This is a genomic window from Massilibacillus massiliensis (assembly GCF_900086705.1).
Lineage (GTDB): Bacteria > Bacillota > Negativicutes > FLKF01 > FLKF01 > Massilibacillus > Massilibacillus massiliensis.
In genome coordinates this window covers 2,299,922-2,357,324 of the sequence record NZ_LT575483.1, presented here as the reverse complement: position 1 = coordinate 2,357,324, position 57,403 = coordinate 2,299,922, and the positions used below count along the sequence as shown (strand labels likewise).

Sequence of the window (57,403 nt, the reverse complement as noted above, 5' to 3'; positions counted from 1 at the left end):
TTCTCCTTTTGCAAAACTTCTTGCTACAGCTCCGGCATAAGCAATTGCAACTGGCTCCGTACACCCTGTAGCTACAACCAAACCCTTTTTCATTGCCTCAACAATTTGTTTATTTTTCATTTGTGCCCTCCAAGCATGCGAAAATAAAAACCCTGTTATTCATCATTTTAGATTATTTCCCGTAAATAATTTGCCTATTTTAACTTAATTAACATTGAAAAACTTATGTCATAAATTTCGATATCGCCGTCATCATCAGTTCCCGAAATATTTTTTAATACATAACCAACTCGAATATTATCATTTTCATCCATAATTATCAACTCTTTCCTTTTCAGCGTTGAACCATCCTGATGGTTTTGGTGAATTCGCATTGCTACTTCTTTCACATTACCCTCATAAATAACTTGCTGGTCTCTTAAAATCTGAATATCACCACTACTTTTTGTATAAGTAATTGACACGCTACTATCCTCGTTTGGCAACTCCACCTTAGGCAATATAAATTCAATATAATACTCAAAATCTTTTATGTCCAGTGCGTAATTTACTCTATCAATCTTATGAACAAAATATATGTCATGTCGTCTCGTAGGCACAAAACCAAATACCGCTTGCATCTGCTTTATTGTAAAACCATCTGGGAGTACCTCAACTTCCTGCAATTTTTTATAGCGATCAAAATAGTCAATGATATTGACAATCTCTTTTTTATCTTCCTTAGAAAAATCTGTTGATATTCTATGAATTTTACCATCCAGCACAACATCATATTTCTCCAAAATACGTTCCAGCCTTGCATTTTGACTGGATGATGCTACAGAGAAGCAACTCCATGGGCCTAGGACAGACAATACAGATAGTACCGCGATTGAAATTGTCAAAACAATCATTCTCGGCTTTTTTACCACGCTAAAATACAGCATACAGGCTGTAATCCAACATCCTGTCACGAAAGGAAAATAGCGATTTTCCGTCATCCCGTAGGCTTGAATACGCATTCCTAATGCGGCAAACATCATCCCGATCAAAGGAATCACAAAAATCGGAAACCATCGTATAAAAACTTTTGCCAAACGATTGTCTTCGCGAAGCGGATATATAAGAAACGTAACCACAATCCCCAGCAAAGCATACCACATGACCAAATTCGCAACAATGCCTTCCGGCCATTGCATTGTGACTAAGATTTTTGCAAAATATACATATAATGTGATCGAATACGCAATCATCAGCGGCGTCACAACATATAATAATAAAACTTTAAGCACCTTAGGATAACAAGACGATGTGAGTTCTTCATCACGTTTCGGCAAATCACCTAAGAAAAAAATCGGTGCAAAAATCCCTGCGACGATAAAACCGATATCTATATAGACCTTATCCGAAATATCCAGAGAAAATAACGCATGAATCATTCCCAGCATCGCCGCCAAGCCTGTAAACAAAATCAATGAATATAAGTAAACACTGAAAAACTTTGTTACAATATCAACAATATACAACGAGTAATTTTCTCGCTTATAAAAATAAGGGATAAAAAGAAACGTACAATAAAACGTAATATTCAAAGCCAGATATCTAATCATCGGTATGATTTCCATATCTTTCAATAAAAATTTATGATATAGAACCAGTCCGACAATCGCCAAAAGATATAACAACACTTTTTGCAGCTTTCCTAACATTGGCTTTCTTTCAAGAAAAACTTTTATACTAAGTGTGATTGGAATACCTAAACCGAAAATCAGAGAAGTCCGATATATGAGTTCCCTTTGTTCCTCAGTTAATGAACCGGCCATATGGTTTTCAATACATAAAAGAAGAACGATACCGGCTGACAATAAAATTGTTTCCGGAAACCGTTTGCTGCTAGAAATAAATTTATTTGCTAAAACCTTGCAAATTTCAATCAATCGCTTTCCCATATCCTACCTCCATAACAATGCAACGCTTACAAAAATGAACAAAAATTCTTGTATCTACAAGTCATTCGCCATACAATAAAAAATACCTTTGCAGGAAAGACTTCTATATGGATTTAGCCATAAAAATAAAACGATCGGCCCAAGGCCTATCTCTTCATAGTTTATCCACAGTCTGAAATAAGTCGCACAATGTGCGACTTATTTCAGACTGTAGACAAATCATATATTTATGTTGATAACTTAGAAAAAACCGAAATTCGTTCCACTTATAAACTAGTACGAAGATAGGTTGCCGGTTGGTGAGAAGTACTCAGATGCTAGGCGCAGCAAGGGGTTGTGAAGGAGTCGTACTTCTGTCGACGAGCAGCACCTTGCTGTAACAACGCAGATGAGTGCTTATCGCCGACCCGCAACCTATCTGTCCATAGTTTGTCTACACACTAAAATAAGTCGCACAATGTGCGACTTATTTTTTCCCTAGAGGACGAATTTTATTTTGTGTCTTTTGATATTTTTCCTTTATTCTTTCTGCCGGCGTTTTTCCCGCATATTTACTTGGCATATATTTATAATCGCTTGCTTTAGCATACACTTTTTCCCGGATTACTAAAGGGGTTTCTCCAACCGGTTCCACTGCCTGAGAATCTATATCCTGTACCGAAACAACCGGTTCTTTTATTGGCTCTGGTTCTTTTGGTGATGCTTTTTTTTCTGCTGGTTTTTCTGGTTCAGGTGCGATTTCTTTTTCTTCCTTTAAAACGTCTTTGACATTCTCCTCCGCAGATGCCTCAACGGATTCACGAATTCTTGTATTTTCTTCGCTTTCCATCGGCATAATCGCGACAAGCGGCTCTTCTTCCCAATGCTCTGCTATATTTTCTTGTTCCGGTATCAGTCCTATTTCACCCAATTCCACTGCTTTGGGTGTATCTGTATACTGTTCTGCCATATCTTTTTTTATCCGTTCTTCTCCTGCAAAGCTAAGTTCTTCTGCATGATCGTCTGTTTCCTCCGCGTCATCTTCAAAATCCTTTATGATAACTTCTTCATCCAAACGTTCCTGGGTATTGAGATTCATGCCCTCTGCATCATCTTGAAAAACTTCTGGGCAATGTTTGACCATTCCTTTTTCAATCATCGTTAATACCATTAAGAAATGCTCTGATTCTCGTTTCATATGATCAACTAAATCTACACTCATAATACTAAGCAAACGACAATCCGAGATCAATTCTGCTGCCATTTGCTTAAAATCACGAACACGCTGTACATCCAAGCGAACATCTAGCAAAAATCTCCGAAATGCAGCGATTTCACCTTTATAGCAATATAACATACTTGCCACATCTCTTGCCTCTAAAACCAAGTTATCAAATAATTCCGCGTACTCCATTGACATTTTTAGCAGCCGACGTTCCGATGGGTCTAAGTAGTGACATATAAGTTTGACATGATCGGACATTAATCTCAACCATACTACGATTTCCTTCGTCTGTGAGACATTTTTATAGACGACATCTGAAGTCTCAATCTGCTGAATCACAACTAAAAAATATTCTGTTTCCCGAATGATATGATCGAAAAAAAATGGATAATGTGCACCACCTAATTTCGCATTCATTTTATCACTCAGCAATTTCCGTTGAAAATGACAAAACTCCACTAACACACTAGAAATTTCCGTAAGTAAAGGATGCAATTTCTTATTATTTTTAAATCGCTCTGTTTTTTGTAATAGACTAGAAAAAGCTTTATGGAACTCCTTTACCGCCTCGATATAATCATTCGCTTCACTTGGTAAACCAACTTTAATAAAAGTTGTATGCTCTTGCATAATTTTCAGCCAAAACTTTATTTCTTCCATATTCAAAGCCTCATTCGGCAAAACAGCCCTTGCATGACGCATAGTCTCACACTCCATTTCAGTGTTTTTTCAACTATTACATCATATGCAAGGGCTGCATAAATATCTACAAGTTTTTATACAATGATACCACTAAAATCCCACACCATGAAATACAGTTTGACTTCACTCACGCATCGCCAAATACAACTTCACAGCGGTTGATTTTTTCACCTAAACCACTAAATTTCGCTTCATACTCCGTCATGATATTGTCTTCCATTCCACTTTGATGAAGGTCAAAGGTAACATTTCTCACAGGCAACTTTGCCGCTTTAAACTGTTCTAAAGAAAAATCAAAAAGCGGACGATTATCCGTCTTAAAAAATAATTCTCCCGATTCGGCGAGTAAATTTCTGTATTTCTCTAAAAAATTTACATGTGTCAAACGTCGCTTCGCATGCCGTACCTTCGGCCACGGATCACAAAAATTAATAAAGAAACGATTTACTTCACCTGCAGTAAATAACGAGGCAATATGATTTACATCAAACACCAGCAATCGTACGTTGGTAAGTCCCAATTCCTTGACCTTGAGCGCAGCATAGTAAAGCACATCCTGCTGTGCTTCTATGCCAATAAAGTTAATTTCAGGATGACGTAAAGCCATTTGGGTAATAAAACGTCCTTTTCCGGTTCCAAGTTCAACATAAAGCGGTGCTTTACGCCCAAACATCTTTTCCCACCCGTTTTGGGCAATCGTTTCAATACATTCCGGTTCTTTATAGACAAACGCATTAAATTCTACTATAGCCTCATCAATCCAAGGCTTTTTTCTTAATCGCAAGACTTGCTCCCCCTGTTAATCTATCTTAAGATTTTTCCAAACCATATTTTTTCAAATAACGATATAACGTTACACGGCTAACATTTAAAAGATTTGCCAGCCTACTTACATTGCCTCCAGCAGCCTGCCACGCTTTTACAAAGACATCACGATCTTCTTTCCAGCTATTATCCGGTTTGATATCCCCCATCAGATTTATATTCTCCGGACGAATTTCTTTCTCAGCTGTATTAAAAAATGCATATTCGATCACGCCCTGTAATTGTTTGATATTACCTGGCCAATCGTAATTTTTTAATACTTCTGCTGTCTCTGGTAAAATTTCTTTTGCTTCAATTTGATGCTGCGCAGCCAATTCATCCACAATATGCCTTGCTAATGCAGGAATATCTTCGCGACGGCTTCTAAGTGAAGGAACGCGAATTACACTTTTAGAGACAATTTCATATAACGCATGATTGAAAGCACCACGTTCAGTCAACCGTTTTAAATCACTGTCGCAAGCAGATATAATTCGAACATCAATATGGCGTTCAACATCTTCACCAAGTCGTTTGGTTGTCTGCGTTTTTAATGCTTTTGCCAACATACTGGCAATACCAATCGGCAATTTTTCAATTTCATCCATAAACAAAGTCCCGCCATTTGCAAGTTCCAATTTGCCAGGGTGACTCATTTCCGGACTTGTCGCAACACCAAATAATTCTTGCTCCAAAAGATCCGGTGTAATATCACCACATTTCACAGAAATCAATGGGCCGGCAGCTCGTCCACTGGATTGATGAATACCATGCGCCATACGCTGTTTACCTGTACCCGATTCCCCTTGCAATAAGATATGATTTTGATTGCGCGCAATACGCGCCGCTTTATCCTTTGTCGCAACAAATGTCATACCTTCACCAACCATTGAGTTTAAGCTGTAACGCGCTGTATATCCCGCTGCATGCGCAACAAGTGTACGCAAATCTTCAATTGGCATAGAAACTGTAACAACACTGCTGACTGCTTGATCAGTATCTCGTTCAAGAGGAACAACCGTTGTAATATCCTCATAGGTTTTCGCCTTGGTAATCCAAGTTACTTCTTTATTATAGGAAGGTACTCCGCTGAATCCTTTATAAATTGGCGTATGCCGATAATTCAAAACAACATCGCTCAAATTAGAAATTTCTGCATTCTCTTTCTTCACACCAATACCGGCCAAACGATCCAATCCAAGTTTATTCGCATATGCAACTTCACCACCTGGCATAACATGATATACGGCAAATGGTGTAGCATCTAAGATGGCCTCTTGTGCTTTTAATCGCAGCGATACAATTAAATGCTTTTCCAATGCATACTTGATTGTAAGCATGATAGAAATAATAGAATTATGCGGCAAAGTCTCTTGTTCTACCGATACAAACGTAATAATATAAGCAAGCTCTCCATTGATCATAATCGGCGCCGAGCATGCATCACCCTGCTGACATTCCTCAACCCACATTTCCGGACCAAACAATAAAAATGGCGTCTTATGTTCATGCACAATACTGATACTAGAAGTACCAACATCGTTGACACTGACTCTCACGCCTTCAATTTCGCCTGGTGTTTTTTGATAGAATGGCAAGGAATAACTTTTTAAAACATAATGATCCGCATCAATTAACAATAAACTTAAGTTATAGTCTTGTAAAAACTCTCTAATCTGCTCACTGAATTCTTCCAGATATTCAATTGCATTGCTATGTTTTTGTTGGTATAATGCCAACTGCGACGCAGAAAGTCGGTTCTCCGTCGACATAAATTTAGCCGAAACATGACTATTTCGACTTTTCTGCCAAGATTCTGCTACCCAAGGATGTACATTGGGATCGATAATCCCTTCTTCCATATATTTAGAATAATACGATGCGAGCTTTATCCTGCTGCGTTTTTCTCTAATCATAGCTAAACCTCCTAATAATGCTATTTTTCATAGAAGCGTCTCTTTTTATCATGTATATATTGTACCAATCGTTGTCAACTATAGCAATTCATAATACTTTACTATTTACCATTCTTTAAAAATGTTTTATACTTTAATTTAAGTAAGATCTCTTTTTCGTATATACTAAAAATAAATTTTTCAAATGATAAGGTAGGTAATATTATGCAAACGATTGCTTTAATTGCTCATGATCGTATGAAAGAACAAATGCTGGAATTTGTAGAACATCATAAAGATGTATTATCGAATTACCATCTTGTAGCTACAGCTACAACAGGCCGTTTAATCAAAGAAAAAATCGGCCTTGATATTGAAACTTTCATGTCCGGTCCACTTGGTGGAGATCAACAAATCGGTGCTTTAATCGCCACTGAAAAAGTAAATCTTGTGATCTTTCTGCGTGATCCACTAACAGCACAGCCTCATGAACCTGATATTACAGCATTGCTGAGAATTTGCGATGTTCATAATGTACCGCTTGCAACCAATAGAAAAAGTGCACATATACTTGTAAAATCATTACAAGTATAATCCGTTTACATTTTACAGCAAATATTACATATTTTCCATACTCAATAGACAAATTATACACAATTTCATCATTTTAAAGTTAACCCGTAGGCTTTTGTTTGAGAAACGTTCTCCTTGAGAGAACAACATCATGCAACAAAAAAGCAAGTGCAATTTTTTACTGCACTTGCTTTTATTTATGTTTCCCTTTTCCTTACACTTTATAACGATTAATATCATCGCTAAAATGATGCGCCATCTTTTTAAATTCACCGATTTTTTCAAGCATATCCTGCAATTTTGCATTATAGTCTGCGACGGCAGCACTCATCTCTTCACTTGTTGCTGAATTTTCTTCTGAAGTAGCGGCAATCGTTTCAATTTTCTCATATACAGCATTGACATCTTTTATTTCATGCTGCAATTTACTGATCATATTGATAATATTCTCAGAAACACCACGGATATTTCCAACATGCTGCGTATTGTCACGCACTACAGAATTCAATTGGCAGCTTTCATTGGCAAGCACTTCATATTGTTCATCCACTGACCCCACTACCGTACCAATGGTATTGGTAATCCCTTTAATATCCGTACTGATGAGTTCCGAATACTCCTGAGATTGTTCGGCAAGTTTTCGAACCTCTTCTGCAACAACCGCAAAGCCTCGTCCTTGCTCCCCTGCACGCGCCGCTTCAATCGCCGCATTGAGCGCAAGTAAATTCGTTTGTCCGGCAATGGCTGCAACCATGCCTGTAATTTCAGTGATTTTTTGCGTTTGCACTTGTAATGTTTCCACTGCTTCTTTTACTTTTGTGAATCTCTCCATACTAGAATTCAACTTATCACTAGATTTCTGGACGTTATCGAAACCTTGATCGATTTCAACCACGGCACCTTCAAGTTTTTTATTATTTTCCACTTGCTCTTCGATGACTGTTTTAAGCGCACTTAAATTTCCATTTAAAATAGCCACTGCTGAAGACGTATTTTCTGCCTGCACGGTCGCTGCAACAGCAAAATCACTGATAACATTCGTAATTTCATCCGAAGTTGAACTCATCTTCCCCGCTAAAACATTGAACGATTCTCCAAAGCGATTTAATTCATCACTATTTCCTTTAAATCCAGTAAATTCAGCGCGTACACGTCTTTTATAATCCTCTATGCGCTGATTCATCACTTCAAATTCGTCACCGGATTGAAGCTGCAAACTCTCAAAATAATGATAATCGGTTATACTCTGAATTTCATCCTCAATCGCTTTCATCGGTTTGAGCAATTGACCAACACTTACAGCAGCAATAATTCCCGCTAAAACAGATGACCATAATGGCAAGGAAACGCCAGTAAAATTTAAAAGAAGGGCAACGACTAGACTTACCAAAGTTGTCAATATTCCAGCCTTCGCCGCTAAACTGTGCGTGAAACCAAGGATTTTATTAACTCGATAAATCTTCGTACGCGTAATTGGCTGCGAAAATTTAATTTTTATTTTAATTGTATCTTGCGTTTTTTCTATAATATCAGTTGCGATCGTTTCTTTATAATGTTGCGCCGCACCAAGCAACAGTCCCTGAAAGTAATCAAACATTGCACGCTTAGATCGGTAGGACAATATCGCTTCATCTTCTGAAATCGTCTTTAAAATAAGTTCAGGCGGGTTTGCCCCCGGCAAACGTTTCACCACCTCGACATGAACATCGTACATAGAGGCTAAAAAAGAAAATAAATTTTTATTCTGAAAGAACGCTGGATATACACTGAAAAAGGTCGTAATATTATCTTGTCCAATTGCCCGCCAAGCTTCACCTGGTTGTTTCCCTATTTTCCGAGCAACCAACTCTACAAGTTTTTTAGGTTTACTGTCTTCCACATCTTCTGTTGGTAAAAAGATCTTATCTCCCTTCCAACCAACTTCTTTCATTACTTCTATCACTAGGTTTTCGCCCCACATTTTTTTTGCAGTACTCAACCAGGTTCCAACGATTGTTCCTTTCATGATTACACCTCTTTAAAAAAAAATCCAAATTAACAAAAGTTACCTTGGATTCTATTATAATACTTTTCTTTATCTATTAAAAGGAATATTTTAATAACAAACGTTTGTTGAATATCTACATCATTTACAAAGCACTTTATTTCTAAAGCCTTGATTTTGCGAAATTTTCCTGCCAATACCGGCAATTTTTCCACCAATACAGCCCCAGCATTTCGAAGGTGTATCATAAATACAAATTTTCCCTGGGTATAGCGCATACTTACGACGATAATCCCCCTCAGTTACATTTGGCATAACAACATTTGCACCAGCCTGCAAAGCAATCACCCGTGCATTTCGATCTAAAGTTTCCATTGCTGTCGTTGCAGGAATATTAATATCTGGTAAAAGTAAGCGCAAGATCGCAACAAATCGCAAACTCATCGGAAAAGTTCCGCCCGCACTGTCTTTTAGCGGCGTATCTCCATTGGGGATAAATGGACCGATTCCGACCATATCGGCATCAATCGATTTAAAAAAGAGAATATCATCGGCCAATGATTCCACGGTTTGATTTGGTAATCCAATCAGACAACCCGTGCCCACTTCATAACCAAGTTCTTTCAAATCTCGCAGACAGCGCATACGATTCTCAAAACTCATTCCTGGATTTAATTCTTCATAAAGCGCTTTGTCCGTCGTTTCGATGCGAAGCAGATAACGGTCTGCTCCCGCTTCTTTATAAGCATTGTATTCCTCGCGTGTTTTTTCACCAATACTCAACGTAATTGCTAAACCAAGTGCTTTCACTTCACGTAAAATATCCGTCAAATGCTTCGTTGTAAAGTGCATATCTTCGCCAGACTGCATCACTACAGTTTTATATCCATAAGCCTTCGCTTTTTGCGCAAAACTTACAATCTCATCTTTTGATAATCGATATCGCTCCACCTTTTTATTATCACGTCTTAACCCACAATACATACAATTTTGTTTGCATATATTAGAAAATTCAATCAACCCACGTAAATGTATATCATCACCAACGAAAGCTGCACGCACACGATCTGCTGCAGCAGCTAAATCTGCTTGGCACTCTTCATTCTTTAGTAAGGCTACAATTTCGCTTTTATCCAACTGATGCGTTTTTTCTGCCTTTTCAATCCATTCATGATAATCCAAGGTTATCCCCCCTTCCTTATATTATAACCTATATTTTATCTCATTCGCTACGATTTTCTTTTAAAGCACCTTGTTTCATCAAATATTATAAATATAGTCATTTAAATTATTTAATTCATTTAAATCAAATGGTGTTTCCTGATATACATAATAATTCAGCCAATTCGCAAATAGTAAATTTGCCACACTACGCCATTTTACAATCGGTGCTTTCGTAGGATCATCGCCCGGGTAATAATTCTGCGGCACATCCATCCTCATTCCTGCATTGATATCGCGATCATATTCTGCCTTTAGCGTCAATGGATCATATTCGGCATGCCCAGTAATAAAAAACTGCCGTTTTTCTAAATTCGCTACTGCATAAATACCTGCTTCCTCAGCCTCAGCCAGAATTGTCAACTCCTTCACTTTTTTGATATCAGATTTCTTTATTTCAGTATGCCGTGAATGCGGTACATAAAATTCATCATCAAATCCACGGAATAATTTCTCATGCGCAACATTCATCGTATGTTTATAAACACCAAATATTTTCGGTGTAATCGGATATTTTTTTATTCCATAATGGTAATAAAGACCTGCTTGCGAACCCCAACAAATATGAAATGTTGAATAAGCGTGTGTTTTACTCCATTCCATAATCTCACAGATTTCCCCCCAATACGTTACATCCTCGAACTCTAACTGTTCGACAGGTGCACCTGTAATGATGAAACCATCGTAGTTCTTATGACGTACATCTTCAAAAGTACCATAAAATTGCGTTAAGTGATCTTGTGCGGTATGCTGTGGTACATAGCTGGCTGTATAAATAAAATCCACTTCCACTTGCAACGGTGAATTCCCCAATAATCGAAGTAACTGCGTTTCTGTAATAATTTTAGTCGGCATTAAATTTAAAATCAAAATTTTGAGCGGACGAATATCTTGTTTATAAGCTCTGTCAGCATCCATAACAAAAATATTTTCGCTTTCTAAAATATGTGTTGCCGGTAAATTATTTGGAATCTTAATTGGCACAATACATTCCTCCTAAATAAATGAATTGATTTTTACAAAATTAGAAAATAGAAAAGCCCCTTTCCAGAGAAAGGGGCTTTCCTAATCCGCTCCCTCTCATCTTTCAGGAAATATTCCTGCTGGAATTAGCACCTTGCATCTTACGATGCCGGTTGCTGGGTGTCATCGGGCCAGTCCCTCAACCTCTCTAGATAAGAGTCCTATTTAATTGAATTTATATTATCATTTTACCCTGCCATAGTCAATAGCAAATCTATAGTACACTTAGCGGCAGAACATAATTCACAACAGCAACGAAATGTGCGGCACTGCCTGCAAGTACAAACAGATGCCAGATTGCATGATTATAAGGAATTCGTTTCACTAAGTAAAAAATAGATCCTACCGTATAAAACAAACCACCTGCAAGCAGCCAATAGATCCCTTCTATCTGCAAAGAAGCAATCAAAGGTTCGATCATTACAACAGCAAACCAACCCATTAAAAGATAACAAATCGTCGAAAAGATTTTAAACCGCCTTACAAAAAACACCTGAAATAAAATACCGATTGCCGCCAATGCCCAGATGACACTAAAGACTGTCCAGCCAAAATCTCCATGCAACGGAATCAACGCAAATGGCGTATAGTTTCCCGCAATCAAAATATAAATTGCCGCATGATCAAAAAATTTAAATAAGCTTTTTAATTTTTCATTTGTAAAACTATGATATAACGTAGATGCTAAGTAAAGTAAAACTAAAGATCCACCATAAATAGCCCCACTCATTAAATGCCAGGTACTTACATCATTATATAGTACAATCATAACGCAAAGCGCAACAATAGATAATATTGTACCTATCCCATGCGTAACCGCATTTAATATTTCTTCCAGATTTAATTTTGCACGATACATTTGATTTGTCATAGATCCACCTACTTTCTTATGAATTCATCATTGTATTTACATTATATCATAATAGTGCTTCAAGGTATATTATTTGATAATGAAATTTATTCTCATTTACTCCCTCGATATGCACTTCGCAAAAGTTTTATTTCTTCAGCATAGCCATCCAATTCATTTGGTGTTTCTAAGAAAAATGGCAAATGACTTAACTTCGGATGGTTGATCATATTTGTAATTGCTTCTAAGCCAATACACCCTTTTCCTATTTTTTGATGCCGATCCTTATGGCTGCCAAACGCATTCATACTATCATTTAAATGAATTGCCCGCAATTTCTCCAGCCCAATCACCTGATCAAACTTTTCTAAAACTGCATCTAAATCGTGCACAATATCATATCCAGCATCATAAACATGGCAAGTATCTAAGCAAACACCCATTTTATCTGCCAATTCTATCTGACTTAAAACAGACTGTATTTCCTCAAAATTACGTCCAATTTCACTACCCTTTCCCGCCATAGTTTCTAATAATACAGTCGTAGTTTGCTCCGGTTTTAAGATTTGATTCAACATTTTGACAATCAGTTCTATCCCTATTTCTACCCCCTGCTTCACATGACTCCCCGGGTGAAAATTATATAAATTATTCGGCAAATATTCCATCCGTGCTAAATCATCCTGCATCATTTCCAATGCAAACTCTCGTGTCCGCTCATCAGCAGAACACGCATTTAACGTATAGGGTGCATGCGCCAAGATCTTTGCGAACTGATTTTCCTGCATAATTTTTAATAATCCCTCTATATCTTTTTCATTAATCTGCTTCGCTTTACCGCCACGTGGATTTCGTGTAAAAAACTGAAACGTATTTGCACCAATCTGCAAAGCTTCTTTTCCCATGTGCGTATAACCTTTTACCGTCGACAAATGACAACCTATGTTAAGCATATAAAAAACCTCCATATTTATTGCTGCAGTAACATTCTTTCGATCACAAAATCAATCTCTCCTATCTTATTTTAACAAAAACAAGCAAACCACGCTTCTATTAAATTGAACTAAATTTGCAAATTTATACTCGTTGGTATCCAAAAAGCTTGTACAAAAAAATAATAAGATAGATATTCCTATCTATCTCAGACCATCTCCAAAATATAAAGCTCTACTTTACTTTATCCGATGACTCATCCGCTCTCATACTTTCAACTTTTTACAGTGAAAGCAAAGAGCGGCTAAGTCCATGGATAATTCTGACTAAAGCTTAGATGGAATTAAAATTCCACTTGCCCAGCCAATTCTTATTTTTTATTTTTTAATCAGCAGTCGTTACTAAATCCGTTATTACAGCAAGCTAATAAAATAATGATGATAATCAAAAACCATACCCACCAGCCATTGCCATTACCATTTCCAAAACCCATTTATAACGCCTCCCTTTTCATAACACTGATAGCTTTTAGCTAATGTATACTATGAAAAACATGCGTAGATTGACACTCAGCATCTAAATTTAATCTTCATCATTTACAGGAAATTTTCGGTTGATTTTTAAGCATAACTTTTACACCATAAAATATTTTTCTATAATTTAACATATTTTATTGATTTTTACCAATTCACTTAGTATAATTGTCCTGTAAAATAAAATTACGAAATAACGACTAAAAAATTGAACGCCTTATTGAAAATCTGGTTTATTTTAATTTATTACAGGTATTAATTCCTAAAAACAACCATAATTCGTACATGATAGCGATGTAAAAAAGGTGAAATCTTGTTTCATAGTAAAAAGATTTGGTCAAAAGGTCGTGATTATCATTACAAATAAGCCATTTTGGCAGCGGAAATACGTTAGGCCAATCATCCTATTCATACTACTTTCTTTATTCATTCTAATAAATTTTCGGAATTTTTCAAATAACATAAATTTATTCTTTTACGATACGCTGCTAGTTGAAACACTTATGCTCAGTTACTTTTCTTATTTATTAAGGAAAAAGTCCATTCAATTAACAAATACTGAGCAGGAATTAGCAAACTTTAAAGATACTTTTGGCAATTATGAACATGCCAAAAAACTTTTAGACTTAGAAAAAGAACGATATCGAATTACCAATCAATTAACGAACGATATTATTTTCGAATATGATATCGCATCAGATATTTTAACAAACTCACTTAAATTTCAAGAATACACCGGAAAGCCTCCGATCATTTATAATGTTTCCAAAGTCATACCGTTTTCTTCCTTATTTCAAAAAAAAGATAAAAAAGCGCTGCTTAACCTCTATAAAAAAATAAAAGAGGGCACACCAACACTTTCCGCGGAAATCAAAATTTTAGATAGAAAACAAAAAGATCATTATAACTGGTGGCATATCAAAGGACAAACCATTTATAATGATCACCATCAACCAATCAAATTTGTTGGTAAAATCGTTAATATCGATGCACAAAAAAGAGAAATAGAAAAATTACAAGCAAAAGCGCACAGTGACCCACTAACAGGTTTATACAACAAAATGATTACCCAGTCACTGATCAATGATTTTATAAAAACAAAAAAGCATCGGCAACATGCTTTCATGATGATTGATATCGATAACTTCAAATCTATTAATGATAATCTGGGACATTTAGTTGGTGATGAAGTTTTAATCGATGTTACAACACAATTAAAATCGCTTTTTGGTAAACATGATATCGTCGGACGTATCGGTGGTGACGAATTTGTTGTATTTCTTTACAATATTCACTCCATCAAAGAAATTTGCACGAAAGCAAATGCCATCACACAAGTGTTACGCACCCATGCTTCAAAACAAGATAAAAATTACAAAATCTCTGGAAGTATTGGCATTTCTATTTATCCGCAAGACGGGCAAACTTATCATGAGCTCTTGAAACAAGCAGATAAAGCTTTATATAAAATAAAAAAAGATGGTAAAGATAACTTTGCCTTTGCAAACTCACCTGCGGTTTATTTCAACCACTTTAATACTTCCGATGAAAAAAATGAAACTATACTTTCTTCATGACATGAATGAAGCGCTATCTATCATCCTTCAAATTTATAGACAAAATAAAAATCTTATACCGCGCAATAAAACATAGCGAACGCTGTTCCACTTATAAACTCACGCAAAGATAGGCTGCCGGTTGGGGAGAAATGCTTCTCGTCGACCCGCGGCCTATCCGTCCATAGTTTTCTACTTGCTAAAGGGCTATTTATAGTCCTTTTATTTTCATAAAAATTAAAATTCTAAATCATTTATATTATTTGTTTAAAACAGTATAATAAGAATATAAAGTCCATATTTTTGCTTAGCGTTGTATTTATCAATCCAATCAAGTGGGAGGTATTTCGCATGACTAAAGACGACTTTCAAAAGTTAGTTGATTTTGTTGTAAATACTGGTATTAAACCGCCTCGCGCTTTATTCCTTGGCGAATTTGAAGATTGGCATACAAGAGCATCCTTAGCAAAATTTCTCTGTCACCCATCGTACAATAAAATAGACGATGCAATCCAGTTATTGAATTCTGTTCTTGACGTACAGGTGCACACACTGGAAGATATTGAGCACAAAGCTTGGGCTTTACGTAACTTAAGCTCTATACTGCGTAAAAAGAAAAGAAATTTCCATGAAGCTTTAACACATATAAACAGTGCAATTTCTCTAGTAGAAAACAGCCACTTTAAATTTCATATCATCAACCGCGGTGAACTTTGGGCTGAGCGATGGATCACTTTAAATCTTTTACGTCAAACAGATTTGGCATTGGTAGAAGCCGATCAAAAAATAATTGAACACGGTTCCAGGTTTGCCAAAAACAACAGTTATTTGTATAACGCTTATCGCTTTAAAGCACAAGCTGCCGGCGCACAAGGCAATGTGAGCGATGCATTGAAATTTATAAAAAAAGCCTTGTCTTATATCAATTTAAGCGCTGAAGACAAGCGCAATTTAGCAGTACCTTTTTCTTTAAAACATAAAAATATTTTTATGATTTTATCAAAAATTGATCTAGCAACACCGGCGCTAAATAGCATTGCATGGACGATATAACCAATTGTATAAAAAGACTTGGGGAAGCACCCCAAGTCTTTTTTATATGCAAATTGTACTTTGACAAGGCAACAAAGCATACAATGATAAATAAACAAAATAAAGGAGACATATCATTGGATTGTCTTGAAAATGAAGGATCTCAGCCTAAAATGTTCATGCTAGTCGAGCCTTACTGGCTAAAAAAACTTAACAGTATGATTGGCATGGAACTTATTATTGAAACAACTCAGAAAGAATTGTTCGGAAAATTACTTGAAGTAGAGCATGATCATCTCGCTTTACAAACTAAATATGGTATTCTGTTTGTCCGCTCACAACAAGTCATCAGCGTTATGCCTGTTCACAGATGCGAAGCAAGATGAATTTCTGTAACAAATTTTCTAAAATCAAAAACCAGAAATATTTTCTAGAGAGAATATTTCTGGTTTTTAACTTTAAAAATAAATGAAACTGGATATTTACTATTCATTTCGATGATTTTCATAATCAGCAATATATTGAATACGTTTCTCGTGTTTCCCGCCTAAGAAATCCGTGTGCAACCAGACAGAGACAATTTCCCAAGCCATAGCCGAAGAAATAATCCGTGCTCCCATACATAACACATTGGTATTATTGTGTTCACGTGTTGCTTTTGCAGAAAAAAGATCATGCACCAATGCTGCACGTATTCCCGGAACTTTATTTGCCATAATGGACATTCCGATTCCCGTACCGCAAACTAAAATTCCTTGTTTATTCTCATCTTTCGCAACAGTTTCCGCAACTTCTCTAGCAATCGGGGAAAAATCTGCTGATTCTTCACTATGCGTCCCCTTATCTTCAACGACAAAGCCATTTGCTGTCAATCTCTTGATCAAGTCCTGCTTCACCAAAAATCCAGCATGATCACTGCCAATTACCACCGTCTTCACCAATCTTCTCACCCCCATCTAAAACTTCACTTCAATCATGATTGCAAGGTTTTTCTGACCTAACAGTATCAAGATCAAGACACATCACTAAGTTTGTTTTAAATACGATCAAAACACGTATTCTTTGATTCTATTTAAACCGGAACATCTTTCTCCGTTCATATTCTCTTTTATTAAAATAAACCATCTATTGAGCTCAATATGGTAACTATTCTCTTTTACTGTATCATCCGGCCGAAATCAACAGTCACATTTTTCTAATCTAATGGTTCTAGGGCTATTTTAATCGCTTCTCCGCTTTTTAAAAGCTGATAGGCTTTATCCCACTCATCAATTTTCATCTTATGCGTAACCATTGCACTCGCTTTGATCGCTCCACTATTCATCAGTGCAAGGGTAGGCTCCCAATCATGTGTATTCTGACTGCGGCTTCCTGTAACTACAAGTTCTTTTTGAATGATTTTTGAAAAATCAACAACAACTTCATCTTTTGCAAAAATTCCAACTTGAACATACTGTCCTTGCTTTCTCAGCAAATCCATTCCCATTTGCATGGAAGGTACTGCACCAGTACAATCAAAGCATACGTCTGCGCCATAGCCATCGGTTAATTTATCAATGATTTCTCTTGGACTTTCCGTCTGTACATCAATCGTATAAGCAACCCCCAACGCCTTCGCTTCGTCAAGACGTTTTGCATCCTTAGTAAGACCAGTCATCACAACTTTTCCGCCCTTGGCTCTGACAACCTGTGCCACTAATAGTCCGATTGGACCAGGCCCTAATACAAGCACGATATCATCTTTCTCAATCTTTGCTTTAGCAACACCATGATAAGCACAAGCTGCCGCTTCTGTAATGGATGCATCAAGATAAGTCACATTTTCCGGCAATAAATGAACACTTTCCTTGCGCGCAATAATATAGTTTGTAAACGCACCATTTTGCTGTGTTCCCAATCCCTTACGCGTTGAACAAAGATTATATTTCTTTTCCTTACAATATCTGCACGTACCACAAATTTCAAATGTTGTCTCAGAAGTAACCCGATCGCCAGCTTTAAAGTTTTTCACATTGGCACCGACTTCCACAACTTCACCAGAAAATTCATGTCCGAGAGTTACAGGAGCAGCAACCTTATAATGTCCTTCATAAGTATGCAAATCAGAGCCACAGATGCCCGCATACTTGACTTTAATTTTTACCTGATCATCATTTATTTGTGGTTCATCTCGATCAAGCACTTCCAAGTTTCCTTCACCTAAAGCCGTTTTTACTAATGCTTTCATTATTTTCCCTCCATTAAATCAAATTAACTCAATTCTCCAAATCGCGCATACGCTCTTTTGTTGTTACTATTTAAGGGATACGACTGCCTTTACAATATCGCTCTCAAGCAAACCGAACTTTTCCAACAAATCTTTTGGTGATCCGGAACATCCAAATTGATCTTGCACGCCAACCATAGCCATCTTTACCGGATGGTTTTTAGATACAACTTCACTCACTGCTGAACCAAGTCCTCCGATTACACTATGTTCTTCTGCTGTAACAATTTTACCGGTCAACTTTGCGGTTTCTATAATCAACGCTTCATCCAGCGGCTTAATCGTATGAATGTTAATCACTCTAGCCTCTATGCCTTGCTCTTTTAATTGTTTTGCAGCTTCTAATGCCTTAGCTACCATAATTCCTGTTGCAATGATCCCCACATCTTTGCCTTCTTGTAAAACCTCACCTTTACCCCAATTAAATTCATATCCTGGGCCGTGTAAATCCGGAGTTGCTGCTCTGCCAAGTCGAATATAAACTGGACCGTAATATTCTACCGCGGCTTTAATTGCTTCTTCTGCTTCCTTGCCATCAGATGGATTGATTACCGTCATATTTGGAATGCTGCGCATCAATGAAATATCTTCAATGGCCTGATGACTGCCACCATCTTCCCCTACTGTTACCCCAGCATGAGTTGCTACAATTTTCACATTGAGATTTGGATAAGCAATTGAATTACGAACCTGTTCAAAAGCACGTCCAGCAGCGAACATCGCAAAAGTACTCGCAATTGGAATCTTTCCGCATGTGGCCAATCCAGCTGCCGTTCCCATCATGTCTTGCTCTGCAATTCCCATATCAAAAAACCGTTCAGGGCAAACCTTTTTAAAGTTTATGGATTTCGTTGCATTTCCCAAATCTGCATCTAATACAACGATCTTCGGATTTTTACTTAAATCTTCTTGTAACAGCTTTCCGTAGGACTCTCTTGTCGCAACACCACTCATTTTTCAGCACCTCTTTCCAATTCCTCCACCGCTTGATCACGCTGCTGCAAACTTGGAGCTTTGCCATGCCAGCCAACCTGATGCTCCATGAAAGAAACGCCCTTGCCTTTTACTGTCTCAGCAACAATAGCCGTTGGTTTTCCCTTTACCGTCTTTGCCATATCAATCGCTGCACCGATTTGATTAAAATCGTGTCCGTCAATCTCTATCACATTCCAGCCGAAAGCTCTAAACTTATCAGGAATTGGATTTACTGTCATAACTTCATCATTAGAACCATCAATTTGAAATCCATTATGATCAACAAAAAGTGTGAGATTATCAAGTTGATAGTGAGAACTACTCATCGCAGCTTCCCAAATCTGACCTTCTTGAATCTCGCCATCTCCTACAATCGTATATACACGATACTCTTTTCGATCCAATTTCCCGGCAATTGCCATACCATTTGCCGCCGATAATCCTTGCCCTAAAGATCCTGTCGACATATCAATGCCCGGTGTTCCCTTCATATCGGGATGCCCTTGCAGCATAGAACCGCATTTACGAAGTTTGAGCAGCTCTTCTTTCGGGAAAAAACCTTTTTCCGCAAGCACTGCATAAAGCCCAGGTGCCCCATGCCCTTTTGACAAAACAAAGCGATCGCGATCCTGCCATTTAGGATCGGATACTTTTACATTCATCTTATCAAAATAGAGCACCGTCAAAATGTCGATCATCGAAAGCGACCCGCCCGGATGCCCTGATCCTGATTCTGCAAGCATTTTCATAATACTTACACGTGCATTTAAAGCGTTTTTCTTTAATTGCTTTGTATCCATGTTTTCCTCCTGTTATTTAACAACCAGTAAGATTTTATTGTATTCCTCACTGCGGCTTTGAATCATTTTAAATACATCTTGTACATCCTTTAATGGAAAACGATGTGAAATCAACTTTTCAAGTTCAATTCTGCCATCTTGGATATAGGCAATGCTTTTCTCCCATGCAGCGCCTGGAAATGGTGCAGTATAAGAATTCCAAAAACCTTTTAATGTCAGTTCATGACGGAAAATACTTTCAAACGATTTTTCCTTTAATAAGATATCCGTTCTAGCAATACCTAAATAGCCAATTTTACCGCGTTTTTTGGTAACAAGAAGACATTGTTCCTGCGTGATTTTAGATCCAGCGGTTTCCATTGCAATATCAACGCCAAAACCGTCTGTTAATTCCAATATTTCTTTTTCAACATCAGATTTAAGGCCATTAATACAATAATCAGCACCTAATGCTTTTGCTTCAGCAAGTTTTTTTTCAGAAATATCAACCGCAATCACACGATGAACACCATAGATCTTGCACCATTGTAAAACAAGCTGACCAATTGTTCCCATACCCAGTATCGCAACTGTATCACCAAGTTTTGGTTCAATTCCAAGTACGCCATAAAGTGCTACAGCACAAGGTTCAATTAAAGCTGCGTGCTGTAAATTGATATCACCGATTTTCAGCGTATTGGACGCAGGTACTTTTACATATTCTGCATAACCACCAGGAACATCCGCACCCAGCATCGTAATATCATCGCATACTGAATAAAATCCTGATTTACAATTATGACATGATTTACATGGAATCAACGGTTGTGCGACAACTGCATCTCCATCTGAAAAGTTCTTAACATTTTTACCGACTTCAACAATTTTTCCGGCAAATTCATGACCTGGTACACCCGGGACAGGATATTTCCAGTCTTTTAAAATCCGCGGGCTGTCTGAGCCACAAATTCCACAGGCACTAACCTGAACAATGACATCATCCGCTCCACACTTTGGATCTGCGATATCGTCATAACGAATATCACCAGTTCCATAAATTACAGCTGCTTTCATGAATTACACTTCCCCCTAAAAAGATTTGTAAGCAAAATTAGCGCCATCAAGGATTTGAACTTGACGGCGCCGATTGCGTCGCCTGCTTAATTAAATAAAACGAAAATTTGATAAATTACAAAGTGTATTAGATTACCACCTTGGTCAATACTAGAAATCAACGCCGTTCCTTCTGGCATTTTGAAGTTTGCTGCGATACCCATTTGTGTATGGAATTGCGCAACTGCTGTAGCCATTAGAAGCGACATACTAATTACGACTGCACCAGCAAGTACGGAATGCACAATATTACCGCGTGCCGCTGCTACAATCATTGCCACGATAAATGGAATCGTCGCCAAATCACCAAATGGTAATACATTATTTCCTGGTAAAATAACAGCTAATAAGATCGTGATTGGCACAAGAATTAGTGCCGTAGCAATAACTGCTGGATGCCCTGTGGTAACAGCTGCATCTAAACCAATATAAATATTTGCATCTTCGCCAAAACGTTTTGTTAAAAACTCTCTTGCCGATTCAGAGATAGGAATAAGACCTTCCATTAAAAGTCTTACCATTCTTGGCATAAGTATCATAACCGCTGCCATTGCGATGCCGACTTTTACCATTTCACCAGGACCATAACCAGCCAATGCTCCTAGAATTAAACCTAAAATTAGTCCCATGAAAATTGGCTCACCGAAAATACCAAACTTTTTCTGAATACTTTCTGGATCCGCTTTCAAATCTTTAATCACTGGAATTTTTTGAATCAACCAAATGAGCGGAATACCGATTGGTGCATAGGAAACCGTACTACCAGTTGGAACAGAAATCCCTGGAAGATCAAAATACTTCTCCATATACGGAGCGGTCCAGTCAGCAATTTTCAACACAACAATCTCAAAAAGAACTGCTGCAATCATTGCTTGCATAAGACTGCCAGAAAGCGCATATACGAATGCACCCATGAATGTAAAATGCCAATAATTCCAAATATCAACGTCCATTGTCTTTGTTGTTTTTGTTATCAGCATAATCGCATTCACTAAAAGACCCACTGGCAATACCAATGCGGCTACCGGTGACGCCCAAGCGATACTTGCTGCTCCCGGCCAACCAATATCGATAATGTGCAGCTGTAAACCAAAGTTTTTAACCATGGCCTGTGCAGCAGGACCCAAATTATCAACGAGTAAACCAACTACCAAGAAAATCCCTGTAAAACCTACCCCAATTGTCAAACCGGAACGGAATGCCTTCCCTGGTTTTTGACCAAAAGCAAGACCCAGTAGAAAAATTGCAACTGGTAGAATTACTGTAGCTCCTAGACCTAAGAATGCCTGAAACATAGGAATTAAATCTGTCATTATGTTCGCTACCTCCCATATATCGTTCTTATGGTATGCCGAATCACACAAAGGCAAACTCAGCATACCTTCTTGATTCTAGATATTTTTACTTTTTTAATTCTTCTAAAATTTCCGCTTTGACTTTATCAAGTCCAATTCCCGTTAAAAATGATCTTGCATTAATGACTGGAAAAGGATAATCTTTTCCTGCAACCGTCGTAGTCACTAATAAGTCTGCACGTTCCTGATATCCAGGAACCTCCATAATTTTACATTGAATGATTTCTACGTCAATTTTGTTTTCTTTGGCTATTTTATCTACAGCATCGGAAACAACTGTTGATGTAGCAATTCCTGTTCCACAAGCGACAAGGACAACTTTCTTTGTCATATCATTCACCCCCCTCTACGTTTAATTTTTCTATAATAAACGCTTTGATCTTATGCTTGTCATCTTCTGTTGCAAGATAAGTCAATGCTTCATTATCCTGTAAAAGGCCCATCAATTTTTGTAATACACTCAATTGTGCATGCTGTTCATTCATTGCCAACATAAATACCAACTTTATAGCGACTGTTTCTGACTCTTCACCCATAATGACAAAATCCACATCATGTTTGAGTCTGGCAATACAGATCGTTGGCTTATTTACATGCACGATATCTGTATGCGGAATCGCTACACCGTAACTGACCGTCGGCAGCCCTGTAGCAAAAACTTTTTCTCGGGCAATCACCGCGTCTTTATAGCTTTCTTTAACATATCCAGCCTGGCATAGATTATCCGCCATCTGTGATAAAACATCTACATTCGCTTGACCATCAAGATCAAGCATAATTAAATTTTCTTCAATTTTAATTTGCATTGTAAACTAATGCCTCCCTTAGTTCCTGTTCTGTTGTTGCGGCTTCCATCAAAGCTATGACTTCGTCGTTTTGAAACCGCTCATATAGATAACGAATCCCATCTTTACCATGAATATCAAGAGCAAGCAAACATATCAATCGCGTGGTTGTTTTTCCCGCCCAAACAATCGGCGTCTCCGCCTTTGCAATGAACACTACGGATTCTTTTACATAGGAACTGTCCGCATGAGGCAACGCAACCTTTTGATTAATTAAATATACGCCCATCTTTTCTCGTTCCAATACTGCTTTTCCATAGCCGTTCCTTACATAATTTTCATCCGCAAGGATTTTGCACATTTTTTCTAAAATTTGAGATTTTGTGTATTTTTCTTTTCCCAACATCATCACTTTTGCCTTTTGTACAACTTCCGGCACCAAAGTGGTTTTCTTCTCCAAAAATGCCGGCGACGCAGCAGCTTCATTTAATAAATACGCCAACCGTTCATTCCCTTGTTTTGTTGAAAGTTCATGCACCGAAATATAAGGAATTCCCTGCAGTTGCGGATCTACACTACCAATAATCATAATCACATCATATTGCATTAAGATCTGTTGAATCTGCTTATAGATATCGTGACGACCAATTATGCCAACATTCAAAAATGTAATGCCTTGCAAACGGTCACCAAAAATCTTCTTAATATGTCCGGCACAATAAAGTGCTACCCCTTCACCAGTAAAACATATTGTAATAATTGCTTTCTTTCGTAAAACAACTGGTGCCTGTGGGCGAGTCTTAGGAAAAAGATAATTTAAACTTTCAATCCCGCTGACCATATCTGTTAAATTTGAACCGGGTAGAATACTACGTCTTAAGGCTTCAATCACCATGACCGTATCCACTCGATCCACAGTTTCAACTTTAATCTTGGTACGCGTCTGAATGATTTCGCCAAATGTCAATAAAGACCCTAGATCTACCAACATCAAAACACCTTTGCCCTCATCGGCACTCTTGATCACCTCGGTTAGACGATCAAGCGCATCACGCGGACTTTCTTCGAAACTCATGTTGAAGGATTTACCGTGTGTCACATTGAGCAATTTATTTGCAATCTCGAGCATATTGCTACCAACATTTCCATGCGTAGCTACGACAACACCGACATTGCCTTCCTCTTCTTGCTCATTGCCATGCAGATATAATGCAATATAACTAATTTCATCTTCTGGCAGTTCAATCTTGTAACGCACTTTAATTAAATCAACCATTTTTTCAGCGACTTGATACTCTAAACGAAACTTTCTTTTTACATCTTCTAAATTTGGATTGATGATCTTTTTGCCTTGGCTAAGTCGAGTAAATGTTGCATTTAAATGAATAGCCAGACAATAAACTAAAGATTCGTCTAACTTACCAAGCTCGGCTTCAGCGATTTTTAAAATATCTTGTGCTAAATAAATGACTTCACTGCCAATTACTTTAGATACCTCTTCCAAGGTCAGTGGTGCCAACCGACGTTTAATATGGGAAATTACATGCTGCAACTTTTGCTCAATCTCTTCACCGATCAGTCGTCTGATTTGCTTTTCATCCATCCCTTGCTGCATATACTCCGTATGCACACTTTCAATATAGCCATAAAATTCTTTAGGAAAACTGTAGGCATCATCTTCCAATGCGATAGGATCCTGCCATTGGTTAGGTTCAATATAGAAATCTTTCCAAACAATTGCCTCTAACTCATGTCTTTTACTCTGTATTTTTAACAAACCTTTTTTTACATACAGGCTTAAACTCTGCAGATCTACTTTAACGACTTTTTCCTTCTTTGTTACATAGGATAAGAAACTCTTGGCGCAAGTCACCTGAATATCACTTTTAAGCTGGCCGATATTTCCCTTGCACTCATACAGTAGATAAGCCTTTATAACATCGATCGAAACCTGCAATTTTGCATTCATACGCGTTGACTCATAGCTGAAAAATCGTTGTATAAGCTGCAAGCGCTCTGTCAGCGGCCGATCCTCTAACGGAGGAATATTAATCAACATTGGAATTCGCCGTTTAAATGTAGTTAAAAGACTGGTTTCAATATTTTCTGTGGTTGCCGCAATCAATTGTACCTTTGCCTGTCTGACGGCATCCGTTTCACCGAGTCTGCGGAAATGGCCCTTATCAATTAATTGAAACAGCATTTCCTGCCCTTCTGAAGAAAGCCTATGCACCTCATCTAAAAACAAAATTCCACCGTCTGTTTGCTCAATCAATCCTTTACGATCTGTTACAGCTCCCGTATAAGCACCTTTTACACAACCAAAAAGCTGCGTAATCAAAAGTTGGGAATTTTCAGCATAATCAGCACAATTAAATACATTAAAAGGTGCTTGTTTTGGCAAGCATTCAGCTTCCAGTGCAAAGTGATACATTGCTTCTGCTAACTCGCTCTTGCCGACACCCGTCTCACCAACAATTAAACAATGCAGTCCATGCGGTGGATATAACATGGTTGCCTTAGCCTGTTGAATCTGTGTGTCTAAGCTGCCTCTGGCGCCAACTAAATTTTCAAAAGAGTGATAAGACTTTTCTTTTTCTTCTCTGTCAACCTCTTCTTCTGACAATGCAGGAACTAAATCATTACAAAAACGCTGAGATTCCATATCAGTTATATATTTTTGGAGCAAATACGTTGAGATGGAATATCCTTTTTGTTGTAATTGATCTCGTATTTCCTGATTAGATAGACTCGCTTTACTCAACAACATCTGCTTAATTTCTTCACAAATATAAACTTGTTTACGTTCTCTTGAATCCAAAATTTTTAATTCTTTGCGAAGTAATGTCACATATTCTCTGCTGACTGAAAGCTTTTTGCAAAGTTCAGTATCCGTATACGGATGATTGTAATCTTCTTCTGCAATAAGTTTTTGGATTTGTTTTCTCATCATTTACCCTCCTGCCTCTATGTATTGCAAGATGCATGCCAAACAAAAGTAAGTTGGCCTAAAAGCAGATATTACGATGTTTTTTAAATATAATCATTTACATATTTTTACGATCATACTTACATATCCAAAAACCTTCTTACTATTTTTGCCCCATTTTTTGTTTTTATTCTTACATATTTTTAACCTCACATAGTTTCACTGCATTATATAAAAAGATTGGTAAATTGGTCTAACATATAAAAATAAGCTCGAAATATCTTTCTATAAAGAAATATTTCGAGCTTATTTTTATATGTTGAACATCTTAGACTTATTTGTCGTTTTCAATAAATTACGTTACTACTTAGATTTCTGCCAAAATTCTAGTTGGCAATCCACTGGATTTCTGCAACTTAAGAGGAAAGCAATATGCTTTAAATTTATCTTCTGAAAGTTTGTTTAAATTTACGACATTCTCAATAACAAATATATTATGCTTTGCACAATATAGATCTGCGGCTGCATGTTCGGAAACTTTTTTAACGCCAGCAGCATCTATGCCAATAAAATTCACTTCTTTTTCTACTAAAAATTGTAATGTAGCATCGGATAATTCAGGATGCCAATCTTTAGGGTGATTTTTTAAATAAAAGTCTGTCTTATAATATTGTGTAAACCAATCTGTTTTAAAAATAACAAAGTCACCTTTATGAATTTCTGCATTAGAAAAATCCTCAGGCTCAATTTGCCGATCAAAGATATTTTCCACATGAACTAAAGTTCCATTACAGATAAATCGTTCAGGGTCTATATGAATTTCTGGTAACATAATATCCATATGTGTCCCCAAATGACCTATTTGTGCTACTTTTATTCCTTCTCCTGTATGGAAAAATGGATTATGGGGATCATCCTTATCAATTGTAAATGTTAAGTCTATCAACATATAACCCTCTCCTTTTTGTTTTATAAGTAAATAATAATACAAGTAAACAAAAATAACAAGATCTAACTTGCAAATTTAACAAACTTAGTAAATAATAATATCTATGAAAAGTTATGATATAAAACTATTTATGGATCTCTTTAAACGTCTAACCAACAAAATCGGTGAACTCGAAAAATACGCCGGAGAAACAACAAGCGCAGGCAGAGTAAGCTTTGCAGAATTGAGTCTGATCAGTTTAATCGGTGAACATGAAAAAATTAACATTACCACACTAGCTCAAAAATATGGTGCTACAAAAGGTGCTATATCAAAAATGGTCAAAAATCTCGTATCCAAAAATCTTGTACAAAAATATAGACTGCCGAGCAATGAAAAGGAGGTATTGCTCGCACTTACATCTGTAGGAAGTGAAATCTTTCAAAAAAAGGAAGCACACTTTGCATGTTTAACTAAAGAAATCGCAGCACATTTTCAATCACTTGACGCCAATCAGGTAAAAGCACTGTTTGATATTTTACAAAGTATTGAATCACACATAGATGAACATCTTGTTCAAATTGAAGATTCTAGCGACAAAAAAACTGATACTTCATTCGTATCAGCCAGACTGTAGACAAATAATATATTTATGTCGGTAACTTAGAAAATAACTAAATTCGTTCCACTTATAAACTAGGAACAACCATAGGTTGAATCAAAATTCAATGAGGAAACTACGCTTCGATAGACTTTTAGGATATATATCCTTACAATAATAGTATCAACGTTGAACTATAAAAAGGAAGATTTTTCACCATGAATATTGATGCTAAAATCGGTCAAAGAATCCTGTCTTTACGAAAAGGAAAAGATTATACACAAGAACAGCTAAGTTCGTTTTTAAATGTCACTCCACAAGCGATATCCAAATGGGAAAATAACAATGCTTTGCCAGATACAGCCTTGCTGCCTCGATTGGCAGAAATACTAAATACATCTATAGATAAATTGCTCACCGGCTACGATGTATCAGAAAAATTAAGCCCATATGATTCTGAATATATAAAAGAAGAATATTATTGGGGATTACAAACTTCCAAGCTCGCTGCGCAAGTTGTAAATCTAATCAACGATAAAACCAATAAACGTTTATTGGATATTGGCAGCGGTGAAGGCAGAGATTCTATCTATTTTGCTAACTATGGGTTTCGTGTTGATTCTTTGGAGATTTCTAAACCCGGCGTAGAAAAAATCAAGCAATATAGCAATATAAAAAAATGTAACCTAAACGTAATTCACGCAAATATGATTGGCTATGAACTTTCTGATTCTTATGATGTGATTTACTCTATGGGCGCACTGCAATTTATTCCTTTAGAACAAAGACGTATACATTTTGAAAAATATAAAAAGCATACCAAAGCAGGCGGATTAAATGCACATCTCGTCTTCGTCGAAAAACCGTTTATCAAGACTGCACCTGACTGGGAAAGAAATGAATTCTTTTATACGTCTGGCGACTTGGCAAACTATTATCACGATTGGGAAATTGTTTCTTGCGAAGAACAAATCATTGATTGTAATTCATCGAACATCTATCACCAACACGCCGTGAACTCTATTATCGCAAGAAAAATAAAAAGCGTTTAAGACCCACCTCATTTTTAAAAGAGATACTGCATCGTCTCAATATATTTTTCTATTCATCAACCAAATTCTTGACATTACACCAGCAAAGGAATAAAATATAATATGTAATTACGCTGATATAGCTCAGCTGGTAGAGCAACTCATTCGTAATGAGTAGGTCGTAGGTTCAAATCCTATTATCAGCTCCAGTAAATTCAAGACTTCATGGCATATGAAGTCTTTTTTTATTTGATTTTGCATGCATTTTTGCATGCAATAGTCTAAATTTTTATCTATTTTGCTGCTTTCAAACATATAAATACGTATAAATACATACAAATATTTTATTCGGTTAAAAAATATAAAAACAAATATATTTTAATTATGAAAACCTATAGATTCTTACAAATGATATGAAGAATTGTAAATCAACAAAATAAAAAAAATCCGGCATCGATACATTTTACTGTACCAATTCCGGATTTTTTATTTTAGACTTTCAAGCGGGTATATAGTGTCGAATTTCAACACCTAATATCTGAGCGGCCTTCAAAGTAACCTGCCCCTCATTTTGCTTCGTGGAGTTTATCCACTCATCCCAAATCCCCGCCAAATCACATAAATCAGCCATGTTACTATATGACCAGTTATCTGTTCCCTCACTTCTCATTTGGGCTGCTAATCTTTGAATGTAAATTCCTTTTTGTGTCATATTAATCACTTCTCCTTTTCTATGCTACCGGGGTTGTGACCGGCTTCCCGCATTACCGGGGATTGCTCCCCGTCACTCTGCGCAATTTGATTAAATTGATGCTATATATTCTCTTAATTCTGCTTTGTATATACGACTATTCAGTTTATCTATTTCTTCAGATAATAAATCAAACTTATCGATATCCTTTTCAACCTCTATTGCATAATCCCTTGCTATCTGAACCTCTTTGATTTTTAACTTCAAGTCTTGTAAATTCATCTTTACCGCCTCCGTTTGTTTTTAACCGTATTAACTTGTTAACTACATATTATCATTGTTACATCTTGTTGTCAACAATTTTTTATTGTAAAAATAAATTTATTATGGTAATATACAATTAAGCAGGAGGGGTTATTATGACAGGTGAAGAGTTGGCTCTCGAAATACGGAAATTATTATTAATTGAGGGAAATATATCTGAGACTCAGGCAGCTAAATTGATTGGAATGAGTCAGCAAAATTTTAGTCAAAAATTAAAATCCGGTACACTCAGATACTCAGAAGTTAACAAACTATTAAATGCACTAGGTTACGAAATTACTTGGAATAAAACAAAAAGCCCGAACAACGATTAACTCGCTGCCCGGGCTTTTTTATTTCAATATTCCATATATTGCAGCAATCGCAAATAAATTTCGTTGCCACGTTAATTTTGTAATTTTACTTTTTTCCTCTTTGGCGAATTGTTGTAAGGATTGATTCGCCTCGTTCAATGAGTTGTTTGCTTGATCCAGTGAGCTTTTCGCTTTCGTCGATTCGATCTGCAGCTGAATCAACTGATTTTTTAGCATTGTCAACTCCGTCTTCGATATGATCAACTGACTTTGCGCCACTTTCAAGTCCTCTTTCGATTGTTCCAATTGATTCTGCAGCTCGTTGTTGTTGCTCTTTAGCTGACTGAAGATCTCCTGCAATTCTGTCAGTTCCGTTTCTGACATCTGATACATCGGTTCTTGGGCCAAACAGATACCATATCCCGAAGCTAATAATAAGAATACTGCAAATACCAATAGCAATAATTTTTTTATCAATTTTTAACACCTCCATAAATTTAGCCTCCGTTAAAAAATTTTGATTTGCTTAGATTTTTTATGCAAAATAATCAGTCACGCCTCTTGCAATGGCATGCGCAAAATCAGCTTGTCTATTTGCAAGCAATTGTTCATCGTTATAGTTACTGATAAATGCAGTTTCAACTAACACAGCTGGACATTCCGTATGTTTTAATACGTATAAACCTTGAGAATATTTAACTCCACGATCGACAGTACCAAATGAATTTACAATTTGATTTTGAATATAAGAAGCTAAGGATTCACCTTCACTGTCTTGTCTATAACAAAACGTTTCTGTCCCCTGTGCTGATAAATTTGCTGCTGCATTACAATGAATCGATACAAATAGATCAGCACCAAATGAATTGCTGGCACTCGTGATATCTGCAAGCTCATTTTCTTGTACGAATAAAACTTCATAACCAACTGCTTCTAGGTCCCTACATACGATTTCTCCTATATTTTTCACTACGTCTGCCTCCTGCAAAAAGGTTCCTACTGCGCCGCTATCTAGACCAGGGTAATGCCCTGCATTAATACAAATTTTCATTTTCAGCACTCCTATCTATTTTTAAATTTATTTAAAGTAAGACTTGCTTTATCACGTAAGAAATTAAGTAAATCATTTGCCTGTTCTATCCCTGCATCACGAAGGTTTTCAAGTATACTGATTGCTTCGGTGATAGCTAAGTACACCCATGTAGCTTTTAGTAAGACAGGACTTTCAGATGAAATGATGATTAATTCATCTGCCTTTACTGCGACAATTGTTAAAATTACATACACTAAGATTTTGCCTGCGAATCTGTGTTTCATAACGTCACTGTTGATATATCCTGCACGAATCGCAGCAGGAATATCTTTTATGCAGCTAAATAAATCGTTTGGCTGTGCATTCTTTGATAAGTGCTCGTAACAGATTGCGATCCATCTTGTTAGCAAATCAATAAATACTAACGAGACAAACGCTGTTAGGGCGCTGCCGTGAATTCCTGTCACAATTGGCACTACAAATGCAATCATTGCTTTGATCACCCATGCATCAAGCAATCCGTGAAATGCCTTACATATTGATATCCATAGTTCATTAAAATTCAAAATAACCACTCCTAAAATTATTTTCTTATTGATATACATTCTTTTGATTACTGTTTTTAAACATAAAAAATAGACGTTCTCACGTCTTCATAAATCTTAAGCAGATTTTTCAGCAGCTAATTTTTCAGCTACAAGTGTTTGATACTGTTCAGGTACTACTTGTAAGTTATTTTTGTTATCCTCTGCTGTAAGCACGTATTTACCACCGCGAACCAATACCGCATATACAGTAATCATATATGTAAAAATCGTCATGCTTTTACACTCCCTTCTAGTTTTGCAATACGTTCTTCTTGTGCTGCTAAAGCTTCCATGACCGCCAGCGTTGTTTCGTCAACAGTTTCGTTTTCTTTGATCGTTGTTTCAGGTTCCGATGTATATTCAATGATTTGCAACGTTTTTATATCAACTTTTCTTTCCCCTTGATTTTTCAAACAATCTTTCCAAGTTGCTTCGTTAATTTCAATATGCGGTTCTGGAATACTTTTATATTGTATCGTTTCAGGATAAAACCCTAAAATTTGACCTGTTACACTATCGTAGTTTACTTTTATCATCGTTTAGCCTCCTCAATATCCAATCGCTAAATAATTAAAATATCCTAAGTTGGTTCCATTCCACCAATATTTCGCTAAGCTATTGGTTGAATGTGCTACATCCCACCCAATAGCTGCTATTGATGCAGCTCCTACATTATCTACAGGTATAAATAATAAACATCTTTCAGTGAATGCAACAGGGAAGGTTATTGTCCCTGTTCCGCTTGTACCTGAATCAATACTTACACTCCCTACTTGTAATATTAATCCACCTTTTAATTTTTGATATCCATTCCCGTTTTCATCGAAATTATGAACAAAGTCATTGATATAATCAGATATGTTTACTTTGTTTGTGACATCATTCGCCAACGCTGTTATATCAATTAAGCCTTGATTTGTTTCTGCGTCAAATGCTTTTACGCAGTACAGGAATCTTACCGTTTTGGGACGTGTTTCTTCCCCACCGAAATCACTTGTATTAGCTTGTGACGATTTATTATTTTGCCCTTGTGATCCATATGGAGCTGACGTATTTCCACCGAGACAACGTAGGCCATCGCTTACAATATGTTTATGACTTTTTAAATCATCTGATTGCCACTCACCAACCTCATCCTGCGTTCCACCACGCACATAATCAATCATCTTTGGTAATCTAAACGTTGTACTTCCATCACCTGTGGAGTACTCGCCTACTGACGTTTGCGAAGCTGCTTGTGTTTGCCAGTCTGCTTCTGAAATTAACGGTGCGTTTTCCTGTACCCATGCCCACAACTCTGCATATGTGGTGCGGCTTACGAGTGCACCTGTATCGAGTGCGAGCCAGCCTGGCTGTGCCTTCGTGACCAAGAATGCTTTAATGCTGCCGATTTGTTCACCGCTTGCACTTTTTATATCTCTTATGCGCCAAGTGACGGTCCCGTCAACCTTCTCTAATCCTGCCGTTACTGTACCCCATGCAGGTTCCGCGCTTGCAGTTGTACCTGCTACCGTACATTCTAGGTATGCCCACGACGGGAGTGTCGATGAATTCTTGCAATCTCCTACTACGTATGCTGTGCTGTTCTTACGTAAATTTGTTAAGCTAGGAATAAAATCGTTGTTGCTAACTAAATCCATAACTACACGGCTTAATTCATTGTGAGTAGCAGGTGTTATTGTTTCTTTTAACACCCATGTTTTTTTTAATAGATCGCTATTATATGTTATCTCTTTAAACGGCACTTTCATCACTCCTATACTTCCATTCAATTACGATCCGCAATGCTTCTTCTTTTTTTACATACATATCCTTATTACTGTAAACAACATTGTCCAACCCACATATTTTAATGTTTGTTATTTCTGTTATATCCGTAGTTGGCAAAACAGCTTCGATGTGAACAATGTTATCAAGTGCATAAAACAATGTAAACTCGGCTTTATTTATCACTAAAATATCATTAATCTTTATTGATTCAACTAATGTTTTCGCATGTTCGGCCGAAGCGTTTAATAAACTTTCTTTTATTCCACCCGTAGCAATCAACTCCGCTCTATCATAGCCAAAGGGCAATTCACCTAATGACCATTCGCCTAATTTGTAATTCCATTCTATCGCTACCTTATCACTATAAAATGGTAGCTCCCCTAGTCTCCATTCGCCTAATTTGTAATTCCATTTTCCTTGACCTGCATAAATATTTTGACCCACATTTATAAAACTAGGATCATATGCAATATAAATGAATAGTAAATTAGCAGGTTTAATTTTAGCTAACAAATAATCAAGTTCGATAAACCAGTTTTTATTAGTTGTTAAACCTTGAATAAAAAGCTCAAAATTATTGTAATCGCACCAAGTTTCGTAATTTTCATGGCCCATTATCTTATCTAGTGAATTGCGTAAATATTGAATCGTGAAGGGTGGAGATGCATTCAGTCGCATCGTAACACGTTGTTTTCTAAAATCTAAAGTTTCATTTACTGGATTTGCGTGAATCTGCAATATATCTTCGTAAAGTTTAATGCCAACCTCATCGGCATTAACAACCGATTGCCTTGAAAAAGCTAACTGTAATTCACTATTTAAAGAATCGAATTCCGGCTGTTCGCTATCGGTTAACGAATCCATTTCCTTAACGCCATCATAGTAATACGGTAAGTATTTTTTAAGCTGCATGAATTGTCACCGTCCCAAGAATCGGCATTTCTTGTAGGTTTTTATCTTCGGTTAATACTAAGTCAGATTCGATGTTATTTATTTTTACATCTGTCACATTCAAAATTCCAGTAACATTAAAGAGTGCATTGATTATCTTTGCTCTATATACAGCTAAGTTGTATTGATTTAAACTATCTGAAGTTCCCCATATTGCACGTAATTCATCAATATAACTTTCCAGTGCTGCCGTTACAGCAGGTTTTATACTTTCGGGCGTAACCCCTTCAGATAATGTAGATGTAAATTCAACATCAATCTGTTTTTCTGTTGCTGTTTCAACTGTTACGGTGTGACCGATCGGCGCTTGTCCTAATCCGTTTCCGTAAGGTTCTGGATCAAAATATTCTTTAACTTGTTCTATAAATTCCAGTGAACACAATTGATTAAGTGGATCTACAATAACCAATTTAACCGTTCCACCGCCTGCCCAAGTAGGATAAACTTGTACTTGACCAATACCATCATATTCAGAGCACCATTGTCTATAATGTGCAACGTTTCCTCCGAAAGGTTTATTCCGTAGCCATTCCAGCGTACGATTGCGAAATTCATTATCTGTTTCAGTATCCCGTGCAGGTTTATAAATCGTACTTATTTTAATACTGCCTAACCTTGCCGTATATTCGACTGGTAACAAATCGCCGATATATTGATTGCCGATTGTTCCGATTGTTTCACATTGAAGAACAAATGATCCGTCGGTTAATTTTGCAATACATTTATAAAAAAGAGGGTTTTCTGTTGCTATTGTACTGTATCGGCTACCAACTAATATGTTGTAAGGATTTCCATCTTGATCTAAGCACGTTGCTACACGTTCGGCATAAGTAGATCCTATTCGAGTGATACCAAAATCAGCACAACGATAATCTAGGCTGTTTCCCGATGCAGTCAAAAGATGATTATTAATATAAAATAGTTGCAAATTAACATATGCTTGTGCAAGCTCGGCCGTCGCTGGTGCAATTGCATCATAGATAATTGACCCTTGTCTTTTATCAATATCATTAGATACTCTAGCGAGACATCGTGTCATTAAATTATCAAAACTGTATGCATCTAAATACTCCCAATCATAAGTAGCTATATTCCTCACTCCTTTCTATAAAATTTTCACCGATCCAGTTGCTTCGCCCTCGGTACTTGTGACGTTGTATTTTATATAGCAGCTATCAACGCCAGCACGTTCTAAGGTAACTTCGTTAATAGTCAAAATACGATCATCAATCGCTAATGCTGTGCCGACAGTGCTTTCTATGTCTGCCTTTATGTAATCAAAACTTTTTCCTATATATTTTTGTACGCCTATCCCGTATGACCAGTCGTAAATTAAATAAGCATAACGATCGGTAAGAATTATTTTTTCGATAGCTTGTTTTACGGCATCTAAGCCGTCAGTCATACCAGTAATTCTCTGTCCACGCAAAGACAATGCATAAGTTTTGCTAGGTTGACGAATTTCTTCGGGGAAGGTTATATTTGTCGCTTGTGGTATCAATTAAACCCCTCCATTCCAACACGTTCAGCTAAATAATAAAGTTGTCCGTTGTTAAATCTAAAGGTCATAACTGTATCGCCAACTTGCAAACCTCTCCATACTTCAATCTCTGCCGTTTCTGTACCGGATAGAGGGTTATAACAACCGTGGTGTATGTGTGTATTAGGCAAAAAATGCCGCCTGCAGGCTATCCCTACAACAATAAAAGCCGCTGGGATTTCTTCATTGAATCCTTGCGGCTTTATTGCGATTGGGGATACACTTGTTACTTCTGCAAAAACAATAGCGGCTCGTTCATTATCCGGTGGAATTGCTCCTTGTGCCATTTTTTGAAAAGCTTCATATAATTTATTTTTTTCTGCCAAATATATCAGCTCTTTTCCTGTTCACTTGCTACCACTTTAGAAACTGTAATGTTTAAACTATGATAGTTTTCGTTTTTCAGTACATGCCTGCATTTGTCGATTCGACAGGGTAATAAATAGGTTTTTCCTTTTTCAGCTTCTTGTCTATCTTCCGGCATTCCAATATTTCCAATAGATGTTTTCATCCTTAAATAAATAATACAGCCGGCTCTTAAATCCCAAATTCCATCGTCATTAGGTACTGCAATCGCATCAAATGACAGTTTTTCATTTTCAACGTTATACATTTTTAATAAATTTGCACCGTATTCACTGATAAGCCCTTGATTGCTTTCTGTCGGTATCGATTTGTAATATTGCAATATACCCCACTTTTTTTGTGTTGCACTATCAATAGTCACGTAGTCGTTATACTCATGTGTATCTTTATTGTGATAGACAAGTTTAATCTGATTATAAGTATTATCATCGATAGATTTTTCATAACTATATCTAGTCATCATAGATTTATCGCCAAATACATAGCCTTTTTGCATCTTAAATACGTTCTGTAACCGAATGGTCCCAAAATCATCATAGATAAAATACTGTGTTCTCATACCAATCAAATTTTGCTCAATACTATACTTCAAAATGTCGTATAAACTTTTATTCTCGTGAATCTTGGGGGCGCAAATATAGCCACTATCGTCCATGACCTCACCTTGTAAATTAAATTTACCGATGATTTTCTTGAAAGTAGTAGCTAATGTTTCACCTTTATTGATATACACGTCTTTATTTTTAAAATAACGTAATTGGTCGTAACAAGTCACGCTTATATTGCCTTTTTCAGTCGTTTTCCTTTTAAAAACATAGCCGAAGAAGATACCCTTGTCGCCCCATTTGATTTGAATTCTCGAACCTTCATCAAACTTGGCTGTATTGTCTTTCAGTGTAGTAAACGTTAATTTACCAGCTTGGCCATGCAGTTCTGTATCAAGTGTAATATCTGACATGATCGATGTAATATCAAATATATTACCTGTTTCGCTATCTTGAATAATCGCTTTAAGTTTCATTGTTATTTCCTCAAAATTTCCGGAATTTTAAGTGTTGTTCCAAAATAATTCCCCAATCCATCACCCATAGTTTCTTGATTACTAGCTAGCATGGATTTCCAGTTTTTATCGTCGCCAGTGTATTTTCTAGCAATTGCCGCAACGTTTCCTTGACTTTGATTAATTACACTAGAAGGAATTTTCTTATCACCGATTAGCGTTTCACCTGTGCTAGTTGTCAGCGAAGTATTTTTAACTTTCCAAGCACCAGTATTCACATCTTTTACAACGTCACCATTTTCATCAGTTTCAAAGTCAAGCTTAATTGCGCCGAATTCTTTATACTCTTTTAACTTTAATTTGTAATAAATATCGTCGTATTCGCCGCCTTGGTTTTTACGCTCAAATTCTTCTATTGATACAAGCATGGAAATATCAAGATAAGTTACAACCATTTTTAAAATACTTTTATTTTTCGCTGCATCGCTAAAAAATGAAACAAAATATTCTGGTGCATATGATACCCCTTGACCGTTTAAGAAGGACATGACACCCTTATAAGGGAACCAAGAGTTTATTGAAAGTGTAGAAAGTTTTGGATCGCCTAATACATTAACTTCACCAAGTCCAACTATTTCAGCGGTTTTGTTCGCGTATTTTTTTGGGATTGTCAATTCTGATGGGTTAACTGGAATCATTATATTGCCAAGATCGCCTTGAAAATGAAAGTCTATTGCCGATTTTCCTATGCCAAAAACGGTATTATAAACCGAAGTCGAAGCACCTTGCAGAGCGCCTAGAATCGCACCACCCAAACCACCAACGTTTTTAATAGAAGGAAAATTACCGCCGGAATTTAGGTTTATCATGATGTAACTAAATTCCCCTCATGAATATTTGTGATGTGGTCGCCGATTCTTTCCATGATTTCGTCAACATTGGCGGTTTCACGAACATCACCAAAACTTATTTGAATCTGTGGTGTAATTTGTTGGTAGTGGAGTTGCACTTCTCTTTGTGCTAAGTCAGTTAGGGTTTTGAGGTTTTCTTCGCTCAATTGAATTTCTTGATCTTTATCAAGTTTACCGCCGCGCACATGGACAGGTTTCACTTTTTCGGGGCCTGCTTCATAATCCGGCCCTGCATATTTATGGTTATTTTTGGGGTCGTCACCGCCTGCCCCAACTAAATCACTTAATCTTCCTGCCAAATCAGTACCATATCCATAGCCTTTCATAAAATTACCGCTTGAATAGTCCATGTTATACGCAGATAAGTCAATACCACCCTGTATGGTCATCTTTTTAGCTAATCCTTTTCCCCAATTTATGAACCCCATTTCCATACCTGGGAGTTTATTAATCAGCCCGATTATTTCATTGATGGATCGGCCAACAAGTTCAACTATACCGTTCCAAATTGTAGCAAAAAAGTTGTAGATTGCAGCTGTTGGATTTCTAAACAGATTCCCAAGCGATTCTGCAAAACTTACAAGGATATTCCAAGCAAGGGCAATGACATTGTAAATCATACCGCCAAGCCAGAAAAAAGCACCAACAACAATCCCAGTCGCCGATATACTTGTGCCTGCGAAACGATTAACCGCCGCCACGGCTAAATAAAACACACCGACAATAGCGATTATTCCAATAACAAACCATGTTAAAGGACAGGCGTATAGAGCGGCATTTAATCCATCTTGTGCCAAAATTAATCCTAGAATCGCTAGAGTTTCAGCTTCAGAAGCTATTGTATGCCCAATCGCCGCTATAGTTGCAAGCCCTATATTTGCCGCAACGCCTAACATCACTAAACCCATTCCAACAAAAACAGGCTCAAATACATAACCGTATTCTGTTACGATGCCACCAAGCCAACGTAAATTATTAATCACGCCTGCAATTGCTAATCCTGCTACTTGTAAACCAAGACCAACATTTTCGCCTATAGCTTTCATTGTGGGACTATTGGCGATCGCACTAATTTCATTCCAAACAGGAGTAAACGCCTTAAAGGCAACCGTTTCAATATTTTGTGAAATATCTTGCCATTTGAGTGGAATAGTATCAAACTTCTCATTAATTTCATCGGTAGCGCCAAGTATAGCGTTTTTCATAACCTCTGCGGTTACTTCACCTTCGCTTGATAGCTTTTTAAGTTCTCCTTGCGTTACTCCCATATATTTAGCTACCATTTGCTCTATTAGAGGTGCAGCTTCTGCTATTGATCTAAATTCATCACCCTGCAGTTTCCCACTACCAAGTGCCTGCGTTAATTGCAACATAGCATCTTGTTGTTGTACTTTACCTGTACCCCCAATAGCAAAAAGTTTTTGTATATTTTCAGTGAACGGAACAATCTGATTAGTGTCTTTAAAAGTTTCTCTCGCAGTCAAGCCAATCTTACTAACTGCATCGGCCATGCCTGCGTAACTACCTCTTGCTCTTAATGCTGATTGATAAATACTATTATTCATGCCTGTTGCATCATCGGTTATTAGTTTAATTCTAGCCTGAATCCCCGAATATTCGTCACTCGCAGCGATTACTCTACCCGGAATTTGTTGTATCAACCTAAAAACTTTCATGATAGAACTTGCCATGATTTCACCCGCCGCAAATTGTCCTGCGGTCGAACTCATGACCTCTCTAGTTTTATTCGAAAGGTTATTAAGTTGATTGTTGATAGAATTCATTGAATTGTTAAAATTCCCAGCCATCATACTTATTGATCTCGGTCGCTCAACTTCATTTAATCTTTCATTCGTGAAACCTGCAACTCTTGCAATATTATCAAACCCACTAGCCATACGTGCCAAAGTCCCGCTTACACCGTCTCTAAGGCTAATAGAATCTTGTATCGTTGCCACTTGTTCACCCCCTACTTTTTAATATTTTTGCGTTCTTTTTCTTCAGCTTTTATATAATTATCAATGCACGCCATTGTGAAAGCTCTATCTGTATCGGGAAGGTCTGAAAACTCCCTAGGTTTCCACCTAAGTTTTAAAACGGCGTACTGACAATACGCCGCTTCTCCACCTTCCGCAATTAGTTTTTTGCTTTCTCTACCAAATCTTTCATTCCAACATCAAAGCCGGAAACTTTAAGAATCTGTTTAAATAGTTCTTCTTGTTCGCCCGCAAGTAATACTTTTTCTAAACAATCCTCCGGAACGGCTGCGCCTATTTTACTCATAAAGCCAATATCATTAAAAACAGGGTTTACCGTTTGTCCAATAATAACTGAGCGTTGAAATTTGTTTTCATCAAATTGGATATTGCCCTTATCTTTTTTCGTACAAGCTTTGCGGTAATTATCCCGTTCACGGCCTGTCATAGATTTGATTTTAAAATCAAATGGAATTCTCGAAGAAACTTTAACTTCATTCGTAATGTTTTCAACTGTGTTTTCTGCTAAGAACTCCTGTAATGTTAAACTTTTCTTTGTTTCTGTCATGTTAAATCTCTCCCTTAATTATCAAAATAGGATGGTCTTGTGAATTCGTCTAAAGCAACAGCACTATCAAAAGTAAAATCATAATCTTCTTCCAGTTCATCAGCTTCAATATCGATCTTTGCTAAAAGTGCACTATCAATATTGCAATTATTGAGCTGTATTCTTTGCTTACCAATTGTGCTGTTTGGATCTTCATTTGTTACAACCATCGTGAAATAAACGTCTACACCAGTGTTCATATACTGAAGCATCAAATCGCGCATCACAGAAGAAACGTAGTAAGCTGTAACACTCCCAGTCCCTTTATACCCTTTCGCTTTTGTCTGCGTTCCACGATAGCCAAGTACCGGAATGTCTGTTTTTTGCTTTTCAACTTTTGCTTCAAGTTTTTTAATTTCTAAACAGTTATAAACCCTTCCGGCAATTGTGGCATATACACTACCTTCCTTGCCGTTGACGGTATCGCCAGCTTGTAAATATGCGGCCATTTAATCAGTCCTTTCCATAAAAATAAGGAACGCCCAAAACAGGCATTCCCTTTTTTGCAATTTATATTTTTCAACCAGCTTGAAGGACTACGTCCATATACAAGATTTCCATATTATCAACAACAGGCAATCCGTATAGTTTTGTATATACTGCATCGACTTTTTCACCGCGTTTTACGGTTAAATTAGCATTAATATCGTACAATGCATCGTCTTTGTCTCTTGTGTCAACAGCTCCGATATTCTGCAAAGTCTTAATGTAATTTATAACGTCACCTTTAAAAATCTGACGGCCGTTGTCGTTGTTCGCAACTTTTCCCTTGTACGAAGCATCCCAAGTCGTATTGATATCGGTAGCTATGTTATCAATCACGCGAATAACTTTGTTCTTGCTGAACTGATAGCCTTTTGTTGGGATGAAAGTATGGAATGTATTAATATCTTTTTCACACTGAATCGTGTCATCATCACGCTTGCTGAAAACAAAGCAACCTTCATTGATTTTTTCTATAATCACAGAGTTTTTAAATTCGTTAATGATTCCAATTGCGGCAGGGCTTGCAATCGTTCTGCCTGTATTGCTCATTGTTAAGTCTGCACCTGCTGTAAATGCTGCTACAAGTGCAGGGGTTAATTCTGCCGTCAGCGCTTCATCGTTATCAAGATTCAGCCCTTGTTCAGAGCGAATAACCCCTTCGTAATCATACGTTTTCGAATCATCGTAGATTGCACATTGTACCTTGCGCCCTTCATTTTCTCGTAGGTTTTCAACTAATTCGGCAGCAAGCGGATTAACTGTTTCAGCATCTTTTACGATCGCCATTGTTTGCCATCTTGCAGTTTCTAATAGCTCAAAATACTTCGTATAATTATCTTTGTTGTAAGTACCGTTAGCACCATCTTTAAGCGGTAAACCTGCGATCTCGGCAAGCGTTGCGGCTGTGTCAGTTACATCGAAAGTAACATAATCATTATTTTCAATTTGAGCTAGTGCAGTTATGACTTGTGAAGCCACTTCTAATCCATTCCAAAATGTCGTTAGAGTAAAACGACCTGCTGTTGTTTTTGATTCTGCGATCTGAATTGTGATTTTATTACCTGCCGTACCACCATATTTGGCAGTCACAATTATTTTTGTTGTGTCGTCTACTGCCGAAGCCTTTACACTTCCGCTGTTGATTTTGAAAAACTTAACCTTGTAACAATTTGATAGCATCACTCTTGCTATAAGGCTTTCCGCCGTATCGAATGCAGTATATCCAATCAATTTGCGACTACCGCCATCGAGCATATCCGAAGATAATACTTCAATCAGCGAATTTTCTGCGCCCCAAGGCAACTCCATTGCTATCGTTGCAATACCACGATCACCAACCGTAATAAGTGGTGTCGGTACTTGCGAAAAGTTAATGTACGCTGCTGGTCTTACTTTATTTTGTGTAAGCCACGTTCCACCTGGCATTTAATCAACTCCCTCATAATTTGCATAAAAAATAGCAGGTGATTAGCCTGCTGTAGATAAGGATCACACTCCTTTCTTATCCGATTGAAAATTCCTTATAAATATTAATCATAGAAATTACCTGCTTTCTATCGTAATGTCGAGTCCTAATTCGTTTTGCAGTACTTCAATAACTTCTTTACGAACTCTCAATTTCACATTAAATATAAAAACAAGCAACCCTTCGCTTTTTTCAGCACGTGAGTTGCTTGTTCTTACTTTTACGTCATTTAGCGTATCCATGTTTGCAAATAGTTGCATTGCAATTTCATCCAGCACCGTATTCAATCCTTGCACTGTCGTTACGTCTGTAGCGTGTCGATACTCGACCGAGAATAGATAGTTTAGCCACCATCTGTTGAGTGTGTCTGGAACGGCCGTGAGTTGTAATTGATTGACGAAAAAGTTTGGATACTTAGGAATTGTAATGCTATCTTTGTACCAAGTGATATCAGGAAATATAGTTTTCAACTGTTTTCCTACTGCGCTTTTTACAGTATCCCCATGAATCTCAACATCAGCCATTATCCAACCCCTTTCGCTTTTAGCCATGCCTTAAATTCTCGACGATAACGGGCCGGCATAGAGTTATATACGGAATCGATGGAACGAGTAAAAGGGTACCTTCCTTCCATTTTAGTTGTTCCCCATTCGTAATAAGATGCATATTCCATATTATTTACAACAGTAACAATCAGATCGTTGCCTTTTACTACAACTGATTCTATTGTCGCTTTTTGTGTTTCCTTGGAGTCAAATTTACCATCTTTACCCTTAAAAACTTTATTTTTTTGATCGCCTATTGTCCAGTTTGCCCTTAATGCTCCTGTAATTGTCGTTGTATTTTCTTTTGTTTGTGCAATAACACGATAAGCTTCTTTTAATAGAAATTCTCTTAACCATTTTTGAAACTCATCCCTAGATGCTTCAATTGCTTTCGCATACTTCATTGTATTTCTTAAATCTATTCCCATAAATTAAATATCCTCACGAATGTTCATGATGGACCATTTTCTATTTTGGTCAGCGGCCGGATCACCGATATTGCCTTGATAAGTCGCCACAACGGTCGATCCTTTGCATTTACGAGCAGTAACATAGTCATTATTTTGTAAATCAACACTTAAATCACATTCGATTTTCATTACCAATATTTTAGGCTTAGTAGTAAATGTTTTAATATCTGGATTATCAATTGTTTTAAATGATAAATGACATGGAACATCAACGTAAATAGGATCGTTCGGCGACGTTTCGCCTGTACTTCCGTCTTCATTTACAATTTCTTGTCGCCTACCAATATCAATTTTATCAGTATCGAATATCTTCATGTACTTTCCAATCGCTAAATCCATCATTTTGCCAACTTCCTATAGCGGTGCAGATCCTTCATGATATCCAAAGCCGCCGTAGCAATTACCGCATTGACTGATTGTATAACTTTTTCAAATACAACAGTGCGATCATCTTCTGTTATTTGGCTTACTCCCCTGCCGCCGTTATCGTCAAAATCATTTTTATAGGCAGATACACAAAGACGTGCGATTGCGTATTTGAGGGCAAGAGGTGGAGAATCATTGATATAATGCTCCACCCTCGTAATCATTTCTTCAATAAGCATATTTAAAAGATCGTCTTTTGTAGCATCTGTTATGTTTAACAAAGCTTTAACGATCGGCAGTACTTTTTCAGCTGTTACTAATTCAACATCAGCCATTTGTCGTAAGCATAGCAATTGGGATAAGTTTTGGATCTACAGCTAGTGACCATTGTGCTTTGTTAGCTAATTGCGCATCAGTAGGACTAAGCGTAGTTGTGGCCGGAATTTTATAAGAGAATCCGTTAGGATGAATTGTTTCACGAATACGAGTAACTAATGTTTCTTGACCGCCGTTTGTAACTTCATCACGTTGTACACCACTAGTCTTTTTACCAAGATTATATGCAGCATATCTCAATACGCCTTCACCCAATAAATAAGTAGTATATTCGTTTAAATCTGTTGTTTCATTTGCTACCACCGGAACGCCATCATCAATCACTACGGTATAACCATTCGCGCTTGCAATCCCTGTAGGACGTTGTACGCCGTTAGCATCAGTTTGTTTCCAGTACTCCAATACTTGCAAATTCTCTAAAGTCTTTGCTACCGAACTATGCATAACCGCTAATTTAAATTTAGATTTATTGTCGCCAAGTGCTGCCGTTGCCAAGTTGTTAAGATCCGTAGCGTTAATTAATCTAGCTGTTCCACCTTCTGCCGTTGCGGCATCATTCACAATATGATTGCTCCAACTAGCGAATTTCCCTGTTCCAGTTACTTCTTTAATAGCTCCTAAAATTTTAATCATCAATGCTTGCCGATAATCTTTCCAGAACTTCCCGATTTGCCCCGAAATAACAGGAAAAGGATCATGCCCACTAATAACAGCTTTGAAATCTCTTTCTGTCCAGCCTTGCGTACGTCCATAAACTACCCCAGTCATAAAGCTTGCTGTCGTACTTTCTAACGGAACATCTGTACCACCGTCGTAATTGCCTGGTGTTCCAGTTAGTTTATCATCGAAACGTGTTGTATAAGTCAATCCTTCTTCCGCAATAAGGCTTGCGATATGAGAATCCGCAACCAATGCACCACTATCCAACATTGCTGTCAGTACGGGATCCTGATATCCTAACCACATCTTGTCAAAAATCTCTGGTACGTATGGGAATCCCATAAAAGTTTGTAAATCTGCCATTTATTCATCACTCCTGATTTAATATTTTATATACTTCCGGTTGTTCTTGATAAATCTTTACTTTTTCAAGATAAGTCATTTTTGAAAACTGTTCTTTTGTGATATCTGTCGTAGGTGGATTAGCATTTGGATCAGTTTGAACAAACCCTCTTGGCTTGCCTTCTCCGCTTTCGAATAAATAAGCATCTGATTCTTTGAGCTTGTCTAACTGCTCTTTTAATCCTAAAACAGACTCACCGTCAATTTTCACAGTTTCTAAGTCTAGTAGGGCCTTAACAGCCTTACTGTTTTTTGCATTGTTTTTCATGAGTTCGATTTCAATTGCATTAGATAATTTTGTTTTCGCTAAATCAGTGTCATACTTTTCTTTTAATGTAGTAATCTCACCTTTTAGTCCTTCAACATCTACACCGTCAAATTTTTTCACTGCTTCTGACAACTCACTAATTTTAGTGTTCGCTGTGTTAAGCTGCGTAGTCAGAGTTTCAATCTTTGTGTCCTTACCTGCAATTTCAGTCTTATGCTTAAATGACTCGCGAAAAACTGCGTTAAATCCTTCTTTATCCTCTCCTTCCTGTCCAATTTTGTACTTCTTAACCATTTCTAAAATGTCCATGTGTTCATACTCCTTCATACTTTTTTATAGCGGTCAGTGCCGCTTAAGAGTCTAAATAAAATATGCCGCAGGAATCGCTACCTACGGCATATTACGCAACTATCTCAATTGTTAAGTGAGCTAAATTATCACCTTTGATATCACGTTCAAATTTTATCTTTTGTACGTCCATAACTTCAATATCATTAATATAAACACGTGTTAATCGTTCGTTATGCTCTATTTTAATCGAGCTTAATAAAGGCTTATATTTCTGCTTGTCTTCTTTTATTACATATTGTTCTTTAAATTCTTCCTTGCGCCTAACATTGACAACATTTCCGTATTGTAACGATTTAATAATATAATCACCACGTTTTATTGACCCATCACATAAATACTCTTTAAATTTTTCATTGAGTACCGGTTCTCTTTCTAATAAATCATTAAACCATATAGGATTTTCACATTCTGGCGAATATACAAAAAAATCATCCTTGCTAATCTCAATCATTTTTTATCATCCCCTACATATTTTTTATACCAATCTTCATACTTCATATCGCTAGGCACATAGTAATTTTTTCCGTCTATTCCACGCGCAATCCTTGTACCGCCTAAATCGTCGAAACGTGGTATCGTCGTGCTTCTGCACCTCGTATGTAACGGAGGAAAATTAATCCCCGTTTTCTTTTCTGTTAATTGAAACGTCTTCTTATCCATTTGTCTGCAAATTGACGAGGTTTTAAGGTCGAGTGTAGCTAAAAAATCATATGATTTAACTATCGAGCTTGCTTTCATACCGTCAAAACTCGCTTCATTTTCAATATGTAAGTACTCGGTTCTTGCAAGAGCTTCTGCATTATGCCGACTAGTTTCCATACGTTTTTGTATACGACTAGCAACTTTTTTGGGGTTCTCACCCATGATGATCCCTTGCGGTATTTCCTGTTGTAAAGCTTTAATTAACTTATCCTTATCGTTCCAAATACGATCAGAATAATTTTCTCCTAGCCATTGTTGCTTTACAGCTTTATCAACTAATTTTTGATTAATCTTATCAAATGCCAGTCCAAAACCAACGCCCTGCTGCACATTAAAAATACTCTTATAATATGTCTGCTCGTAAACTTCTGACATATCAGCAGTCATTTGATCTACTTTATCTTGATACAGTATTTCTAATTCGGCAGATAGATGGAATAACAACGCTTCCATACGCGCTAATCTCGATGTATTGCCGATCTTTTTGCAAAACACTTTAAAATCTTTACGTTGAGCAAGTTTGTATTCCTCTATCGCAAAATTACGAATTTCTTTTAATTCGTCGCGATCAAGGAGCTTGTACATGTCGTAAGGATCGGTTAAATCATAAACGGCAAAGAAACTATTTATTTCATTGATAAGCTTTTGCGTTACTAAAGAATATTGCTTTTTAAGTTCTACCTCGTAGTTAGCTTCTATTTTTTCAGCATCAAACACAAGTTGTTCAGCGCGATCTTGCCAGTAGCTATCGTTTTGCATAAGCGCCAATTCCCGCTATTTTTTCAGCTTCATCACAAAGAACTTTCATGGGGCAATCGCAACATTCAACCGTTTTAATGTCCCCTAACAACTTTAGAATCCCACAAATCGCAAAACTCCTATCGCCAGATAAAAATGTTTTACATATCATATCTTCAAGTTCTTTTACTCTACTCATCGGAATTCTCACCTTCTTTGTTTTGACTAAAAGGATCGTTACTATTATCATTCTTGTATTCAGCAGTTTCTTTATCGTATTCCTTAAGTTCCATGTCAACATCTCGTACCCAAGGAAAATTACTAACTATGGTTTTTCGGCTAACACCATGTATTGACTGCGCTTTAACACACATTTCAATTGCATTCATTTCATTTACAAGAATATCTCTATTGAAAACAAATTCAACTTCTGTATCCGGCAAAACATAATACGCATTAATAAACCAAATTAAATTATGTAAAAAACTATGGCAACCTTGCTCTAATGTGTTGCAATCCATATCCAGTAAAGCATATTGATATTGCCTTGCTTCTGCGCTTGCATTTGCCCCAAAATCGACATTTGTGTCGACAGCCCTACCAAACGTATAGATATCTTTTTTTGTCCTGTCTAAATGCGCATCAGCATTAGTGACATCTGCCGTTCCGTCAAGAGCATCAACTCCGCCATCACCACTCACTTTGACTGCACGATATTTCTTTAAATTTTCCCTAAATTCGTCTAAACCTTGCCCATCATAGTTTTTCAGAACAGTAATTTTATTTGTTTCATCTTCTAAAAGGTTGCTATTCCTGCTTGTCTGCTTGTCGTAATCGTCAATTAGTCTCTTAATCTTACGTAACAGGCTAATTTCTTCGTCGTTATATCGAAGAGGAATGAACGGTATTCGCTCCCAATTGTAGGCTTTTTCTTCTCCTCCACTCACAAGCATTGGTACTCCGGAATCTTGCTGGATATAGCTAAAACCATTACTCTCGAAAGATGTCACGCCGGACTTTTCCCAGTACTGTGCGTACCGTTTGATCCCTTTTGCAGTTCCCTCGTAATAAACGGTTTCGTAAAAGTAAATAACCGCCTGTAATTCCGTATGATCGTTATCTGTCCAAAGCGGTATTACATTCACAGGATCTATTCTTTTGAATTTAAGGTGTTGTTTTTCATTAGGTACAACAAATATCCAACCTATGCCTTTTTTTATAGCATCTTTAGCTACGCGCCGCATCATAGTTTGGAATTCTTCGTTAAACAACTCGGTTATCTTATCATCGTAGTTTTTATCTTTCGAATCTATACTCCACTGCTTTCCTAGCAGATACTGAACCTTTTGGTCGACTATTGTGGAAAAGAAATCATGTGTCAATCTATTGTCAGCTACATTCTCGGCTTCAGTTAATTGCCCATTCTCCCCAATCGTTTTCCTGCGCTGTTTTAAAATATCGTTTTCGTTTGAATAATAACAATCAGCTGCTATCATTTCTTGATATTTTTTTGAACATATAAACTCATTTATTTCAATGTTAACTATCTGCTCTTTCGTAGCAGGTGCGTTAGCTTTAAGTTTTAGGTCAATCACTTGCGAATCTAAATTTTGTTCAAATAACAATGTATCACCTTCTTTTTAATCAAAACTAATTGAATTGCCACCAACAATCTTTTCGGCTATACCTGTTGTTGCATCTGGCGCATCATCATGCTTGTTTTTACCTTCCCGTTGGTAAGTAGACATTGCTTTATAATACTCCGGCCAGCGATTTTTCCAGTCGGCAGGATAATATATATGTTCCATAACCCACGTCGAATTAGACAATATTCTTGCAATCTTATTTTTTGATTGATGAAACCACCTGAATACGGTATGATTGCTTTTTAATTCATTTTTTAATATTCTTTCCACAGAACGAGCGTATCCACGTCCGCCGTTATTAGATTCAATATCAGATCGATTCACTCTATCTTTGAATAACATTTTCGCAAGTAACGGTTCGGTAACTTCCATAGGTTCTTTAGTATAAATAATGTCAAGAATATAAGCATCGTCGGAAAACGTAACACCATAATTGATTGAGCATAAATAATCTGCTCCCTCATCTGCTGTATCCGTATAATTTCTTATGTACTTAAATTGTGGTAGTGTTCCTTCATAAGTTTTAAATGAAGTATATAAGCACCCTTTTAAATCAATCGGTTCTTGTTGATAGTTAGCAGACCATACGTCAAGCCCCATAGCTTTCTTTTTTGATTCACAACTACGATGTGACAGGATTTGTTCACACAACATTGTTCCATCATCTTGAACGGCTTTCATACTTATGTGACGAACTTTCTTCCCTTCCGATTGATAATGTTCTAAGGCTCTACCTGCAAGGTCGTCACTGGCCCACCGAGTCATAATAATAATAATCTTGCCACCTTCTTCAAGGCGTGAAAGCATTGTATTCGTGAACCAAAGCCAATGCTTTTCTTTGACGGCTTCATTGTTTGCCTCTTCTGCGTTTTTAATTAAATCATCAATAATCATCAACGTACAGCCAAAGCCTGTTGCAGTGCCAGTTGGAGAGGTTGCTAAGTAATTGTTGTATCCACCCTCTAAGCTCCACAAATTCATAGCGCCGTCACCTTGTTTAATTCTCACATCCGGAAAGACATCAGAATAAACAGGCTTGTATATATCTGCCTTGGCTTCTTGGATACTATTTCGTACATTTTTCGAAAACATTGTTGACAGTGTTTCATTGTATGATCCTGTCATTATTTTTTCGTTCTTGTTTTTACCAAGAACCCATTCAACCAACAAACCTGCCGTTCTCGACTTCCCATGTCGCGGTGGTTCGTTGATAATAAGAACTTCGTCATCTGATTCATAAAACGATTGAAATTCACTACATAAGTCAGTTAAAAACCTACGATCGGATTTATAAAAATCAGGTGCTTTTAGACTGCAATAAAAAAAGAACTCACGTTTAGCAAGTTCTATCTTAGCGCCAAGTTTAATCAATTTATCATCCATCATTACCACGAACCAATTTTTTTAACTCATCTGTTGTAAGTCCAGCGTAAGGATTATTAATTTCACCCGACATAGCAACATCTTTCTTATCACGCCATACATCAGGCTTACGATTCTTAAGCCAAAATATTTGCGCTGTAGTTTCAGGGGGAACAAAAACTTCATCATCTGCATATTCAATGTGTTCTTTTTCGCTAATACGCTTGCCATTGTCATACAGTACTTCCTTTACTTTAATAGCTCTTGTCACTATTTCTTTGAAACCTAAAGCCTTTTGTAGTAGTGCATTTTCAACTTGACGATCAACAATCTCCTTGCCTTTTTTTAAGGTGTCAGATATGACAGGATATTTCTTTATCCATTCATATAAAGTTTGACGTTTAATTCCCATGTTTGTGGCTATCTGTTCATCCGTTAAACCATCATGTGCCCAACCTTGAATTTTAATTAAGCCTTCTTCTGTAAGCCATTGTTCATATTTACCCTTTGCCATTACATGATCACCACCTACTTTTACGCATTAAAAAAGCACCCCGAATGATGCTAAATGTTTAATTCTGTCTATATTCCAATCAAGCCCCGCACAAAATATAAATAGCATAAATATAATAACAAATATGAACTACAGCACTTGTAACGCCATATAAAGTATGCGGATTTTTAATCTTATCTTGTTGTTTAGCCTTTAAAACAATTAATTCTTCTTTGTTATCAACACTTGAACTACTCTTCTTTGCCAACGGTGCAAAAGTTAATAAAATGCAAATCATTGTCGGATATTTTAAATAATCATACTCCCACAGATTCGCAAATAAAATTAATTCGATTATCAATCCCACTATTGAAATCAGCGAAACTAATATTAAACAAATATTATTCTCTGTTCTTTCTTTATCGCTGACATATTTACCATCCAATGAATTTATTCTAAATTCTAAATCTTTAACGTAAAATCCTTTGAATATCTTTCCTAAAAAAGTTCCGTTTCTCAACGCGTTTATATTTAAAATTAAAAATAAAACTGATAAAATCAACAACATAAAATTACCTCCTATTACTTCATTTTCCCTTTTTTAATTAAATCGCTTGAAATAAAATAACCTCCCTGCGTATTTACAAGAAGGCCATTACTTTTCAAGTCACCTAAAACCCTATCCAGTTTGCGCTTACCGCACTGAAACATATTTCGCAACTCTTTATATCTAAGCGGCTTTTTACTCCGCTTATGAATCAATTTACCGGTATTCCATTCAACATTTTGACCTAAACAGGCAATGAATCCTATCAATTCTTCTGTATTTTTAACACCAGCACTGCGCAACTTTTCAATCTCTTGAACCATGAGCATCAAATACGGCTTTTTACCACCCATGCTCTTAGGTTTTTCATTGTCATCTTGCTTATTAGGATTATGCCAAAATTCATATAGCACCTTATCGCCTGCATTTATATGAATATACTGCGAACCGTTTTTCGTTGTTTCTCTCGAGATTATTACATTCACAGAAACAACATTCGAATTGTTTTGTAGATAATCTATTAAGTCAGCATTCATAGTCACACCCTAATTGCGAATTCAAGGCACTAAACTTAGTATTATATAAAGCGTTTACATAGTGAAAACCTGCAACTCCTTGACATGTATAGACTCATGAGCATTTTTGCAAGGTGCTGTTTTAGCACCTAACTTTTATTACAGAAATACACGGTAGGCAAGGAGGGAACCTACCGCATACGACTGTCTAATAATAGAAAAAGCCGCACATTTCTGTACGACTTTGTTAAGCGTTATTATTCAATTTTTCTTATTATAGCATATAAAAACGGGTCATGATTACCGAAATATAATGAGAATGTTATCATTTATTTGCATTTCTTAATTCGTCTAATAAACTTTTCACTTTTTCATATTCATCATCGGTCATTAATATATTTCTGCGTTTTGCATCGTCGGGTGCTTTCTTTTTTGCTCCTGCACCTTCACGATGTCCTCCCCAAGTTGTTTTATTCATTTTTATCCTCCAATATCGCTTTGAAATATTTTTCTTCTGCATCTTTTCGCGCAGTAGCTGCGTCATCAATATTTTCATATCGTCCAAGTTCAATCTGCTTCCCCTTAAAAATTATATATGCACGCCATTTTTTATATTGTTTACTCCAACTCACGCCTTTTACCCCGCTCGTGTTGCTTGTTGGTATTTTATTAGATTTAATCATAGCAACAGAAGTTCCGTCCTTATAATTTTTCTTTGCTAAGTTTTTAAGATTTTCCCGATTTTCTTTATTTGCGCATCCACACGAGATCACAGAACCGTTTATTAGATGATTTCCTCTAATAATTTTTTCATTTCCGCATTCGCATTTGCATAAATAAAAAGATGCGCCGTTTTCTGTTTTATAAAAATCGACAACTTTCAATCGACCGAATCTTTTATTGATTAAACTTTTATGTCTAAATTCAAGCATATTGACAATTTTTATAAATCTAACATGTAATTTTCTAGAAAATAACTTAATAGTATCGTTATTCATACTTTTGCAATCTTCTTGCTCATATCTTGAATAATTTGAACGACTTGTCATTCCTAAATAGTTGGCCATTTCTTTTTGTGTAAAACCCATTTCGGAACGTTTTTCTTTTAAAAAATTAGAGAATGTATGTTTCTTTCTGTTTTTTCTGCTCTCACGTTCATGTTCTCTAACGCTTTTGAGATTAGCTTGACGATAAGCACGATCATTGTCGTTTATGCATTTTTTACATTTAGTTAATAATCCATCACGAGTGCTACGATTTTTATAAAACTCTCCAAGCGGTAAAACTCTCTTGCATTGTGTACATTCTTTTTCTTTCCTAGGCAATAATGCTAGATCTTCTACAATCATGTGGTTGCGTCTTAAGTATGCCGTTTCGTTAAATTGTCTAGTCTTTTCTGGATGACTATGGCGATATTCCCGCGTTGTTATTCTAACGCAATGTTTACAATGATATTGCAAACCATCTTTCGTGGCCTTGCATTTATGAAATTCAGAGATAGGTAATTCTTTACCACATCCCGTACACTTTTTCGTTTTGATTTCCTCCATACAAACACCTCTAAAGCGGGATTTCTCCCGCCTTGCTGTATTTATTAAATTAATTCTAAATCAACTTGATAAAATCCCATTTCTTCCGCATCAAGATCAGTTGATACGTATGTAATTCTCATTTTTGTTGAAGCAGGTACTAAAACTTCATCTTCTTTTTCACAGTCTTCACAGCCAAGAACTTCACATTCTTCTTCATTTTCGTAGTCAACTTTGTGACAAGGAACGTTGTTACAAAAGAAAGCGTAATTATATTTTCTTAAAGTTTCAACTGTGAATTCACCTTCAATTGTCCAAGATTCAGCTTTGCCTTGATTGTCGTAAATATCACCAACTTTGAGTTCTAATTGAAAATCGGTTGATATCTGGCGGCAAATATTGGCTTTGCAGTTAATTTCTTTCGAAAGTGTTTCTTTAGTCATTTTAATTCGCTCCTTTCGTTCTGTTCTTTATCTTGATTTAAGTATATCATTTCAAATTATGAATGTCAACACTTTTTTCAAAATAATTTAAACAAAAATAAAACTGCTACTAAGCACGCTTTTACGCACTCAATAGCAGTTTTATCTAAATATTAAAAGGTGTCATTAAATCCAAACCAACAGCACACAGACTAGCATATTGATTAGCTTCTCTAACGTACATAAAGCAAGTAGTCTGTCCAATCCCAACGCTCATAGATATCTCTCTATAATCCTCTCCCTTTCGATATTTTCTTGTAATCACATCATATGTAACCTTGCCCGTCTTCTTATTGCAAAAATACTCATATGTATAATCGACGACCTGCAGCCACTTCTCTGGCTCCATGATTTTCATTTGTTCCTGCTTTGTAATGTTTATGATAACCGCCCTGATTGGCGTTATCGTCTTTATAGCGACGTTTGCAGTCGGATCGCTTACGAATGCATGTCCACTCGAATTACCACCGCTCTTACAGCTCGCAGGATCATTCTTGGCTTCATGCACTGCTCGTTTAATCTTGTCGTATTGGTAAAATATTTTTTCGATATATTTGGCATTGTATTTAAGCAATTACCTCACCCCATCAAATTAATAAAAATGCGGATAGGACGGTCAATAAGCCGTCCTTTTTAATTAAAAATTTGTCGCTATTGTTGTAGTCTTTTTACCAAGCATCATGCTACTGTGATACTCTCTGTAAATCTCCATCCACGCATCAAATGGCATTATCACAAGCCACTCGCAATTGTTACGTCGGTGGAATACAGCAGGTAGATTACCTTCTTTCGCATCACTTTTCGCTTGTGCAACTGCATCGTATAAGCTCAATTTCTCGGTGCGTTTGCTCTCTACGTGAATATTAGGCAATCCAATCACATCTGCAGATTCTCCACCCCGACCGCAAAATTGTTGTGTGCGGTGTGCATCTTTGAAACCGTGATCGCGAAAAAGTCTAGCAAGTTCTTGTTCGCCCCGTTTACCTTTATCTCTTTGGCTCTTGCCCATTACCTCACCCCTCAATTACCTTAAAATGGTATTTCTTCGTCCGGGAATACTTCGCTACCCATATCATCAGCCGGACTAGGCTCACTTACCTTTTTACTACCCATAAACTCAATATTCTGTGCAATAACTTCCGTCACATAACGTTTTTGTCCGTCTTGCGTTTCATAACTGCGAATTTGTATACGCCCTTCAACCAAGATTTGACTGCCTTTGCTTAGATTGTTCCCGCAAATCTCGGCTAGTTTTTCCCAAGCTACGATGGGTATAAAATCAGCTGTATTCTGCCCGTTACCAGCGTAACGGCTAACTGCAAGACTGAATGTAGCATTTGCTTTTCCACTTTGCGTATAACGTACTTCTGGATCACGTGCTAGGCGACCGACTAGGATTACTTTATTCATGCTTGTCCCTCCACCAACTCTGGATTTTCGTAAATATTACCGATAATTTCTACTTCCCCCAATTCTCCTATATCTCGTAAACTGTAGTAAATACCATTCGAAATACCCATAACTTTAGAATTAGGTTTCTTTATATATCCGTAAAGCCAATTCAACGGTGCTTGTTCTGATTTACATATCTCTGCATAATAATTATCACCCGGATATTCTGTAAACGCTACAATATCACCCTCGTAAATATCCTTACCGTGCTTGTCCTTTAATCCTGTGTGTTGCCCTACTGTTTTTGGATTAACAGGATAAACGGCGTTCTCGTCGTTGAGGTCCATAATGCATATTTGACCAAACATTTTTACTAGATATCCATATACCCACTCACCATTATCTAGTCGTTTACCCCTGAACTTTATCTCACGCATGTTGTTTCCTCCCTACGCACTGATTAATTAGCTTTTGATGATTCTTTGATAATGTTCTAAAATTTGCAAGCAATATCCGCTGTTCTTCTTCCAATCGCTCTATGTACTCTATCAACTCTTTGATGTGCTGTTCCGCTCCGATACGCCCTATTTCGTCAATAGATGTGTCTTTCAGTTTTTCTATGTCAGGTCTTTGCATGTTACCACGCTCCTATTCATTCCAACGCCTGCTGAATATTTCATTAGTACTTTCATTGCAGGTAATATTACTGCAATAATAGTCTTCATGATTAAAATATGGGCAATCACAGCAATCAATAATTGTGTTAAAATTTGTGTGCTCTGCAAACTCTTCATCACTACACCCACACAGCGCACCGATAAACATATCGTATTTAGTTCTAGTCATATAGTCTTTATCTGCAAAATAGGCAGCTATTGTTTTCTGATATATGTCTACTGCTTCTTCGCGTGTCTGCGGTATTACATAGTTCATTTATTTTCACCTGCCAATGCGTGTTTCCAACAGTCCTTACATGTGCTAGCTTTACTTTCTCTATAGCAAAGCAGTACATCTACTAGATTTGCTGAATTAGGACAAACATCTGTTGTTGATAAATAATTAATCAACTTTTCTACCTTTTCATCACTGTATTTCATTGTTGGTCTGTCTCTGAAATTTTTCAATTCTTTTAAGTATGATAGGATTTCTTTTAGTGCTTTTTGTGATAGCGTTGTTTGTTCTAAATCTGTCCGTGCTTCGAGACTTGCAATTCCATATTCTAGTTCATGATCTCTTATCATCGTTTCTCACCTTCTAACGCTTTAATCCAGCACTCCGCACATTCATCAAAACTGTCTTTTTTGCAAAATCCAATATCAAAACTATCTTTAATAAACAAGTTAGGGCATTTGTGTTCAATTAGATAAAGCCACATATTCGGGCATTTATCTTTAATCAATCGCAATTCTTCTTTTATTTTCACACTGACCGCCTCCCTACAAACGTATTCATGATTTGCTCTTTGACTTCGCTAGGAAAATTATCATGTCTAGGTATCCTAAAACTGTTTTTGTCTGGCACATATACGTTCTTTTTCCAGATCTCCGTGTTGCTAGCTTTTGCTCTACATACAGTACATTCATAATTAGATGTGTAGAC

At 36.9% G+C, this 57,403-nt stretch carries 70 protein-coding genes, 1 tRNA gene and 1 riboswitch (1 of these 72 only partly in view); of the genes, 8 read left to right on the top strand and 63 right to left on the bottom strand.

Annotated features, from left to right (window positions below):
* The 5 genes from BN6559_RS11390 to BN6559_RS11370 form a co-directional block, all read right to left on the bottom strand.
* Positions 1–120: the 5' portion of an L-cysteine desulfidase family protein gene (locus tag BN6559_RS11390; protein ID WP_110954827.1), read on the bottom strand. Its footprint begins 1,158 nt before the window's first position; only the first 120 of its 1,278 coding nucleotides appear in the window; it begins with the start codon at positions 118–120; its stop codon lies off the left edge, out of view.
* Between the two features lie 74 nt (positions 121–194).
* Positions 195–1,928 carry a DUF4153 domain-containing protein gene (locus BN6559_RS11385; protein ID WP_110954826.1) on the bottom strand — a complete coding sequence of 578 codons (1,734 nt, stop codon included), beginning with the start codon at positions 1,926–1,928 and terminating at the stop codon, positions 195–197.
* A gap of 466 nt (positions 1,929–2,394) precedes the next feature.
* Positions 2,395–3,834, bottom strand: a complete 1,440-nt coding sequence (locus tag BN6559_RS11380) for a DUF2935 domain-containing protein (RefSeq protein WP_199883947.1) — start codon at positions 3,832–3,834, stop codon at positions 2,395–2,397.
* Between the two features lie 127 nt (positions 3,835–3,961).
* Positions 3,962–4,618, bottom strand: coding sequence for a tRNA (guanosine(46)-N7)-methyltransferase TrmB (trmB, locus tag BN6559_RS11375; RefSeq protein WP_110954824.1), 657 nt, complete (start codon positions 4,616–4,618; stop codon positions 3,962–3,964).
* A gap of 25 nt (positions 4,619–4,643) precedes the next feature.
* Positions 4,644–6,554, bottom strand: coding sequence for a sigma 54-interacting transcriptional regulator (locus BN6559_RS11370; protein WP_110954823.1), 1,911 nt, complete (start codon positions 6,552–6,554; stop codon positions 4,644–4,646).
* 204 nt (positions 6,555–6,758) lie between these two features.
* On the opposite strand from BN6559_RS11370, the gene mgsA reads away from it, so the two are divergent.
* Positions 6,759–7,127: a methylglyoxal synthase gene (mgsA, locus tag BN6559_RS11365; protein ID WP_110954822.1), complete on the top strand. Its 369-nt coding sequence runs from the start codon at positions 6,759–6,761 to the stop codon at positions 7,125–7,127.
* Positions 7,128–7,320: 193 nt separating this feature from the next.
* Here mgsA and BN6559_RS11360 read toward each other — a convergent pair whose 3' ends face one another.
* The 5 genes from BN6559_RS11360 to BN6559_RS11340 form a co-directional block, all read right to left on the bottom strand.
* Positions 7,321–9,111 (bottom strand): heme NO-binding domain-containing protein, encoded by a 1,791-nt coding sequence (locus BN6559_RS11360; RefSeq protein ID WP_110954821.1) that lies wholly within the window; start codon positions 9,109–9,111, stop codon positions 7,321–7,323.
* Between the two features lie 120 nt (positions 9,112–9,231).
* Positions 9,232–10,272, bottom strand: coding sequence for a [FeFe] hydrogenase H-cluster radical SAM maturase HydE (gene hydE / locus BN6559_RS11355; protein ID WP_110954820.1), 1,041 nt, complete (start codon positions 10,270–10,272; stop codon positions 9,232–9,234).
* Positions 10,273–10,350: 78 nt separating this feature from the next.
* A complete protein-coding gene (gene metA / locus BN6559_RS11350) occupies positions 10,351–11,295 on the bottom strand; it encodes a homoserine O-acetyltransferase MetA (RefSeq protein ID WP_110954819.1) in 945 nt (314 codons plus the stop codon).
* A gap of 93 nt (positions 11,296–11,388) precedes the next feature.
* Positions 11,389–11,493: riboswitch (SAM riboswitch) on the bottom strand.
* A 55-nt stretch (positions 11,494–11,548) separates the two neighbouring features.
* On the bottom strand, positions 11,549–12,172 hold the full coding sequence (gene trhA / locus BN6559_RS11345) for a PAQR family membrane homeostasis protein TrhA (protein ID WP_110956381.1): 624 nt from the start codon (positions 12,170–12,172) through the stop codon (positions 11,549–11,551).
* A gap of 125 nt (positions 12,173–12,297) precedes the next feature.
* Complete coding sequence (locus BN6559_RS11340; protein WP_110954818.1) at positions 12,298–13,137, bottom strand: deoxyribonuclease IV; 840 nt, start codon at positions 13,135–13,137, stop codon at positions 12,298–12,300.
* 1,016 nt (positions 13,138–14,153) lie between these two features.
* Here BN6559_RS11340 and BN6559_RS11335 point away from each other — a divergent pair.
* The 3 genes from BN6559_RS11335 to BN6559_RS11325 all read left to right on the top strand — a co-directional run bounded on the left by BN6559_RS11335 (position 14,154) and on the right by BN6559_RS11325 (position 16,624).
* Positions 14,154–15,227: a sensor domain-containing diguanylate cyclase gene (locus BN6559_RS11335; RefSeq protein ID WP_110954817.1), complete on the top strand. Its 1,074-nt coding sequence runs from the start codon at positions 14,154–14,156 to the stop codon at positions 15,225–15,227.
* Between the two features lie 330 nt (positions 15,228–15,557).
* A complete protein-coding gene (locus BN6559_RS11330) occupies positions 15,558–16,259 on the top strand; it encodes a hypothetical protein (RefSeq protein WP_110954816.1) in 702 nt (233 codons plus the stop codon).
* A gap of 116 nt (positions 16,260–16,375) precedes the next feature.
* Entirely contained in the window at positions 16,376–16,624 is a 249-nt protein-coding gene (locus BN6559_RS11325; RefSeq protein ID WP_199883946.1) for a DUF2642 domain-containing protein, read from the top strand.
* A gap of 99 nt (positions 16,625–16,723) precedes the next feature.
* On the opposite strand, the gene rpiB is transcribed toward BN6559_RS11325, so the two are convergent.
* From rpiB to BN6559_RS11275, 10 genes are all read right to left on the bottom strand, one after another.
* Positions 16,724–17,194 (bottom strand): ribose 5-phosphate isomerase B, encoded by a 471-nt coding sequence (gene rpiB / locus BN6559_RS11320; RefSeq protein WP_199883945.1) that lies wholly within the window; start codon positions 17,192–17,194, stop codon positions 16,724–16,726.
* Positions 17,195–17,433: 239 nt separating this feature from the next.
* Positions 17,434–18,465: a zinc-binding dehydrogenase gene (locus BN6559_RS11315; RefSeq protein WP_110954813.1), complete on the bottom strand. Its 1,032-nt coding sequence runs from the start codon at positions 18,463–18,465 to the stop codon at positions 17,434–17,436.
* A gap of 66 nt (positions 18,466–18,531) precedes the next feature.
* Positions 18,532–19,458 (bottom strand): transketolase family protein, encoded by a 927-nt coding sequence (locus BN6559_RS11310; RefSeq protein WP_110954812.1) that lies wholly within the window; start codon positions 19,456–19,458, stop codon positions 18,532–18,534.
* Positions 19,455–20,279: a transketolase gene (locus tag BN6559_RS11305; protein ID WP_110954811.1), complete on the bottom strand. Its 825-nt coding sequence runs from the start codon at positions 20,277–20,279 to the stop codon at positions 19,455–19,457. Before BN6559_RS11305 ends, BN6559_RS11310 begins: the two co-directional genes overlap by 4 nt.
* Before the next feature lie 12 nt (positions 20,280–20,291).
* Positions 20,292–21,332, bottom strand: coding sequence for a galactitol-1-phosphate 5-dehydrogenase (locus tag BN6559_RS11300; protein ID WP_110954810.1), 1,041 nt, complete (start codon positions 21,330–21,332; stop codon positions 20,292–20,294).
* Positions 21,333–21,418: 86 nt separating this feature from the next.
* A complete protein-coding gene (locus BN6559_RS11295) occupies positions 21,419–22,684 on the bottom strand; it encodes a PTS galactitol transporter subunit IIC (protein WP_110954809.1) in 1,266 nt (421 codons plus the stop codon).
* An 88-nt stretch (positions 22,685–22,772) separates the two neighbouring features.
* The gene (locus BN6559_RS11290) at positions 22,773–23,057 is read right to left on the bottom strand and encodes a PTS sugar transporter subunit IIB (protein ID WP_199883944.1); all 285 of its coding nucleotides are present in this window, start codon (positions 23,055–23,057) and stop codon (positions 22,773–22,775) included.
* 1 nt (position 23,058) lies between these two features.
* Positions 23,059–23,532, bottom strand: a complete 474-nt coding sequence (locus BN6559_RS11285) for a PTS sugar transporter subunit IIA (protein WP_110954807.1) — start codon at positions 23,530–23,532, stop codon at positions 23,059–23,061.
* Positions 23,522–26,464 carry a sigma 54-interacting transcriptional regulator gene (locus tag BN6559_RS11280; protein WP_199883943.1) on the bottom strand — a complete coding sequence of 981 codons (2,943 nt, stop codon included), beginning with the start codon at positions 26,462–26,464 and terminating at the stop codon, positions 23,522–23,524. The genes BN6559_RS11285 and BN6559_RS11280 overlap by 11 nt, the downstream gene beginning before the upstream one ends.
* Before the next feature lie 343 nt (positions 26,465–26,807).
* Positions 26,808–27,389 carry a cyclase family protein gene (locus tag BN6559_RS11275; RefSeq protein ID WP_110954805.1) on the bottom strand — a complete coding sequence of 194 codons (582 nt, stop codon included), beginning with the start codon at positions 27,387–27,389 and terminating at the stop codon, positions 26,808–26,810.
* Between the two features lie 103 nt (positions 27,390–27,492).
* On the opposite strand from BN6559_RS11275, the gene BN6559_RS11270 reads away from it, so the two are divergent.
* The 3 genes from BN6559_RS11270 (at position 27,493) to BN6559_RS11260 (ending at position 29,209) form a co-directional block, all read left to right on the top strand.
* A complete protein-coding gene (locus tag BN6559_RS11270; RefSeq protein ID WP_110954804.1) occupies positions 27,493–28,005 on the top strand; it encodes a MarR family winged helix-turn-helix transcriptional regulator in 513 nt (170 codons plus the stop codon).
* A gap of 182 nt (positions 28,006–28,187) precedes the next feature.
* Entirely contained in the window at positions 28,188–29,021 is an 834-nt protein-coding gene (locus BN6559_RS11265; protein WP_110954803.1) for a helix-turn-helix domain-containing protein, read from the top strand.
* Between the two features lie 112 nt (positions 29,022–29,133).
* A tRNA-Thr gene (locus BN6559_RS11260) sits at positions 29,134–29,209 on the top strand.
* A gap of 290 nt (positions 29,210–29,499) precedes the next feature.
* On the opposite strand, the gene BN6559_RS11255 is transcribed toward BN6559_RS11260, so the two are convergent.
* Positions 29,500–29,712 (bottom strand): hypothetical protein, encoded by a 213-nt coding sequence (locus BN6559_RS11255; protein ID WP_110954802.1) that lies wholly within the window; start codon positions 29,710–29,712, stop codon positions 29,500–29,502.
* Positions 29,713–29,802: 90 nt separating this feature from the next.
* Positions 29,803–29,973 carry a hypothetical protein gene (locus BN6559_RS19285; protein WP_199883942.1) on the bottom strand — a complete coding sequence of 57 codons (171 nt, stop codon included), beginning with the start codon at positions 29,971–29,973 and terminating at the stop codon, positions 29,803–29,805.
* A gap of 137 nt (positions 29,974–30,110) precedes the next feature.
* Here BN6559_RS19285 and BN6559_RS11250 point away from each other — a divergent pair, with 137 nt between their 5' ends.
* On the top strand, positions 30,111–30,329 hold the full coding sequence (locus BN6559_RS11250; RefSeq protein WP_110954801.1) for a phosphoribosylglycinamide formyltransferase: 219 nt from the start codon (positions 30,111–30,113) through the stop codon (positions 30,327–30,329).
* Positions 30,330–30,347: 18 nt separating this feature from the next.
* Here BN6559_RS11250 and BN6559_RS11245 read toward each other — a convergent pair whose 3' ends face one another.
* The 41 genes from BN6559_RS11245 to BN6559_RS11050 all read right to left on the bottom strand — a co-directional run bounded on the left by BN6559_RS11245 (position 30,348) and on the right by BN6559_RS11050 (position 57,227).
* Positions 30,348–30,785: a hypothetical protein gene (locus BN6559_RS11245; RefSeq protein WP_199883941.1), complete on the bottom strand. Its 438-nt coding sequence runs from the start codon at positions 30,783–30,785 to the stop codon at positions 30,348–30,350.
* A gap of 58 nt (positions 30,786–30,843) precedes the next feature.
* A complete protein-coding gene (locus BN6559_RS11240) occupies positions 30,844–31,359 on the bottom strand; it encodes an N-acetylmuramoyl-L-alanine amidase family protein (RefSeq protein WP_110954799.1) in 516 nt (171 codons plus the stop codon).
* 11 nt (positions 31,360–31,370) lie between these two features.
* Positions 31,371–31,916, bottom strand: a complete 546-nt coding sequence (locus tag BN6559_RS11235) for a phage holin family protein (protein WP_456060670.1) — start codon at positions 31,914–31,916, stop codon at positions 31,371–31,373.
* A gap of 87 nt (positions 31,917–32,003) precedes the next feature.
* Complete coding sequence (locus BN6559_RS11230) at positions 32,004–32,162, bottom strand: CD1375 family protein (protein WP_110954797.1); 159 nt, start codon at positions 32,160–32,162, stop codon at positions 32,004–32,006.
* Positions 32,159–32,464: a hypothetical protein gene (locus BN6559_RS11225; RefSeq protein ID WP_110954796.1), complete on the bottom strand. Its 306-nt coding sequence runs from the start codon at positions 32,462–32,464 to the stop codon at positions 32,159–32,161. Before BN6559_RS11225 ends, BN6559_RS11230 begins: the two co-directional genes overlap by 4 nt.
* A 12-nt stretch (positions 32,465–32,476) precedes the next feature.
* Positions 32,477–33,673 (bottom strand): phage tail protein, encoded by a 1,197-nt coding sequence (locus tag BN6559_RS11220; RefSeq protein ID WP_110954795.1) that lies wholly within the window; start codon positions 33,671–33,673, stop codon positions 32,477–32,479.
* Positions 33,663–34,610: a putative phage tail protein gene (locus BN6559_RS11215; RefSeq protein WP_110954794.1), complete on the bottom strand. Its 948-nt coding sequence runs from the start codon at positions 34,608–34,610 to the stop codon at positions 33,663–33,665. Before BN6559_RS11215 ends, BN6559_RS11220 begins: the two co-directional genes overlap by 11 nt.
* Positions 34,600–35,748 (bottom strand): baseplate J/gp47 family protein, encoded by a 1,149-nt coding sequence (locus BN6559_RS11210; RefSeq protein ID WP_199883940.1) that lies wholly within the window; start codon positions 35,746–35,748, stop codon positions 34,600–34,602. The genes BN6559_RS11215 and BN6559_RS11210 overlap by 11 nt, the downstream gene beginning before the upstream one ends.
* Before the next feature lie 6 nt (positions 35,749–35,754).
* Positions 35,755–36,150, bottom strand: coding sequence for a DUF2634 domain-containing protein (locus tag BN6559_RS11205; protein WP_110954792.1), 396 nt, complete (start codon positions 36,148–36,150; stop codon positions 35,755–35,757).
* Positions 36,147–36,515, bottom strand: coding sequence for a DUF2577 family protein (locus BN6559_RS11200; RefSeq protein ID WP_110954791.1), 369 nt, complete (start codon positions 36,513–36,515; stop codon positions 36,147–36,149). Before BN6559_RS11200 ends, BN6559_RS11205 begins: the two co-directional genes overlap by 4 nt.
* 5 nt (positions 36,516–36,520) lie before the next feature.
* Complete coding sequence (locus BN6559_RS11195) at positions 36,521–37,576, bottom strand: XkdQ/YqbQ family protein (RefSeq protein ID WP_110954790.1); 1,056 nt, start codon at positions 37,574–37,576, stop codon at positions 36,521–36,523.
* A gap of 2 nt (positions 37,577–37,578) precedes the next feature.
* Complete coding sequence (locus tag BN6559_RS11190; RefSeq protein WP_110954789.1) at positions 37,579–38,424, bottom strand: hypothetical protein; 846 nt, start codon at positions 38,422–38,424, stop codon at positions 37,579–37,581.
* The gene (locus BN6559_RS11185; protein ID WP_110954788.1) at positions 38,421–40,424 is read right to left on the bottom strand and encodes a tape measure protein; all 2,004 of its coding nucleotides are present in this window, start codon (positions 40,422–40,424) and stop codon (positions 38,421–38,423) included. The genes BN6559_RS11190 and BN6559_RS11185 overlap by 4 nt, the downstream gene beginning before the upstream one ends.
* 178 nt (positions 40,425–40,602) lie before the next feature.
* Positions 40,603–41,010: a phage tail assembly chaperone gene (locus BN6559_RS11180; RefSeq protein ID WP_110954787.1), complete on the bottom strand. Its 408-nt coding sequence runs from the start codon at positions 41,008–41,010 to the stop codon at positions 40,603–40,605.
* Positions 41,011–41,024: 14 nt separating this feature from the next.
* On the bottom strand, positions 41,025–41,498 hold the full coding sequence (locus BN6559_RS11175) for a phage tail tube protein (RefSeq protein WP_110954786.1): 474 nt from the start codon (positions 41,496–41,498) through the stop codon (positions 41,025–41,027).
* A 70-nt stretch (positions 41,499–41,568) separates the two neighbouring features.
* Positions 41,569–42,960 carry a phage tail sheath C-terminal domain-containing protein gene (locus tag BN6559_RS11170; RefSeq protein ID WP_110954785.1) on the bottom strand — a complete coding sequence of 464 codons (1,392 nt, stop codon included), beginning with the start codon at positions 42,958–42,960 and terminating at the stop codon, positions 41,569–41,571.
* Positions 42,961–43,077: 117 nt separating this feature from the next.
* Positions 43,078–43,524, bottom strand: coding sequence for a phage tail terminator family protein (locus BN6559_RS11165; protein ID WP_110954784.1), 447 nt, complete (start codon positions 43,522–43,524; stop codon positions 43,078–43,080).
* Positions 43,524–43,973, bottom strand: coding sequence for an HK97 gp10 family phage protein (locus BN6559_RS11160; protein ID WP_110954783.1), 450 nt, complete (start codon positions 43,971–43,973; stop codon positions 43,524–43,526). Before BN6559_RS11160 ends, BN6559_RS11165 begins: the two co-directional genes overlap by 1 nt.
* Positions 43,974–43,976: 3 nt before the next feature.
* Positions 43,977–44,357 carry a hypothetical protein gene (locus BN6559_RS11155; protein WP_110954782.1) on the bottom strand — a complete coding sequence of 127 codons (381 nt, stop codon included), beginning with the start codon at positions 44,355–44,357 and terminating at the stop codon, positions 43,977–43,979.
* Entirely contained in the window at positions 44,354–44,716 is a 363-nt protein-coding gene (locus BN6559_RS11150; RefSeq protein ID WP_110954781.1) for a phage head-tail connector protein, read from the bottom strand. The genes BN6559_RS11155 and BN6559_RS11150 overlap by 4 nt, the downstream gene beginning before the upstream one ends.
* A complete protein-coding gene (locus tag BN6559_RS11145; RefSeq protein ID WP_110954780.1) occupies positions 44,709–45,740 on the bottom strand; it encodes a major capsid protein in 1,032 nt (343 codons plus the stop codon). Before BN6559_RS11145 ends, BN6559_RS11150 begins: the two co-directional genes overlap by 8 nt.
* Before the next feature lie 7 nt (positions 45,741–45,747).
* On the bottom strand, positions 45,748–46,356 hold the full coding sequence (locus BN6559_RS11140; protein WP_199883939.1) for a phage scaffolding protein: 609 nt from the start codon (positions 46,354–46,356) through the stop codon (positions 45,748–45,750).
* A 91-nt stretch (positions 46,357–46,447) separates the two neighbouring features.
* A complete protein-coding gene (locus BN6559_RS11135) occupies positions 46,448–46,849 on the bottom strand; it encodes a hypothetical protein (protein WP_110954778.1) in 402 nt (133 codons plus the stop codon).
* A complete protein-coding gene (locus tag BN6559_RS11130; RefSeq protein WP_110954777.1) occupies positions 46,846–47,859 on the bottom strand; it encodes a minor capsid protein in 1,014 nt (337 codons plus the stop codon). The genes BN6559_RS11135 and BN6559_RS11130 overlap by 4 nt, the downstream gene beginning before the upstream one ends.
* Positions 47,846–48,037, bottom strand: coding sequence for a hypothetical protein (locus BN6559_RS11125; protein WP_110954776.1), 192 nt, complete (start codon positions 48,035–48,037; stop codon positions 47,846–47,848). Before BN6559_RS11125 ends, BN6559_RS11130 begins: the two co-directional genes overlap by 14 nt.
* A complete protein-coding gene (locus tag BN6559_RS11120) occupies positions 48,030–49,463 on the bottom strand; it encodes a phage portal protein (RefSeq protein ID WP_110954775.1) in 1,434 nt (477 codons plus the stop codon). Before BN6559_RS11120 ends, BN6559_RS11125 begins: the two co-directional genes overlap by 8 nt.
* A 15-nt stretch (positions 49,464–49,478) precedes the next feature.
* A complete protein-coding gene (terL, locus tag BN6559_RS11115; RefSeq protein WP_234407835.1) occupies positions 49,479–50,870 on the bottom strand; it encodes a phage terminase large subunit in 1,392 nt (463 codons plus the stop codon).
* Complete coding sequence (locus tag BN6559_RS11110) at positions 50,860–51,360, bottom strand: helix-turn-helix domain-containing protein (protein ID WP_110954773.1); 501 nt, start codon at positions 51,358–51,360, stop codon at positions 50,860–50,862. The genes terL and BN6559_RS11110 overlap by 11 nt, the downstream gene beginning before the upstream one ends.
* A 79-nt stretch (positions 51,361–51,439) precedes the next feature.
* On the bottom strand, positions 51,440–51,907 hold the full coding sequence (locus tag BN6559_RS11105; RefSeq protein WP_110954772.1) for a hypothetical protein: 468 nt from the start codon (positions 51,905–51,907) through the stop codon (positions 51,440–51,442).
* Positions 51,908–51,921: 14 nt separating this feature from the next.
* The gene (locus BN6559_RS11100) at positions 51,922–52,422 is read right to left on the bottom strand and encodes a hypothetical protein (protein WP_110954771.1); all 501 of its coding nucleotides are present in this window, start codon (positions 52,420–52,422) and stop codon (positions 51,922–51,924) included.
* Between the two features lie 304 nt (positions 52,423–52,726).
* On the bottom strand, positions 52,727–52,879 hold the full coding sequence (locus BN6559_RS19280; RefSeq protein ID WP_199883938.1) for a hypothetical protein: 153 nt from the start codon (positions 52,877–52,879) through the stop codon (positions 52,727–52,729).
* The gene (locus BN6559_RS11095) at positions 52,872–53,951 is read right to left on the bottom strand and encodes a helix-turn-helix domain-containing protein (RefSeq protein ID WP_110954770.1); all 1,080 of its coding nucleotides are present in this window, start codon (positions 53,949–53,951) and stop codon (positions 52,872–52,874) included. The genes BN6559_RS19280 and BN6559_RS11095 overlap by 8 nt, the downstream gene beginning before the upstream one ends.
* Before the next feature lie 44 nt (positions 53,952–53,995).
* Positions 53,996–54,373, bottom strand: a complete 378-nt coding sequence (locus tag BN6559_RS11090) for a hypothetical protein (RefSeq protein ID WP_110954769.1) — start codon at positions 54,371–54,373, stop codon at positions 53,996–53,998.
* 145 nt (positions 54,374–54,518) lie between these two features.
* Positions 54,519–54,986 (bottom strand): hypothetical protein, encoded by a 468-nt coding sequence (locus BN6559_RS11085; protein WP_110954768.1) that lies wholly within the window; start codon positions 54,984–54,986, stop codon positions 54,519–54,521.
* Positions 54,987–55,049: 63 nt separating this feature from the next.
* Positions 55,050–55,421 carry a hypothetical protein gene (locus BN6559_RS11080; protein ID WP_110954767.1) on the bottom strand — a complete coding sequence of 124 codons (372 nt, stop codon included), beginning with the start codon at positions 55,419–55,421 and terminating at the stop codon, positions 55,050–55,052.
* 20 nt (positions 55,422–55,441) lie between these two features.
* A complete protein-coding gene (locus BN6559_RS11075) occupies positions 55,442–55,822 on the bottom strand; it encodes a single-stranded DNA-binding protein (RefSeq protein ID WP_110954766.1) in 381 nt (126 codons plus the stop codon).
* Complete coding sequence (locus BN6559_RS11070; protein WP_110954765.1) at positions 55,819–56,241, bottom strand: YopX family protein; 423 nt, start codon at positions 56,239–56,241, stop codon at positions 55,819–55,821. Before BN6559_RS11070 ends, BN6559_RS11075 begins: the two co-directional genes overlap by 4 nt.
* A complete protein-coding gene (locus BN6559_RS11065) occupies positions 56,234–56,440 on the bottom strand; it encodes a hypothetical protein (RefSeq protein ID WP_110954764.1) in 207 nt (68 codons plus the stop codon). Before BN6559_RS11065 ends, BN6559_RS11070 begins: the two co-directional genes overlap by 8 nt.
* A 12-nt stretch (positions 56,441–56,452) precedes the next feature.
* Positions 56,453–56,737 carry a hypothetical protein gene (locus BN6559_RS11060; protein ID WP_110954763.1) on the bottom strand — a complete coding sequence of 95 codons (285 nt, stop codon included), beginning with the start codon at positions 56,735–56,737 and terminating at the stop codon, positions 56,453–56,455.
* On the bottom strand, positions 56,734–57,045 hold the full coding sequence (locus BN6559_RS11055) for a hypothetical protein (protein ID WP_110954762.1): 312 nt from the start codon (positions 57,043–57,045) through the stop codon (positions 56,734–56,736). Before BN6559_RS11055 ends, BN6559_RS11060 begins: the two co-directional genes overlap by 4 nt.
* Complete coding sequence (locus BN6559_RS11050; protein ID WP_110954761.1) at positions 57,042–57,227, bottom strand: hypothetical protein; 186 nt, start codon at positions 57,225–57,227, stop codon at positions 57,042–57,044. The genes BN6559_RS11055 and BN6559_RS11050 overlap by 4 nt, the downstream gene beginning before the upstream one ends.
* Positions 57,228–57,403 lie beyond the last annotated feature (176 nt).

Bases quoted from the DNA above. Each gene is read 5' to 3' on its own strand.
- terL (WP_234407835.1), bottom strand. From the start codon at position 50,870: ATGATGGATGATAAATTGATTAAACTTGGCGCTAAGATAGAACTTGCT.
- BN6559_RS11125 (WP_110954776.1), bottom strand. From the start codon at position 48,037: ATGAGTAGAGTAAAAGAACTTGAAGATATGATATGTAAAACATTTTTA.
- BN6559_RS11305 (WP_110954811.1), bottom strand. From the start codon at position 20,279: ATGGATACAAAGCAATTAAAGAAAAACGCTTTAAATGCACGTGTAAGT.
- BN6559_RS11310 (WP_110954812.1), bottom strand. From the start codon at position 19,458: ATGAGTGGTGTTGCGACAAGAGAGTCCTACGGAAAGCTGTTACAAGAA.
- mgsA (WP_110954822.1), top strand. From the start codon at position 6,759: ATGCAAACGATTGCTTTAATTGCTCATGATCGTATGAAAGAACAAATG.
- BN6559_RS19280 (WP_199883938.1), bottom strand. From the start codon at position 52,879: ATGAATAAAACAACTTGGGGAGGACATCGTGAAGGTGCAGGAGCAAAA.
- BN6559_RS11295 (WP_110954809.1), bottom strand. From the start codon at position 22,684: ATGACAGATTTAATTCCTATGTTTCAGGCATTCTTAGGTCTAGGAGCT.
- BN6559_RS11055 (WP_110954762.1), bottom strand. From the start codon at position 57,045: ATGATAAGAGATCATGAACTAGAATATGGAATTGCAAGTCTCGAAGCA.
- BN6559_RS11315 (WP_110954813.1), bottom strand. From the start codon at position 18,465: ATGAAAGCATTAGTAAAAACGGCTTTAGGTGAAGGAAACTTGGAAGTG.
- BN6559_RS11095 (WP_110954770.1), bottom strand. From the start codon at position 53,951: ATGGAGGAAATCAAAACGAAAAAGTGTACGGGATGTGGTAAAGAATTA.
- BN6559_RS11230 (WP_110954797.1), bottom strand. From the start codon at position 32,162: ATGACGATTTTTACATATATGATTACTGTATATGCGGTATTGGTTCGC.
- BN6559_RS11175 (WP_110954786.1), bottom strand. From the start codon at position 41,498: ATGGCCGCATATTTACAAGCTGGCGATACCGTCAACGGCAAGGAAGGT.
- BN6559_RS11335 (WP_110954817.1), top strand. From the start codon at position 14,154: ATGCTCAGTTACTTTTCTTATTTATTAAGGAAAAAGTCCATTCAATTA.
- rpiB (WP_199883945.1), bottom strand. From the start codon at position 17,194: ATGGGGGTGAGAAGATTGGTGAAGACGGTGGTAATTGGCAGTGATCAT.
- BN6559_RS19285 (WP_199883942.1), bottom strand. From the start codon at position 29,973: ATGAATTTACAAGACTTGAAGTTAAAAATCAAAGAGGTTCAGATAGCA.
- BN6559_RS11265 (WP_110954803.1), top strand. From the start codon at position 28,188: ATGAATATTGATGCTAAAATCGGTCAAAGAATCCTGTCTTTACGAAAA.
- BN6559_RS11380 (WP_199883947.1), bottom strand. From the start codon at position 3,834: ATGCGTCATGCAAGGGCTGTTTTGCCGAATGAGGCTTTGAATATGGAA.
- BN6559_RS11290 (WP_199883944.1), bottom strand. From the start codon at position 23,057: ATGACAAAGAAAGTTGTCCTTGTCGCTTGTGGAACAGGAATTGCTACA.
- BN6559_RS11280 (WP_199883943.1), bottom strand. From the start codon at position 26,464: ATGATGAGAAAACAAATCCAAAAACTTATTGCAGAAGAAGATTACAAT.
- BN6559_RS11060 (WP_110954763.1), bottom strand. From the start codon at position 56,737: ATGAACTATGTAATACCGCAGACACGCGAAGAAGCAGTAGACATATAT.
- BN6559_RS11065 (WP_110954764.1), bottom strand. From the start codon at position 56,440: ATGCAAAGACCTGACATAGAAAAACTGAAAGACACATCTATTGACGAA.
- BN6559_RS11330 (WP_110954816.1), top strand. From the start codon at position 15,558: ATGACTAAAGACGACTTTCAAAAGTTAGTTGATTTTGTTGTAAATACT.
- BN6559_RS11370 (WP_110954823.1), bottom strand. From the start codon at position 6,554: ATGATTAGAGAAAAACGCAGCAGGATAAAGCTCGCATCGTATTATTCT.
- BN6559_RS11385 (WP_110954826.1), bottom strand. From the start codon at position 1,928: ATGGGAAAGCGATTGATTGAAATTTGCAAGGTTTTAGCAAATAAATTT.
- BN6559_RS11140 (WP_199883939.1), bottom strand. From the start codon at position 46,356: ATGGACATTTTAGAAATGGTTAAGAAGTACAAAATTGGACAGGAAGGA.
- BN6559_RS11275 (WP_110954805.1), bottom strand. From the start codon at position 27,389: ATGTTGATAGACTTAACATTTACAATTGATAAGGATGATCCCCATAAT.
- BN6559_RS11255 (WP_110954802.1), bottom strand. From the start codon at position 29,712: ATGACACAAAAAGGAATTTACATTCAAAGATTAGCAGCCCAAATGAGA.
- BN6559_RS11075 (WP_110954766.1), bottom strand. From the start codon at position 55,822: ATGAATAAAGTAATCCTAGTCGGTCGCCTAGCACGTGATCCAGAAGTA.
- BN6559_RS11285 (WP_110954807.1), bottom strand. From the start codon at position 23,532: ATGCAAATTAAAATTGAAGAAAATTTAATTATGCTTGATCTTGATGGT.
- BN6559_RS11195 (WP_110954790.1), bottom strand. From the start codon at position 37,576: ATGAAACTTAAAGCGATTATTCAAGATAGCGAAACAGGTAATATATTT.
- BN6559_RS11150 (WP_110954781.1), bottom strand. From the start codon at position 44,716: ATGGCTGATGTTGAATTAGTAACAGCTGAAAAAGTACTGCCGATCGTT.
- BN6559_RS11135 (WP_110954778.1), bottom strand. From the start codon at position 46,849: ATGATTGAGATTAGCAAGGATGATTTTTTTGTATATTCGCCAGAATGT.
- BN6559_RS11300 (WP_110954810.1), bottom strand. From the start codon at position 21,332: ATGAAAGCAGCTGTAATTTATGGAACTGGTGATATTCGTTATGACGAT.
- BN6559_RS11225 (WP_110954796.1), bottom strand. From the start codon at position 32,464: ATGATAAAAGTAAACTACGATAGTGTAACAGGTCAAATTTTAGGGTTT.
- BN6559_RS11080 (WP_110954767.1), bottom strand. From the start codon at position 55,421: ATGGGCAAGAGCCAAAGAGATAAAGGTAAACGGGGCGAACAAGAACTT.
- BN6559_RS11070 (WP_110954765.1), bottom strand. From the start codon at position 56,241: ATGCGTGAGATAAAGTTCAGGGGTAAACGACTAGATAATGGTGAGTGG.
- BN6559_RS11360 (WP_110954821.1), bottom strand. From the start codon at position 9,111: ATGAAAGGAACAATCGTTGGAACCTGGTTGAGTACTGCAAAAAAAATG.
- BN6559_RS11090 (WP_110954769.1), bottom strand. From the start codon at position 54,373: ATGACTAAAGAAACACTTTCGAAAGAAATTAACTGCAAAGCCAATATT.
- BN6559_RS11100 (WP_110954771.1), bottom strand. From the start codon at position 52,422: ATGAATGCTGACTTAATAGATTATCTACAAAACAATTCGAATGTTGTT.
- BN6559_RS11160 (WP_110954783.1), bottom strand. From the start codon at position 43,973: ATGGGAATAGATTTAAGAAATACAATGAAGTATGCGAAAGCAATTGAA.
- BN6559_RS11250 (WP_110954801.1), top strand. From the start codon at position 30,111: ATGACAGGTGAAGAGTTGGCTCTCGAAATACGGAAATTATTATTAATT.
- BN6559_RS11105 (WP_110954772.1), bottom strand. From the start codon at position 51,907: ATGTTGTTGATTTTATCAGTTTTATTTTTAATTTTAAATATAAACGCG.
- BN6559_RS11190 (WP_110954789.1), bottom strand. From the start codon at position 38,424: ATGATAAACCTAAATTCCGGCGGTAATTTTCCTTCTATTAAAAACGTT.
- BN6559_RS11215 (WP_110954794.1), bottom strand. From the start codon at position 34,610: ATGCAGCTTAAAAAATACTTACCGTATTACTATGATGGCGTTAAGGAA.
- BN6559_RS11180 (WP_110954787.1), bottom strand. From the start codon at position 41,010: ATGACAGAAACAAAGAAAAGTTTAACATTACAGGAGTTCTTAGCAGAA.
- BN6559_RS11145 (WP_110954780.1), bottom strand. From the start codon at position 45,740: ATGGCAGATTTACAAACTTTTATGGGATTCCCATACGTACCAGAGATT.
- BN6559_RS11170 (WP_110954785.1), bottom strand. From the start codon at position 42,960: ATGCCAGGTGGAACGTGGCTTACACAAAATAAAGTAAGACCAGCAGCG.
- BN6559_RS11110 (WP_110954773.1), bottom strand. From the start codon at position 51,360: ATGGCAAAGGGTAAATATGAACAATGGCTTACAGAAGAAGGCTTAATT.
- BN6559_RS11240 (WP_110954799.1), bottom strand. From the start codon at position 31,359: ATGAAAATTTGTATTAATGCAGGGCATTACCCTGGTCTAGATAGCGGC.
- BN6559_RS11155 (WP_110954782.1), bottom strand. From the start codon at position 44,357: ATGATGGATTTAGCGATTGGAAAGTACATGAAGATATTCGATACTGAT.
- BN6559_RS11270 (WP_110954804.1), top strand. From the start codon at position 27,493: ATGAAAAGTTATGATATAAAACTATTTATGGATCTCTTTAAACGTCTA.
- BN6559_RS11130 (WP_110954777.1), bottom strand. From the start codon at position 47,859: ATGCAAAACGATAGCTACTGGCAAGATCGCGCTGAACAACTTGTGTTT.
- BN6559_RS11165 (WP_110954784.1), bottom strand. From the start codon at position 43,524: ATGGCTGATGTTGAGATTCATGGGGATACTGTAAAAAGCGCAGTAGGA.
- BN6559_RS11340 (WP_110954818.1), bottom strand. From the start codon at position 13,137: ATGCTTAACATAGGTTGTCATTTGTCGACGGTAAAAGGTTATACGCAC.